This is a genomic window from Psychrobacter sp. NPDC078501, assembly GCF_044900935.1.
Classification (GTDB): domain Bacteria; phylum Pseudomonadota; class Gammaproteobacteria; order Pseudomonadales; family Moraxellaceae; genus Psychrobacter.
This window is the reverse complement of the sequence record NZ_JBJDOS010000003.1, coordinates 461,372-519,042: the sequence shown is the minus strand read 5'-3', so window position 1 is coordinate 519,042 and position 57,671 is coordinate 461,372. Positions and strand designations below refer to the sequence as shown.

Here is a 57,671-nt window from a genome sequence, read left to right as displayed (position 1 = left end):
GCTATCAATCGGTAAGCACTGACGACCGATTGCTTGTTCGATACCCCAGTTGCAATCGTCGGTGAATTCAATCACTACCGCATCATTATGATGAGTGATAAAGTCCTGCATTTGCTCGACGTTCTCTTGTTTTAAGATAGAACATGTCACGTACAACAGATAACCACCAGCTTTGAGTTGTGGCCATAAGTTATGCAAGATGTCTGCTTGCAACAGTGCCGTTTGCTCGATGTCTTCTTCGGTACGCAGGATACTAATATCAGGATGACGACGAATCACGCCCGTCGCGGTACAAGGAGAATCCAATAATATCGCATCAAATACGGGTTCATTTGTCGCCGCTTTTTTATTCTTGCCATGCTGCCATCTGGTTGCATCTGCACAGACAATATTAAGTGCAACACTTTTCTCTGCTTGCTGCAAATCATGCTGACTCAGATTTAGGCGCTGTAAATTCTCACGAATACGCTCGATACGTGGTGCTTCATTATCAATAGCCGTTACCTTGATATCAGTAATCGCAGGTGACGTTTCAGCATCGTCTTGTTTCACGTGAAACAACGATGATTCGTCATTAGCGCTTATTAGCTCTAACCAGTGAGCAAGCTTGCCACCAGGTGCCGCACAAGCATCTAAAATGTGTAGCTCATTATTATTACTTTCATCACTGTCGCTGTCAGTATTCGCACTTTCAGCAATGAGCTTAGCTATCAATGCTTTATTAACGATTGGTGCGGCAAGTTGCGCATGCATGTCTTGTACGCTGGCCGTTCCTACAGCAAAATCAGGCAAAGCGTTAACGGCAGTGCTTTGATGTAGTCTAAGACCTTTGGTTGATATCGTAGCAGTGGCAGACTCTGATGAGTTCGCTACCTTAAAGCCAGTCGTTAGCTCAACGATATCTGCATCAATTTCTGCGCCATCCAATGCATGCTGATAATCCTCTACCGAAGTAACCGCCGAATTCACTCGTAAAAACATCGGGGCTGGTTGGCGCAAGCCTTGTGTCAGCTCATCATATTGTTCGCTCCAATCTTGTTTAAGCTGATAAGCGAGCCAATTCGGTAGACTATGCTTTTTATCGCATTTCTTACGGAATTTGCTTGGATTCTTGGCGACTTTACGCAAAATAGCATTTACTAAACCAGTCGAGTGAGCGAATTCAATCTCTTTGGCTGCTTCAACGGTTTCATGAATTGCAGCATGGTCAGCCACTTCTAAGTAAAGCAACTGTACTAAGCCTACTTGAATGGTGGTACGCACCTCAACCTCGTCGATAGGATTATCAGCTAAGGTATCAAGCAAACGTGCCAGCGCATGCCACTGGCGCAATGTCGTGAGCAGTAACGCATGGGCAAAGCCTTTGTCACCATCGTGCAGACTGTTCAGTAACGGGTCAAGGACGCTTGAGAGCGACTGACCATTTTGAATAGCCAGTAAGGTACGAATCACACGCACGCGTACGCTGCCATTCATAATAAGATTGCTTGATGGTTTGAGCTTATTGTTTCTAGGCGCAGTACTGTTTTGTCTCATTAAATTTCATTTCCTTGACGTATCATCGATAGCGTCTTGTGCAGATAGGGTTAACTATCATTAAGTTAGGTTCAGTTATTTTGTTTCTGACGTAAATTGATCGCCGTCATTTAATTGGTTGCCATGGCAAACTTGTTCAGCTGTCATTGGCTTACCACCTGCAAACTGTAAATGAGTAATGGCTAAAGTGGTGGCTGACGATTCAGCGTCACTCTCTTTACCACAAGCGACTAAGATCGCTTTTCGTCCGACACTGATAACCGTTCCAGCAGGCTCATTGGTTTGCTGCGATGTATTTACGGGTAAGCTAGCCAGTACTTTGACGCGCTGCCCCGCCAGGAAAGTATAAGCACCTGGCCATGGCGTCAACCCACGAATTTGGCGTTCAATAGCGGCAGCAGGCTGCGACCAATCAACTTCGCCTTCGGTTTTGACCAGCTTTTCAGCATAGTTGGCTTGACTATCATCTTGAGCGATAGCTTGCGCTTGATAAGCAGCTAAGTCTTTTAGCACCGTACTAATGGCTGTCGCGCCAAGTGCAGCCATCTTATCATGTAGGCTAGCAGCGGTATCATCAAAGGAGATACTTTCGCTAACTTTATAAAGCATGTCACCTGTATCAAGACCTTTGTCCATCTGCATAATGGTAATTCCTGTCTCATCATCTCCGGCCAAGAGTGCACGATGGATAGGTGCAGCACCGCGCCAGCGTGGTAACAGTGAAGCGTGAATATTCAAGCAACCATGAGTAGGCGTCTCTAATACACCGATAGGTAGGATCAACCCGTAAGCGGCCACAATCATCACATCTGGTTGGTAGGTGCGCAGAGTTTGCCTAGCAGCTAGCCCTTCTGCACTAGACTTTTTAAAAGTGACTGGCTGCTCTACAGCTATATCATGTGCCAATGCAACTTCTTTTACCGCAGAGGCTGACAACTTTTGACCACGACCTGCTTTACGATCAGGCTGCGTGTAAACAGCGACTATCTCTATATTCAGCGCTTCTTGCTGCTTAATTAATGACTTAAGGCTAATAGCAGCAAATTCAGGCGTACCCGCAAATACTACCCTTAATCGGTTAGTAGTTGGGTTATCATAGTCAGTAAGCGAGTTAGATGTATCAAAGGTAGGAGCAGTTGTAGTCATAATCATGCATTATATAAGGTTTATTTGTTCATTATAGGTGAGTTTACGGCGCAGTGCCATGATTGTAATGACCTCACTTCATGATCACCAATGACATTATTTGCCTTTATAATATCAAGGACATCGAACGTTCTATTTATATCTTTTACAAAACAATTTGGTGTTAATAACCACTCTCTGTAAACAGTAAGCCGTTATTCTGCTATAAATAGAAGGTAACACTAAAAATTTTAGACAATTCAACTGTCGTATAATTCACCTACTATATGTAGAAACTTCATTTTTATTTCACTATATTCTTTCGTGTCGAGATAGGGCCACGCTTTCATGCAACAGTTTCAGTCCTTACAGCGCTTATTGATTTTTTATGCCTTGTCTCTCACGGTTATGTTACTGCTGTACTATGTCACAATGTTTGATGGGATGAAAAAACATAGTGAGCAACATAGCATAGATACTTTTTATGCCCTACAGCACAGTATTATTGAGCATGCAGCACCTGTAGATAGTGAAATAAAAAAAATCTTAGAACAACCTACTTTTGATCAACTGAGTTATCAGCTGATTTTGATGATGCCTTCTGGGCAGACCTATATTCATCATAATACTCGTCCTAATGAATCTGCTTTTTCTACCGTTGCTTTCCCTACCATCGGTACATCAGCTTCTAGCAGCAGCGACCATAGCTTTTATACTGTCAATAGTAATGAACTAACAGGGATCATTAATCTAAAAAGCGGACATCAGATTTATATCGTATTACGTCATGAGCCTTTTGTTGTTGACTGGATATCTTACCGTTATTGGCTCCCTTTGATGGTCGCCATCATACTATTCTTCATGGCATTGCTCTATATGCTCAATCGTCGTACTAACTGGGAGCAATTACTGGTTTATACCGATAATTTGAGTAGCCGCGCAAAAGAATCTTATACGCCGCCGCCGTTTCTACAAAAGAAATCTACTACCGAGTTCATGCTGTTAGGTCATGCGCTAAGTCGCGTCAGCTACCAGATGCATAATGACTATCGGCGTATAAAAACCTTGACTCATCGTTTAGAACGATTGGTTGATCAGGCACCCTTACCGATGTTGATGAGTATACGCCATGGCCAAATTAGTTTCTATAATCAGCGTTTTGAGCAAGTATTTACCCCTTCTACCCAGAGAGAGCAGAGCTATGAGCTGACTGATTTCGTTGAAGGGAAAGATGAGGCCACTCAAATACTCTTAAAAACCATCTCAAGTTTACGCGTTGCTCGCACACTCATAGTTTATGGCTTGGAGAACAAACAAGCCTACCAACTACACGTAACACCATGGTTCGGTGAACATGGGCAAGTTCACGGTTTTACTGTGATTTTTAATAATGTTGATGAAATTTTCCATCAATCTGAACAACTACAGCTGCACAACCAACAACTGCAATTACAAATTGATGAATCAAACGAAGCTCAAGCATTTATAGGTCGTAAGTTAAGGTTACCACTAGAGAAGATAATTGATTCGTTGGAACCCATCGACCCTTCAACATTGACAGCTCAAGGTAAAAAGACTCTAAATACATTGATTGCAACCAGTCAAAGCATGTTGACTGTGCTCAATGAGTCGCTAGCAACAGAGGAAGTTGAAGTCAGAAAAACACGTCTAAGTATCGAAACGGTTGATATTTATAAGGTAAGCAAAGAGGTTAGCAATTTAGTCACACAAGAAATAAGACAACAAGGGTTAGAATTGATCTATTTCTTTGCGCCGGACTGTCCTCGTTACATCGAAACTGATTACATTCGACTGCACCATATCCTATTAAACCTGTTGAAAAACGCTATTAGTTTTACAACATCAGGCTATGTCGCGCTCACTGTTGATCGTGTGCTTGAAGATAAAGTAACGCGAATAAGTAATCAGCATTTAACTCCTAACAATGACACGACAATGCCTGCGCAGACATCTTATTGGATTCGGTTTAGCGTAAAAGACACTGGAGCAACTATTACTCCTGAGAGAAAAAATCAATTAGTCAATATCTTGAATCAAAGCAATCATAACTTAGTTGAAGACAGTAACATTGGCTTGAGTGATGCCAACAGCTTTGCTCAGTTACTCGGCGGTTTTATCGAACTAAGTAATACGGTGGATAAAGAAACGATATTTAGCCTCTACCTTCCTTATCCTCATGCCACTTATCAATCAGTATATCATCGTTGTTCGCAGCTACCCCATATCCACCTTATCGCTATCATCAATCAGCCTCTAGTTGCTGAACATTTACAACGTTTGTGCGAGTACTTAACGATATCCGTGACTATCTACAGCACTTTAGATAGAGCCACTGTACATCAGCTAAAAAATAAATTAAAACAAGATGAGCAAACCGTCATTCCTGTCTTGTTATTAGATTATGAATACAGCGAATCCATCACCGTATCAGATCATGCGAGCAACAAGTATAGCGAGCAACAAGAAGTGTTAAACGACCTAGTCGCTACACCTTCACTACCGAAGATATTACTTAGCATGAAACTTGAAAGGCATATCCCTTCTACTTTACTAGGCCAATATGATGGATTTTTGACCAAACCCTTGGACGCAAGTTTACTAATTTCTGAACTGCTACGTTTAACCTTGTTTGCAAGGAAAACGCTAGACATACTGGTCAAACATCAATATGACAGCAGTCTATCTTTTGTAGAAGATATACCTAAAAAAGAAATCTTGTCGCCACTGATTTTAGTCGTAGAAGACAGTCCTACTAACCAAAAGATAGCCTGTAAGATGTTAAGTAAGCTTGGTTATCGCAGTATAGTTGCAGAAGATGGACAGCAAGCACTCGAGAAACTCAAAAGCCAACGTGAAGAGATTTCTTTGATTTTGATGGACTGCCGAATGCCTGTTATGGATGGCTTACAAGCCACACAAGTGATTCGCTCGCAAGGTGATAAAATACCGATTGTGGCGCTAACTGCAAATAATACAGAAGAAGATCGCGAAGCTTGTATGCAAGTTGGTATGGACGAGTTTTTATCCAAACCCATTAGTAAGAAAGACTTAGAATCCGTTTTGCAGAGTTTTATACAATAAATCTCTAGTGCAAATAAAAAATACCCTACCGATATCACTTAATCAAAATAATATCGATAGGGTCAAAACTTGGTACGAGGATAACATTTCGGTAAGCTTAATTGTTATTTCATAAACCCATTATCGGCTAGAAATGCTTCCGTGATTTGGCTTTGCGGGTTTGACGCGTTCATACCGCCAGATTGAGATTTATTTAATAGACGCTCTAAATAACGGGCAACGATATCTACTTCAATATTAACTTTGTTACCTACTAACCAATGCTTAGCAATATTCGTCACTTGGGCAGTATGCGGAATGATATTTAGAGAAACGATGTTGTCACGCACTAAATTGGTCGTCAGACTAATACCATCTACTGTAATAGAGCCTTTGGTCGCTGTATAGTGCGCTAGCTCTTGCGGTATCTCAATCTCAATATAGATAGAACGAGCATCTTGTTGTAATTTGCTAACGACCCCCACTCCATCTACATGACCAGCGACGATATGACCACCAAAACGAGTTGTTGGTAGCATGGCTTTTTCTAGATTGACTGTATGACCTGCTTTTAACCCTTCTAATGCTGTTCTAGCAATTGTTTCACGTGAGACATCAACAGAATAGTAGTTACTTCCGAGCTCTACCACAGTTAAACAAATACCATTCGATGCAATAGAATCGCCTAGCTTCACGTCACTGAAATCCAAGTCATCAGACTCTACTGTCAAACGTATGTCACCGCCTGTAGCCTGCATAGATTTAACTTTTCCAACGCTTTCTATAATTCCAGTAAACATATTACCCTCATCTCATTACTGTATTGCCTTAATAGGCGAATATTTTAGTTTATCAAATCATCTATCAATTCTTTATCACAACTTGTTCAAATAACTGACAGTGAAACATCGTTAGACTTGACCTTTAATAGGATAGATTGTGGATAAGTAAGGATAAATCAATAAAGGTATAGCTAGAAATCGCTATAAATACATAGTTATCCACAACAAATAAAAATTTCACATGAAACCTATTTATTTATGAAGAAAATATTAAGGTGTTGATTCATATCAATATTTATTAAAATAATCGAGATATAAACATCTTTTGTGTTTCATGTGAAACAAAGTTATACACAGTTCCATGTGAAACACGTAAACCAATAATTAATTTATCCACATTTTGGACTTACTATCAGAACTCATGGACAATATACTTATACGAAGAATATTTATAAAGGTAATAAGGTTAATTTGAGATCTGGACCAAGCTGCTGATGACTTCTTAAATTAAAACGTAACTGCTGAGCAAGGGACATAGGATTGAAATAAACCATTGGACGAGCTTGCTCACCAAGTAAACAAGGTGCTTGATGCACGATTAGCTCATCTACCAACTGTTGACTCAAAAAGCTTCCTGCAACGCTTGGACCTGCCTCCACTAACACATCATAGCACTGGTGCTCACTGACTAACTTTGCTAACAACGCCGACAAATTATCTTCATGCCAATAGATAGTATCTGGATGCCGGCACAGCTGATACTCAGACTGTAAGCTGTGCTTTAAACGCTGACGCCTATCAAGTATGACTATTTTAGGGTTAGGTATCTTCTCAGGTAGCACATTCAATTGTCTTGAGCGCACATTGAGCTGTGGGTTATCAGTTATTACAGTTTCACTACCTGTAATAATCGCGCCACTTTGTGCTCGTAATTTTTGTACGTCTTCACGAGCAGCTGTCGAGGTAATCCACTTAGATTCGCCAGATGCCATCGCTGTACGACCGTCTAGACTGGTTGCTATTTTCAAACGTACATATGGCATTTTAGTGCGCATGGCTTTTAGAAAACCACGGTTTAGTACTTCTGCCTGCTCTGTCAGGACACCGACTTTCACTTCTACGCCAGCTTGCTCTAATAGTTTCACACCGCGACCTGCGACCTGCGGATTTGGATCCAGACCTGCAATCACAACGCGCTTTACCTTAGCAGCAACCAGCGCCAACGCACATGGCGGTGTACGTCCTGTATGACTACATGGCTCTAATGTAACATAAGCAGTTGCCCCTGCCGCCTGTGTACCAGCCTCTTTCAGCGCAAATACTTCTGCATGTGGCTCACCAGCTTTCGGGTGAAACCCTTGACCAACAATCTGCTCTGCCTGAACAATAACGCAGCCCACTGTAGGATTGGGTCTAGTAGTATACAAACCGCGCTTCGCTTGTTCGATAGCAAGCGTCATAAAGTAGCGATCTTGTGCATCTTGAGCATGGCTTTGAATAGACATAAGGCTGGTCTTAATAAATGATTGAGTGTTCTATATAAGAAAATAAGGTTCGAAAGCTGATTAACAATTAGGAATTACTTATCAACTAGGGCTTATTTAAAAGCTTACTTCGTCTACTTTTCATTTGGACGAATATTGGCAATTTCTTGATGAAATGCATCGATATCTTGAAAGTCGCGATATACACTAGCAAAGCGTACATAGGCGACATCATCCAAAGTTTTGAGTTCACTCATGATGATTTCACCCAAGACTTTACTACTGATTTCTCGCTCACCCATCTGCCTAACACGCTTTTCAATACGACTAATCATCGCCTCTTGTTCATCGATAGTAATAGGACGCTTTTGTAAAGGTAGTAAAATAGAACGGCGCAGCTTTTCATTATCATAAGGTTCAATCTTGTTGCTCGATTTGATAATCCTTGGCATGACAACTTCTACCATCTCAAAAGTCGTAAAACGTTCTTGGCAGCTGTTACACGAACGGCGTCGACGCACTTGTGCCCCTTCCGCAGCAAGACGTGAGTCAATAACCTTGGTCTCTGACGCATTACAGTACGGACAGTGCATAGCATTTCCTTATTTTACAATTGAGAATAAAAGCAGTATTTCTAAGATAGCTAATTTATTAAATAATAAAGAACACCGTGTTTCAGTTATTTACCAATACAAAAGCTGCCGAATATTTTACCTAATAAGTCATCGGCGCTGAACTCACCTGTAATCTCACCCAAACTCTGCTGTGCTTGACGTAAGCTATCAGCAACCAACTCACCCGCTTCGAATACCGTTAATTGCTCATGCGCCTCTGCCAAGAAATTAGCAGTTCGTCTAAGGGCATCTAAATGTCTGGTACGAGCGATTAAGCTATTCTCTGGTGGATGAAAGCCTACTTTCTCACATAGTGCTTCAACCAAATTATCGATACCAATGCCTGTTTCACATGAAACATTAACTTGCTGATAGCCTCTATTTTTGATCTCAGTTTGGGTCATAGCAGCACTTTTTTCTCTGTTATTATCGCTCAATAAATCGCTCTTATTAGCAATAATTAGTAAGCGTTTAGCTTCTGGTAATTCACCAAATAACTGTTCAGCAAGCTGTAACGGTGTGCTCTCTTCTTCAACATCGCGAGTCACATCATAGACCATCAATAGCATATCAGCCTGCGTGATGGCAGTACGGGCACGCTCAATTCCAATACGCTCTACAGTATCTTCTGTCTCACGTAGGCCTGCCGTATCGGTCAGATGTAGTGTCAAACCATTGAGCACGACTGTCTCTTGCAACGTATCACGTGTCGTACCCGCGACATCAGTCACGATAGCACGCTCTTGTCCTGCAAGGCGGTTGAGCAAGCTAGATTTACCTGCGTTTGGCCTACCTGCTAGCACGACATGGATACCGTCGCGCAAAAGCTGACCTTGCTTTGCCGTTGCTAAGACTTGTTGTATCTTATCTTGCGTCTGCTCAAGTTTGCCTTGTATGACGCCATCAGACAAAAAGTCCACATCCTCTTCGTCGGGGAAATCAATCGCTGCTTCAACATGTAAACGAAGATGAATCAATTGTTCTAATAACTGGTTAATCTTCTGTGAAAACTCACCGCTTAGTGAGCGAATTGCACTACTGGCCGCGGCAGCACTGGTCGCATCAATCGCATCAGCAATTGCTTCTGCCTGCACCAAGTCCAACTTATCGTTATCAAAAGCACGGTAAGAGAACTCTCCTGCACTCGCTTGCTTGGCACCTAGCTCAAATACGCGCGCGAGCAATTGGTTTTGTAAAATGACACCACCATGCCCTTGCAGCTCAATCACATCTTCACCTGTGAATGAATGCGGACCTTTGAAAAACAAGACCAATCCCTCATCAATAACAGTGCCATCAGCCTGATAAAAACGACAAAAGCTGGCCATTCGCGGCGTAAAAGCAGACTTACCTGTTAAAGCACATGCCATATCGTAAGCACGGCTGCCTGATAGACGTATGACACCCACACCCCCTCGCCCGAGCGGCGTTGCAATCGCAGCAATTGTGGCCAATCCAGATGTATTAGACTTTTCAGAAGAATTAGGTACGGCTAATGCTGTCTCTAAGGAATCCACAATGACTCTCAATATTTAAAAGCTCCATTATAGACGTCTGGACTCATACTGACAAAGCAAACTTTGAAAGGTAGCCGCATCAGATATATTTTCGTTTTAATATTTATAAGCTGTGGATAATGTTGATAAGCTGCGGATAACATTTACCACTTGTCCACCACCTATAAAAAAACCACCGCTTGCGCGATGGTTTTTGGTGTTTCTGAAAAAGAGCTAGTTAATCGACCACTTTTACCGTACGACGCTTTTGCTCTTCATCGACTTTTTTATTGACGATATATTGCTGAGTCATACTAAACAAGTTGTTGACTGTCCAATATAAAACCAAACCTGCTGGGAAGAATAGCATGAACGCAGTAAAGATAATCGGCAAGAACTTCATGACTTTTGCTTGCATCGGATCTGCTGGCTGCGGGTTCAACTGCTGCTGTACAAACATCGACGCACCCATTAGCAACGGCAAGATAAACCATGGATCCATCGCTGATAGATCTTGAATCCACAAAATCCATGGTGCATGACGCAGCTCGACACTCTCTACCAATACCCAATATAAGGCTAAGAAAATCGGCATCTGCATCAAGATTGGTAGACAACCTGCCATCGGATTGACTTTTTCTTCTTTGTATATCGCCATCATCTCTTGCGACATTTTCATACGATCATCGCCATGCTCTTCTTTAAGCACTTTGAGTCTTGGCGCAATGGCACGCATTTTAGCCATCGAGTAGTAGCTCTTATTAGAGAACCACATCAAGGCAATTTTTACTAAGATAGTCAGTAAAATAATTGACCAACCCCAGTTACCAACAACCTTATGCACACCTTCCAAGATAGCAAACAAGACCTTTGATATTGGCCACAGCAGACCATAATCAACTGTTTTGTTAAGGCCTACCGCAACGTCTTTTAGCTCAGACTGAACTTTTGGACCTGCATACAGTGTTGCATTTAAAGTAACTTGTTTGTTTGGTGCTACGTTCACTGGTTGGCTATTAAAGCCGATAAAATAGTCATTACCTGTTTCACGTGTAAAGAATTTACCAGTGAAGTTTTCAGGCGTCCAAGCAGATACAAAATAATGCTGTACGATACCAACCCAGCCTTTATCGCTAGTGGTCGTCAACTCACCATCACTAAAGTCACCAAATTTCAGCTTATTATAAGGATCATCTGGTGTACCCCAAGCACCGCCTAGATAAGTCGCCATGCTCAGCGCGCCTTTATCAGACATACCAGGATCTTTACTATCATCACGCTTTAACTGTGCAAACATCTGACCTTGCCAAGCATTGGTAGACGCGTTTTGGATCTGATAGCTAATATCGATTGGATATTTATTTTCAGTAAAAGTGAAAGTCTTGGTAATCGTCACGCCGTCTTTCTTATAAGTAAGCGGCACTGACAACGTTTGCTGTCCATCTTCCATCACATAGTTGTTAGCAGTATGGTTATAAGTCGCTCTACCTTCTGCTGTATCGATACCGTTCTGACCAATAAGTCCAGATTGAGCCACATATACACGGTTACTGTTGTTTTCTAACAATACGAAAGGCTTATCGCTATCGAGCGTTGCGTCATACTGCTTGAGCGCAGCATAAACAATATCACCACCTTCTGGATTGATTTTTATATCATAGCGATCAGTTGTTACCGTGATTAGACCAGCGTTTTTCGCAGGAGTCGCTGTCACAGCACTATTATCCACAGGTAATGTCTGTACCGGGATATCACCTGCTGCACCAGTAGTAGAAGGAATGTCAGCACCTACCGAACTCGTAGTTTCTGGCACCGCATCTACAGCTGGAGCATCGGCATAATCATCTCGCCATGCCAAAATCAGCAGATAAGCGGTAATTAGCATCGCAATGATGATCATCACCCGAAATATCTTTTGCATAAACCTTTCCTAGATTAAAAAATTAGGGAATGAAAAATTAGGGCATGTGTCATGACTGACCTACACAGCTGTCCTGTCACATTGCAACTGCATCAGTAGTCATTTACATAAAATGTGCATCATTTTACTAAAAATCTGTCTCAAATGATACCAAGAGTGTGGATAACTTGTGGGTAACTCAAAGGAGTAGCTATCTGAGACTAAAGAGGTCGACTTTATGTTGATTTCATCAAATAATTAAGCTGTGAAACATAGCTAGTAATGTCTCGATAGACACCCAAACCCTGAAGGTTGATATTTAGTACATCACTAAAAGATATATATTGATAACTATAAGAAGCTAAGGGTAAGGGTACAAAGTCTATACCGTGCCCACCTAAAGGGTGACACCTACTAAGACGTTTTAACAACAACCAACTACCCTTACGGGCACCATGCCATGTTAAAGCTTGTTTGCCATAATTTGAGCATGTCGGATAATAGCGACAACGAGCAGGTATTACAGGACTAACTATTTTTTGATAAAAAACAATTAAATTAAAAGCTATATTATAAAAAACACCTTTTTTAAATTTATTTTTTAATAAAAAATTCATTTTATTTTTTTTCTATTTTTTTAAAGATATTAATTATTTGATTTTTTAATTCTTTATTATCTATATCTTTAATAGATTTTTTAACAATAAAAACAATATCTTTATTTTCCATCTTAAAAGCTTTGGTGCGGAACTCTTCACGCACATATCTTTTGATTAGATTACGAGCGACAGCAGTAGGTACTTTACGCTTGGTAATAGCCATACCGACTCGCGGCTGTGCATGCTCGTTGGCACGTACAAAAGCCATTAAATGACTCTGATGAATCTTGCGCTCAGGTGCGTCAAATACCTCACGGAAGGCTACAGGGGTAAGCAGGCGTTGCTGTTTAGTGAAACTAGCTGCAGGTGTATCTGATAGAGTATTGGACATAGTACAACCTAGTAGAATAACGATAGAAGAAATAATAACAAATTATAGAGACAAAAAAAGCGCCTATGTGGGCGCTTTTAATATATGGCTAAGTGTCAGTTGTGATGATTGACTATCGCAATCTATAAACAATAAGAACACAACAAGCACTATTAGCCATGCTTATCGCAATCTACTGATTATACAGTAAGGCGATGACGTCCTTTAGCGCGGCGACGAGCTAAGACCTGACGGCCTTTTTTAGTTGCCATACGAGCACGGAAACCGTGAGTACGTTTACGCTTGATCACGCTTGGTTGGAATGTACGTTTCATAACTCACCTATCAAAATAATGGACTAAATTCGTAATAACGGAGGATTATACCATTCAGTATGGTTTTGGTCAATAAACTAATTTGCTTTGTCCCTAAATAGGAAGTATCTCATACGAATCTAGTAAAGATATTTCCTTAGAAACCTATTTCTAGTTAACCAAATTTTATAGTTATATATTCTATGATTTACAAAGTTATCCACAGATCGGTTCAAACACTATAATAATAATTAATTAATATAAATATAGTATTGTTATTATTGGGACCATGATTATCTGTGGTTAAGTATATTTTCCTTTTTGTTATCAATTTACTAGGCTATGGGTAAGCCTGTGGATAAACTGTGGGTTAAATATGGATAACTAACTTATGAAAGTTATGCACAAAATTGTCCACAGTCTTATCCACAAAAAACAAGGTTTTATCCACAGGGTATCTGTGTTAAATTAGGCGCTACTTGATATACACCTTCGTATAGGATATCAGTACGAACTCTTTGGTTAGTTGTTACGTGTAATATCGAGGCTTAGGTAGCAATTTATATTGCTAAAAAATAACTATTATTTCAGATTACAAGGTCAGTACTTTTCATGATAGACACAGCAAATATTTGGGATAAATGTCTAAACGATTTGCGTTACAACGTCAAAGACAACGTGTTTACTATGTGGCTGAGACCTCTGTCAGCTCATCAAGAAGCACAAACTTTGATTATTCTTGCTCCCAATGATTATTTTGTGACGTATATCAAGAAGAATCATCTTCAAGATATTCAGCAGTTGGTGACCAAACACAGTCAAGGTAGTATTGAAGAGGTCGTCGTACGTGTTGATAATGCTGGCCGCAATGCAGAAGATAACAGTCAATCAGGTTCTTTATTTGTAGAAGACGAGGTCTCCCCTACCCCATCCGAACATAAATTTGAATCTATTCATCATAACAACGCAAAAGCAGATATCGACGCGAACATGCGTCACAATGAGCCAGTTGAGTCTGCTGATACAAAATCATTAAGCTATCTGAACCCCGACTTTACTTTTGAAACCTTTGTTACAGGTAAGTCCAATAACTTGGCTTACAAGGCTTGTTATGAGCTTGGTAAGCGCCAATCGAAAAATCGTCACAATCCTTTATTTATATACGGCCCTTCTGGATTGGGAAAAACGCATTTAATGCATTCTGTAGCTCATCGCTATTTAAAAAATAATCAAAGTTTTTATTATTTCACTTCTGAAAAATTTATTAATCAATTAGTTTATTCATTAAGAAATAATAAAATAGAAGATTTTAAAAAGAAAATAAAAAAAGTAGATTTATTGATTGTAGATGATATTCATGTATTGGCAGGAAAGACTAAAAGTAGTAATGAGTTTCTAACATTATTTGCAGATTTTACTAGTGGTGATAAACAACTTATTTTAGCCTCTGATCGACACCCCTCCCAAATGACGGAATTTGATGAACGATTTAGATCACGGTTTTCTTGGGGGTTAACAGTCGCCGTTGATCCTCCTGAAATTGATACTCGAGTGCAAATTCTGCAGAAAAAAGCAGCCTCCTACGGGATGGTATTACCAAAGGAATGTGCGCTATTCATTGCACAAAATGTGGTGTCTAATGTCAGACGTTTGGAAGGTGCTTTAAATCAGGTATTTGCCAATGCTAACTTAACAGGGGCACAGATTACCCTTGAAATGGTGCAATATGCGCTAAAAGACATCGTTGCGATGCGTGTGCAGGCAGTGAATATGGATAACATCCGTAAGATAGTTGCTGAGTACTATGATGTTACGGTCAAAGATATTATGGGGCGTAAACGTACGCGTAGTATTGCAAGACCACGTCAAATAGCGATGGCTTTGTCGCGTGAATTGACAGGCGATAGCTTCCCTGAAATTGGTCAGTCATTCGGTGGACGCGACCATACGACGGTGATGCATGCTTGCGATAAAGTAAATGAGTTAAGAGCAGCAGATCCTGCATTTGATAAGGATTATAAAACCCTAGCTCTGATGTTACAGGCAGGATAAAAGCGACAGATATCGTTGTATTCTAGTGGATACAGATAGTTTATAATATCGAAAATACAAGTGCACAGATACTCTGTAGATTATCGTCAGCAGACAAGGTATTATTGAGTCATTACGACAAATTTTTATAAAAGAATCATTCAAATAAGAGTAACTAAGCATGCAATTATCGATCAATCGAGAATCGTTACTAAAAGCTATCAACTTGATCGCCAAAGCCGCTGATAAACGCCACAATATGGTTATATTGGGTAATATCAAGCTACAGTTATCAGACTCTGAGCTTATCTTAACAGCGTCAGATTTAGAGGTAGAGCTGACATCGACATTGAAATTGCCTGCTGGTGCTTGTGTTGAAGCAGGTACAACGACGCTTCCTGCAACCAAGCTAAAAGATATTTGTAAATCGCTACCTGCACGGGCGCAAGTTAATCTAGCAACTCAGGCAAATGAGCGTTGCTTGTTAACTAGTGGTAAGAGTCGCTTTACATTAGGGACATTGCCAAGCGAAGACTATCCGAGTTTGGGTAACCCTGAAAATATCACACCTCTGACTATTAGCCGTAATCGTCTGACAGATTTGATTCATAAAACGCAGTTTGCAATGGCGATTCAAGATGTACGCTATTACTTAACAGGTATGTTATTTGACGTTTCACAGCAGCAGCTGACAACGGTAGCAACAGATGGACATAGATTGGCATTAGCCCGTAGTGTGATCAATGTAAGTGCAGATCTCAATATGCAGGCTATCTTGCCGCGTAAGGCGGTGATTGAGCTTGAGCGTTTAGCTTCTGAGCTTGATAAAATGTTGGGTGATCAGGATAACGCAGTTACCCTAAGTTTTGGCCGAGAGTTTTTACAAGTAAGTTTGCCATTTGGTGATGTAGATAGTGCAGGGCAAGTTAGCCAAGATCTGATGGTGACTTTTACCGCACGTTTGATTGATGGTAAGTTCCCTGATTATCGCCGTGTGATGCCGAGTAATACTGACAAACTGGCTTTGTTTAGTCAGGAAAAAATGACAGACGTACTACGTCGTGTTGCCATCTTAAGTAATGAAAAATCTCGTGGTGTGGTCTTTAATTTTGCTAGCGATGGTATGGTCGAAGTACGTGCTAATAATGCTGAGCAGGATGAAGCAGTCGAGATGATACAAGCTAAGTATCAAGGTGAGCCAATGGAGTTGTCGTTCAATGCTGCGTATCTGCAAGATGTATTGGGCGTTATCCAAGGCGATTTACAAATGCATATGAGCCAATCGAATGCCTCTGTATTGGTTAATCAACTAAATGATGAGTTCCATCAATATGTCATCATGCCAATGCGTATATAGTGTGTTTTTCTTTAGAGACAAACAAAATTGAATAGAAATAGTACGTTTTAAAGAGCTTTGTTTTCAGTACTATATATCGGTTTTTAATAAACTTTTGCCTGCTAAATAAGCGGGCTTTAATGGGCGGCTATCGATACCATGATTGAACGTCTACAAATATCCCATCTTAGAAACCTTACTCAAATTAGTTTAGAGCCTGCTGCTTGCAACATCATTATCGGTGCAAATGGTAGTGGTAAAACCTCGTTGCTCGAAGCTATATTCTTGTTATCAAGAGGTAAAAGCTTTCGTCATCACCAGCCTAAACGTTATATCCAGCATCATCAAAATAATACGACTGTCCATGCTAAGCTCAGTGATGGTCGTACTTTAGCTATTCAAAAGCAAGCAGATGCTACGACCATCTTACGCCTCAATCAAACCACTGTTTACAACCAAAGTATCTTAACAGAGCAGCTACCTACATTGCTGATAGATCCATCGACAATGGATATGTTGGAGCAGGGAAGTGCGAGCCGTCGACAACTGCTAGATTGGTTAGTGTTTCACATGAAACAAGGGTTTCATCCACAATGGATGGCTTATCAACGTCTCCTAAAACAGCGCAATAGTTTGCTAAAAAGTACTCGTTATTTAACCCAAGTACAGCTTGCTGAGCTGAAATCATGGGATAAAGGGTTAAGCAATCATGCTGCTTTGATTCATCATTATCGCGAGCAAGTATTTACTGAATGGCAGCCTTATTTTGCCAAGAGTATCTTACAGCTATTGCCTTCTTACGCTAAGCAACTGAGCCTGAGCTATAACGCTGGTTATGACACCAGTGTCGCGCTAGATGTGCAGCTTAATGAGCGATTAGAGCAGGATTTGCAATTGGGATATACTCGTATAGGCAATCATCGTGCTGATATTCATGTGCATTGGCGTTCTGATGAGTCTATAAGCGATCAAACGACAGATGCGAGAACAGCAGCTTCAGCAAATAGTATCCAAACCAAATTACCGACTTTGAAAGAGCAGGCAGCAAACGTATTGTCTCGCGGTGAAAAAAAGCTGCTTATTACCGCACTGCGCCTATCGCAGCTACCACTGTTGCTAAACGATGAAGAGAGCAGTGACTCACTCAATGATGATTTATCATCGAAAGCAACCCCTGTTGTGCTTCTAGATGATATCACTGCAGAACTAGATGATAGAGCTATAGAAATACTGCTATCGACCCTAGCTCAACTCCCTTGCCAAGTATTTATGACCAGTCTAACAGACGATATTTTACCTTTAGTTAATGAACTTTGGTCACAACCAAATACGTTTCACGTGAAACAAGGAAAAATCTCATTTACTAACTAATACTTCATTTTTCTGCTTATATTTCTGATGATTACCTATCTACTTTCACCTCTCATTACTCAGTACACTAGCCACTACTATTTGTCCTAACAGTTACTATGTTAAGACGACCTTTCACAGACCGTAAAACTCTCAGTAAACAGTGACTTAGAAGCAAAAAAATGTTAAAATAACCCTTTATTTTTGTCCTGTGCTCAGCAATTTATTTGATAGCATCATAGAAAAGATTTCTATTTTTCAATTATCTATAAGTATTTGATAATTATGTATTTTATTTATTTCAATAGTTTTAACAATAGTTTTAACAATGGTTAGAAAAACAAAGACTATTACTAATAAGTAATTTGCTAATTTTATCTCTGTGCGGCCTTTTTTGAGGCTAACGGTGGTTAGTGGTTTAGCTGCTCATATGCACTTTAGATTATGAATAATAGACGTTAATTCTAAGATGCCACTATGTAGCGGACTTTTTATAAGTGCGCTAATCGTAAATGGCTGATTATGGCTAGATTAAGGAATGTACATGAGTGATTCATTACCTATTGACCACGAGCAATTGATAGACGACAGTGCTACTGAAGCGGCTGTGCCTACTGTAGTTTCAGAGGTGTTACCTTCTGATTATAGTTCTAAAGATATTCGCGTATTGCGTGGGTTAGAGGCCGTACGTGTGCGTCCTGGTATGTATATCGGTGATACCGATGATGGCACAGGCTTGCATCATATGGTCTTTGAGGTAGTAGATAACTCTATCGATGAGGCGCTTGCTGGTCACTGTGATCAGATTGATATCGTTATTCACGAAGATGAATCTGTCAGTGTGATGGATAACGGACGCGGTGTGCCTGTTGATATCCATCCAGAAGAGGGTGTATCAGCGGCTCAGGTTATTATGACTGTATTGCATGCAGGCGGTAAGTTCGATGATAATAGCTATAAAGTGTCAGGTGGTTTGCACGGTGTGGGTGTATCAGTAGTTAACGCGCTGTCTCAAAAGCTTGAGATGAATATCTGGCGTGAAGGCTATCATTATCATCAGACTTATACTGATGGCGTACCTGATAGCGATATTCAACAGATGGAAGCAACCGATCAGACGGGCACACAAATCCGTTTTTATCCTAGCAGTGATGTGTTTACTGGTACTATCTTTGAGTACGATATCTTGGCAAAACGCTTACGTGAGCTATCATTTTTGAACTCTGGTGTGCGTATTGTTTTGACTGATGAGCGTATTGATAAGCGTCATGAGTTTGAGCATAAAGGTGGCTTGCTAGAGTTTGTTAGCTATATCAATGCTGGTAAAGACGGTATCAATGAAGTATTCCATTTTACTAGTCAGCAAGACGACGGTATCAGCGTAGAAGTCGCGCTACAGTGGACAGATACGTATAACGAAAAAGTACTGTGTTTCACTAACAACATCCCGCAAAAAGATGGTGGTACGCACTTATCTGGTTTCCGTTCAGCATTGACGCGTTGCTTGAACAGTTATATGGATCGTGAAAACTTATTCAAAAAAGAGAAAGTAGCCGCAACGGGTGATGACGCTCGTGAAGGTTTAACTGCAATTGTCTCTGTAAAAGTACCAGATCCAAAATTCTCAAGTCAGACCAAAGATAAGCTAGTATCAAGCGAAGTAAAATCTGCTGTTGAATCAGCTATGCATGATAAGTTCAATGACTATCTGTTAGAGAATCCAGGTGCTGGTAAAGCCATTGCCAATAAGATTATCGATGCAGCACGCGCACGTGATGCAGCACGTAAAGCACGTGAAATGACACGTCGCAAGACCACTTTGGATATTGCAGGTCTACCTGGTAAATTGGCTGATTGCCAAGAAAAAGATCCAGTATTATCTGAACTATATATTGTGGAGGGTGACTCTGCAGGTGGGTCAGCTAAACAGGGTCGTAGCCGTAAAACGCAAGCAATCTTGCCACTAAAAGGTAAGATTCTGAACGTCGAGCGTGCTCGTTTTGATAAGATGCTATCATCTGCTGAAGTGGGTAACCTGATTACTGCATTAGGTTGTGGTATCGGTCCTGATGAGTATAATCCTGACAAAGTACGCTATCACAAAATCATCATCATGACCGATGCCGACGTTGATGGATCGCATATTCGTACCTTGTTATTGACGTTCTTCTTCCGTCAAACACCTGAATTGATCGAGCGCGGCTATGTATATATTGCTCAGCCACCGCTATACAAAGTAAAAAAAGGTCGTCAAGAGTTGTACCTAAAAGATGACGAAGCGCTTAAAGCGTATCTATTGTCTTCAACAATTGACAATACCAAGCTGCATATCAGTGCCGATGCGCCTGCGATTACTGGCCAAGCGCTTGAGACACTGCTTAACGACTATAACCAAACGCAGTTGATCAAAGCACGTCTGCAGATTCGCTTCCCAGCGGTGATTTTGGACGCATTGACGCATACGCCAAAACTTAATACTGATATGACTTATGATGAGTCTGCCATGCAGGATTGGAAAGCAGCAATGCAGACTAAGCTTGATCACTTCGGTAGCGATCTAAGCCCTGAGATTGAACTGGTTAATATTCATGCGCCGCAGCCAAAAAATATGGATGCAGCCGCAGCAGATCTATTGGGTATGACGCCAGTAGTAGGTACTGAAGAGGGCGAAGCGTCAGATAGTGAGGCTTTATCTACCAAGGCTCAGTGGCTGCCACGCGTCACAGTATATGTGCATCAACTAGCACACCATTATCTGTTAGATGCTAGCTTTATCAACTCGGGTGAGTATGGCAAACTGCTACGTTTATCAAGTGAATGGAATACGTTGCTTGAGAGCGATGCTTTTATCCGCCGTGAAGCATCTGCGGGAACAACGAAAGATATCCCAGTACGCGATTTCGATTATCTATGGCAACAAATGATGCTTGATGCGCGTCGTGGTCTAGCTATCCAACGTTACAAAGGGCTAGGTGAGATGAACGCCGACCAGCTGTGGGATACAACGATGGATCCTGAAAACCGTCGTATGCTACGCGTTACTATCGAAGATGCTATCGCCGCTGACCATATGTTTACTTGCTTGATGGGTGATCACGTTGAGCCGCGTCGTATCTTCATTGAAGAGAATGCGCTAACAGTATCGAACCTAGATATCTAAATTTGAAACTGGTACTGACAATTTATAAAAATACCGCTTTGATATTCAAGGCGGTATTTTTGTTTCACGTGAAACTCATTTTTTAGCGTTGCTATTACCTAATTATAATCTGTGGAAATCAAATGGTTGAAGTAATTTTACTCGCTATTGCTTTAGCGATGGATGCGTTTGCAGTGTCGATAGGGTTGGGTGCTAAGGCTCAAAAATATAGTCATCAATATGTACTGCGCTTGGCTATCTATGCTGCGCTTTACTTTGGTATTGCTCAGGGCGTGATGCCTCTTATTGGATACTTATTGGGTGCGGCAATGTTGGGTTGGCTGGCCGCTGCTGCACCTTGGATTGGCGGCACTATTTTGATTGCTCTAGGTGGCAAAATGCTTTACGAAGTGCTTACTGCTGATGAGTCAGATACTGACAATGATGATCTGGACGTTAATGACGATGCTATTAACACTGATAGTGACACAGTAACAGCCAAGAGTAAGCGTGGACATATCAATCATCGCACCATGTTTACATTAGCGGTTGCAACCAGTATTGATGCAATGGCGGCAGGGTTTACGCTGAATTTATTGTCACTGAACGCGTGGTTAGCCTGCCTTATTATCGCTATAGTAACCGCTATATTTGGCTGGCTCGGGGTCTATTTGGGACGTCGCTCAGGCACATGGCTAGAAGATAAAGCTGAAGCGTTGGGCGGTATCGTGCTTATTGCAATTGGTCTAAAAGTAATGTTTTTTTAGCTAATTTAGTTTTTTACTGAGTATTTATACAAAAGCACCGCTTTGAATATCAAAACGGTGCTTTTTTGTTTCACGTGAAACTCAAATCAGTGATTATTCTTCGTCAGTGTCAAAACGCCAAGCTAATACACGAGTGCTTTTTTGACCTTGGCTCATCTCGATAATGCGCATTTGAGCGACGTTTAGCTGCTTTAACAATAATTGCAATGGCTTAACGTTTTCAGATTTCGACACTAAGGTTGTGAACCAACCAACGTGTTCTGCAAAGCTCTGGCTTTCTTTAGCCATCTTGGTCAAGAAGGCAATTTCGCCACCTTCACTCCATAGCTCTTTGTGCTGACCACCAAAGTTTAGGTTTTGCGCAGCGTTGCCTGATTTGGTTGAACTGCGGCTGATTTGCTCGCTTTCATTCTTACCACGATGGCGCTGTAAATTGTGCTGCTTGCGACTGTTGGCTTCCATCGCTTCTTCTAATGAAGCATGAAATGGAGGGTTACAAACCACGACATCAAAATAATCTTGACGACCAATGATGTTTTTAAAGATAAATTTAGGCTCAGGCTGCAGCTTTACTTTGACCGCACTCTTTAGTTTTGGGTTGGCTTCACAAATCAGCGCTGCGGTATTGACCGAGATAGGGTCAATGTCACTTGCTGTAAAGCGCCAGCCATAGCTCTGACTACCAACGATAGGGTAGATAGCACTGGCACCAGTACCGATATCAAGGGCGTGAATTTCTTTACCTGTTGGCGGTGTGTTATCGGTGTTTACGTGAGTGGTTTGCGCCAGTAAATCCGCGATATAGTGAATATAATCGGCACGTCCAGGAATCGGCGGACATAGATAGCCTTCAGGGATATCCCAAAACTTAACCCCGTAATAGTTCGCCAACAGTGCTTTATTCAGCACGCGAACAGCCTGATGATCCGAGAAGTTAATCGTCGACTCACCTTTAGGATTGGTAATGGTGTGGTCAGCAAGCTCTGGTAAGGCGCGAGTCAGTACTGCAAAGTCGTAACGACCTTGGTGCGGGTTGCGCGGGTGTAGCTGACCGAGTTTTTTTGCGGTCGCAGGAGATCTGTTTCTGTGTTTACTATTTGCAGGGTTATGGGTCATGGGCTTACTTGTCATAATGTCAGGCTACGATATATGGATATAAGTAACCAGTGTAGCAGATTTCGCAGGTTGCTAATTGTTTATCCGCGCTTTATCGGTCGCTTATCGATGGCGCAATATCAAGTTAAGCCCTAATACGATCATCGCAGTACCCAATACGCGGTCGATCCAATGCTCAAATCTTTGGAATCGTCGATGTACCGCAGGGATAGAGAGTAGCATGACAACCGTACTAAACCACGCCATCTGTAACACCATCATCCATACACCATAAATAGCCAATTGCCAAAGCGGTATGTCAGGCGACAATACAAGAGTAAAAATAGCTAAAAAATAGACAGGGGCTTTTGGATTAAAGACATTACAAAGAAATCCGCGACGCAACGTAGCAAAGGTAGATTCGCCATTACTAGGCGATTTTTCGATAGTGGTTTCTTTGGTTGTAGGTGTGGTTTGGCTAGTAAGCAAATCTTGTGGAACGTGAGCGCTTGAACCTACTTGCGGGTCTGCTTTTTCCAAAGGATGTGTTTTTTCTAAAGGATGAACTGTTTCTAACTCTGCTGGTTTTTTAGGCTTAGCTTGGATACCTTGCCAACCTAAGTAAATCAGATAGCCGCCCCCCAACCATTTAATAGTAGTCAATAACGGCTGAGAATGAGCAATGACAGTCGCCAGTCCTAGCACCGAATAGATTATGTGTACGGCAAGACCCAAGGTAATACCGAGACTACAAATCAAACCTGTGCGTCGACCTTTTGCTAATGTCTGCTGCGAGACTAAGACAAAATCAGGGCCAGGTGAGGCCGCAGCCAATAGATGGACGCTAGTGATGAGCAAAAAACCGTGCCAAAATTCCATAAAATACTCTGAACCATACTTAGACCTGCAACATAGTTGCACTTATCGTAAATGAGGTCAACTTTTATCGATTTTTGCACTATGCGAGTCATCTCTATTGCTTGTGTTATAGAACGAGGGTGTCTATATTAAAGGTGACTCATCGCTCAATCTCTACCGATAAATTATCGAGATTTGATCATATAACCACTCATTACATGCCAATGATTACTTTAACAAGGATGGAACCATGACTACGGATAGTAACGCCACAGAAAACCGCATCACTTATAACACACAAGGCCATGTTTGCCTCGTCGGGCTAAATCGTGCCAATAAACGCAACGCCTTTGACAGTCATATGATTGCCCAACTGTCTGACGCCATGACTCGCTACGAGCAAGACGACAACTTACGCTGTGCATTAATATTTGCCCATGGAGATCACTTCACTGCTGGGTTAGATTTGGTAGAGCTACAAGACAAGCTAAACGATGGCGTGTTTGAGTTTAATGACGATCAAATCGACCCATGGGGCATTAGCGGGAAACTACGTACCAAACCAGTGGTCGTCGCGGTAAAAGGTACTTGCTTTACGGTAGCTATCGAGCTGATGCTAAATAGTGATGTGGTCATCGCTAGTGATAACTGCAACTTTGCTCAAATGGAAGTCCAGCGAGGCATTATGCCATTTGGCGGTGCGACGGTACGGTTTGTCGCAGCAGCAGGCTGGCAAAAAGCCATGCCGTATCTACTCACTGGTAAAGCATTTGATGCGCAAACGGCAGATAGACTGAATCTGGTCAGTGAAGTGGTAGCAAACGGCACTGAATATGAGCGTGCATTGACGCTAGCCCAAGAGATCTGCAAAGCTGCGCCTTTGGGTGTGAGAGGGGCGTTGTCCTCAGCGCAAGATGCCAGTCGAAATGGTGCAGCAACGGCATTGGCCAATATTCATAGCTATCTGCCGCCGCTGTTTCATTCAGAAGATGCCAAAGAAGGTGTAATGGCAATGGTTGAGAGACGTGAGGCTGAGTTTAAGGGGCGTTAGTTTTAGGAAAAATACTAAAAAATTATTAATTTATAGGAATAAATATGGAGCAGGTCGTCGTTAGAAGTGATGATTATAATTCTAAATCGCAAGTCACTAAGTATGAATGGTTAGAGATATTATCTAACGATAACTTTATGACCAATAACTATAAATATGTGCTGAGCATCTTCTTTTTAGAACCTGAGCACAAGGCGACCTGTAAATATTTAGCTGAGAAATATAATACCTCTCCTTTCTCAATCAGTGGGTTTATCACTGGGTTTAGTAGGGCTGTTCAAGAGCATTTAAATAGGTTTGAAATAACTACTGAGGAGGGTGATAAGACCTACTGGCTAGTTACAATGCTCGGTAAGAAGGTAGCGGGTAACTTGTTTGAATGGACACTACGAAATGAGTTAGTTGAAGCAATGATGGAACTCGACTATATCAATGCCAATGCTATCAAAATAGATAGTATTGGTCATTTAGTCAGTCTTATAAACAAAGACGTTGGTAGTTTTAAAAAAGACTTTCTCATAGCTAGAAAAGAGCTGGTAGGTAATCAAAAGATCACTAACTCACAATTATTGTTTAAATATGATAGTGAAGATAGACAATGGGCGATCAATGAAGGAGCAGGCACCGAAGTTCAGTATCATATTTACTTATCAAACAATAAGATTGGTTATGGACTGGGATTTAATACGCTGTACGTCAGATTTAAAGATGAAAAGACACCGATAGAATATATCAAACCTTATATGGATGCTTTTATAGCTTTGAAAAACAGTGATGAAATAACAAAGCTTACCGATAGAAATTTTGCATTGAGTACAAGCGATGCTGACTTCCAAAATCCTGTTGAAGATGAGCACTACTTATTCGGTCGAATTATAGAATTAGACGATGCACAGCAATTGTCTTTAATTGACTATTACAGCATCATAAGTGACTTGAAGGGAGATTTGTTTAACGCATATAAAAACGTTTTTGAGTTTGCCAACAAGCTAAATTTGAACGGAAAAATAGCCACTCAAAAAACACAGCAGTCAATAAATCACCCGCTACTTAAAGAAATTAGCGAGCTATTACTTGCTAATAAAAATCTCATACTTACAGGTGCACCAGGAACAGGTAAAACCTATTTAGCTAAAACGTTGGCTGAGGAATGGGGTGCAAAATATGAACTCATTCAGTTTCATCCATCTTATGACTATACTGACTTTGTAGAAGGCTTACGTCCTATTCAAAATGTAAACGGAGAAGTTGGTTTTGAGCTACGAGATGGAAGCTTTAAGAAGTTCTGTAAAGAAGCCCTAAAATATCAAAATAATCAACAGTTAAGTAATTTTGAAGAAGTTTACCAAAGGTTTATAGATGATATATCCGAAAGCTCTACAGACCTGACAACGCCAAGTCGCGAAAGTCCGTTTAGTATTATTGTCAATTCACGCGAAAATATCACAGCAGTTCTTTCGAGCGAAACACAGCGGCAAATCACTTTAACCAAGCCTTTAATACAAAATTATTTAGAAACAGGTAAATCATTACGCTGGAAACCGTATTTAACTTCAGTATGCGATTATATCGAAGAAAATTATGACCTCAGAATGTCTGATACGGGCGATAAAAGCAAAAAATTCATTATTATCTTGGATGAGATTAATCGTGCTGAAATCTCTAAAGTATTGGGTGAGCTGTTCTTCTCTATTGACCCTGGCTATCGAGGGGAGAGTGGTAGAGTCACTACTCAGTATGCCAATTTGCAAACGGATGAAGATGTATTTAAAGAAGGTTTTTATATACCAGATAACGTCTATATCATCGGCACTATGAATGATATTGATCGCAGTGTTGAGTCTTTTGATTTTGCTATGCGTCGCCGTTTCGCATGGAAAGAAATAAAATCAGTAGATCGACTATCTATGTGGAAAGGTCAAATTGATGATTGGGCAGAGGAAGCTAAACAACGCCTAATGGATTTAAACAAGGCTATCGAATCTGTGCAAGGATTGAATTCAGCTTATCATGTTGGCCCATCTTACTTCTTAAAGCTTGCCAACTATGATGGCGATTTTGATAAGTTATGGACATATCATTTAGAGTCGCTACTTTTTGAATATCTGCGTGGTTATCCTGATGCTGAGCAACAGATTCAAGGATTAAAAGATGCTTATAATCTACAGTTAGGGTTTGATGATGATCGTAACGACAGATAATACCTCATTAATTTTAGGCTCTAATGAGCCAAACGTTAATAAAGTTATAGATGATTTATCACTACTCGCTAGTAAAAATATTGGCGAGCTAGTGACCGCACACCCCAATTTACTGATTTTCCCCGCACATTTTGAAGATAACGAAGATGATATTGCCAGTAAGCTAATCTTTGAATTAAAGGTTAGTGAGTCTCAGACCGTTTTAGAGACAGGCAATGTCATGGGCTTTATTGGTGTAAAAGATACACAGTTGAAAATCCAGTCCCGTTTTGCTCGGGCTTCTGTTGTAGATAGTGATGACCAAGCCAATCAAGAAGAGGCTATTGAAGAAGATTATTTTCTACATTATATGCTGCAAAAAGTATTGTGTATTAACCTGTTTGATTTAAAGCACAGTCGAAATCAAACCAACTTATTTGATTTTTTAGTATATTTATTTCCTCATTTTCTTAAAAAAGCGCTCTCACAAGGCCTGTATAAAGAGTATCAAAAGCAAAGCTATAACGACAGTAGTCTCAAAGGGGCTATCAATGTCAAAGCCCATCTGCGACAGAATCTGCCATTTCGAGGCAACGTTGCCTACAGTGTGCGTGAGCATAGTTTTGATAATCCAATTTCCCAGCTCATTCGTCACGCCATAGAGCTTATCAAACAAAAACCTAATCTGAGAGATGTGTTGCATAGCGACAGCGAAACACTTGATTTCGTCAATCTGATTGTCCAACATACTCCGTCATATCATGTACGTGACCGGCATACTATTATCAATACTAACCGTAAGCCTTTTGTACATCCTTACTTTACAGAATACAGTGGCCTGCAAAAAATCTGTCTGCAAATTTTACGTTATGAAGGTTTGAAATACGCTAACAATGATGATAAGGCTCACGGCATTTTATTTGATGGAGCGTGGTTATGGGAGGAGTACCTCAACACACTACTACGTCCTATCGGATATGACCATCCCACTAATAATAACCGACAAGGTGGTATCAAGGTCTATGCTCAAAAATTTTCAGGTAATAACGTCCGTCGTTATCCTGACTTTGTGAAAGACAGTCGTATTATTTTAGACGCTAAATATAAGCGCATGAAAGATAACAAAATCGATAGAGATGACCTTAATCAAGTCCTGTCATACTTGTTTTTGTATAAAGCAGATATCGGAGGTTATATTGCCCCTACAGAAGAGGCTGACTTGGCGCTAAATATGGGATTGCTTAATGGTTTTGGTGGCAGGATCTACAAATTTAAGCTCTCCATTCCGCAAAAAGTCACAAGCTATCAAGTGTTTAAAAGAGCTATTGCTGAGAATGAAGCAAAGTTAGTTAAGAGTATTGATGAGTTATCAGGTATTCAGAGTAGTAATCAACCACTTATGATTATTTAAAATTCGTCATTATATAATATGGGTCTTAAGGTACGTTTTAGCCATGAGATAATCTCTAATGGCAGGATTAGCTCCAATTTTATAATAACTCTGATAACCACGAAATCTAACGCAGCACTTCAAAACACCATCAAGCGAACCAAACATACCACCCAAAAAAAACCTCGCAATCGCAAGGTTTTTTGTTTTATCTAGTATGACTGACTACAATAGCGTCAGTGTTAACCACTCAACTATAATTATTTAGCTTTTTGGTAGTAATCAACCATCATAGTACCCAAAGTGCCGTTGTCATCGATCGTGACGATTCTGACCGTACCTGATTGTGCTGCGGTACTCGATTGCACTTGTCCAGCGTTACCTAGGACGACTTGGTTGTCTTTGGATGCTTTCGCCTCGTTACCGATAGCGATACTGTTCATGCCGCCCGCCATAGATTTATTACCGACCGCGACGGAAGTTGCGCCTTGTGCCATAGCCGCTTCACCAACAGCGGTAGAGCGCATACCGCTTGCATTGGCTAGATGACCAAACGCTTGTGCACGTTCAGCGGTGGCTTTTGACTGCCAGCCGATAGAGGTTGAGCCTAGACCAGCGGCATTGGCTTCACCGCCAACGGCAGTGGCTGAGTTTAGACCTGCATTGGCTTTGTTACCGACAGCAACCGTATCATTATTGCCACCTGCCATAGCTGCCTCACCGACAGCGGTAGAGCGTACACCACTTGCATTGGCTAGATGACCAAAAGCTTGCGCACGTTCGGCAGTGGCTTTTGACTGCCAACCGATAGAGGTTGAGCCTAGACCAGCAGCGTTCGCTTGACCGCCAACGGCAGTAGCTGAGTTTAATCCTGCATTAGCCTGACTACCGATAGCAACGGTATCATTGGTGCCGCTAGTTGTGGCAGCGTTGCCAAGAGTGATAGCGGTGCTGCTAGTTGCGTTTGCAGTTTGATGGTCAGTTCCTGTTGCCATAGCAGTGCAGGAAGCAGTTGCGGCAATGGCAAAAGTGAGGGCACTAATCTTTAGTACTGATTTCGGTAAAAAGTCCATTTTCATTCTTCATTCCTTTTTGTTAGCCTTGGTGGCTTATTAGATAGTTTGGGTAGATGTTGATAGATTATAATCATGGCAACATCAGCGCACTCTGGCACAAATAACTTTATGATAGATAGAGTCCGAAACATTAATGTAGCATTAATTTTTAATCATTATTGAAATAATGTTTACTTTATATCTTTGAAGGTTATTTAAGCCGATAAATGAATAATTAAGGTCTAAGAGCACTTTAATTATTTATGAAGAATCGAATGCGCCTTAATCTATTAAAGCAGATAGCGTAGCGTATATTAATAATATAGTGCACATATTGCGCTGTGTTTTTGACGTTTCAAACCATTATTATTCCAAATAAGAAGAGTACCAATGCAATATAACTTTGATGAGATAGTCGATAGACGTAATACAGGGTCACTCAAATGGCACTATACCGATGACACGATTCCGTTATGGGTTGCGGATATGGATTTTAAGGCTGCGCAGCCTATCTTAAACGCAATTGAGCAAACAGTGCAGCATGGCATATTGGGCTATACCAAACCTACTGACGCTTTGTACGATTCGATTATTAACTGGCATGGCAGTCGTTATAACTTGCAGTTAGAGAAGCAAAATATCTTGTTTTCCCCGGGTGTTGTGCCAAGCCTAGCGCTGATGATGAATGTTTTTACCAAGGTAGGCGAGGCCGTAATGGTCAACGATCCTATCTATACGCCTTTTACGACTAAGGTTGAGCAAAATGGTCGCAAGCTTGTACTCTCTGCATTAAAAGAAGACGAAGGTAAGTATCGTTTAGACTTGGCTGATATCGAAGCCAAAATCATCGAGCATGAGGTTAAGCTTTATCTACTCTGTAATCCGCATAATCCTGGCGGGCGTGTATGGACGAAGGACGAGCTGGAAGCGCTACTTGCGATTTGCAAAAAGCACAATGTGGCGATTGTCAGTGATGAGATTCATCAAGATTTGACCCTGACTGGTCATACGTTTACGCCGTTTCTGACGCTAGCAAAAGGTTATGAGCACAACGTCGTCAGCCTGACCTCAATGACCAAAACTTTTAATATCGCAGGTATCAAAGGCTCTATGATATTTGCTAAAGATAAGGTACTAATCAAAAAAATCAGTCAGCAGCAGCAGTTAAATGACGAGTATGAGCTGAATCTATTTGCGTATACAGCTATGCGCAGTGCTTACGAGCACGGCGGTGAGTGGCTAGAGCAGGCGCTTAGTTATATCGAGGCCAATATTGAATTGACGGTGCAGTTTTTAAATGAGTATTTGCCTGATATTAAGATCATGCGCCCAGAAGCCTCGTATTTGATTTGGGTAGATTGCTCAGCGTATGCTGAAGACGATCAAGCACTGTATGACATCCTTCGAGCTGCCAAGGTTGAGCTGAGTGCGGGATTCAAATATGGTGAGGAAGGTCATCTGAGAATGCGTATTAATGTCGCATGTCCTAGAGTATTGCTACTAGAAGGGTTGACTCGTATGCATGCAGCGTTGGGTGATGTTGTTAAACCCTGATTGATAGCGTTAAGATGTTATAAAGGGGCTATATAACAAAAAATATAGATAACAAAAAAGGCTGGTCTACCAATGTAGTCCAGCCTTTTCACTGCTTTAAAACAACGTTAATGGTGATTTTTATTAGTAATAATTAATCATCATTTTTCGCGTTCTCAGCATTTTCAGTATCCTCACGCATTTGCTCCCACTCTTCATGTTGATGCATGACTGAGCCTTCTAGAGATTCTGATGTTTCGCCTACTTCCCACGGTGCATTGTCAGGTAGCTCTTCGATATGAATGGTTTTTAGACCGTAATCAGGCTGATAAGCCAGATCATATCTAGCGGCTTTAATCACAGACATCATCATCATACACAGAATAACAATAAGCGGTGCACCCGCGATAATAGAAGCCGTCTGCAAGGTTTGTAGATCTCCCAAGAACATCAAAATGGCGGGTAATAAACACAAAGTAAATGCCCAAAACAGGCGATTCCAACGATGCGGCTCATCGTCTACTTCTACCTGTACGACAGATGCCAAGATATAAGAGATTGAGTCAAAGGTTGTGGCGGTAAAGATAATGGCCAAAAAGGTAAACACAGAGATGACTACATATGACATCGGCAAGCTATTTAATATCGCAAAGATGGCAGCCGTTGGTGACTCATTATTAAGTACGGCAACCACATCGACCGTACCTGTTAATTGCAAATACAAGCCATAGTTGCCTAAGATAATCATAAACATGGCACAGCCAAGCGAGCCATAGAACATGGATCCCAAGACCATATTACGTATGGTACGTCCTCTAGAGATTTTGGCAATAAACAGACCGATAGTTGGTGCAAATACTAGCCACCATGCCCAATAAAAAACAGTCCAATCTTGTGGAAAGGTTGTGTGTTCAAAGCCGAACTCTTGGAAGTCTTTAAAGGGTTCGATATACGTCATCATGAGTGGCATCTCGGTGATAGAACGCCCTAGCGCTTCTAAACCTGTATTCAAAATAAAGACAGTTGGCCCAACAATTAAAATAAATAATAAAAAGGCGACTGCTAAGTAAAAGTTAATGTTGGAGAGTTTTTGAATACCGCCTTTTAGCCCTTGATAGGCACTGTATGCAAAGATCATGGTGGTGACTAATAACACAACAATCTGCATCGTGGTGTTACGTGGCAAACCAAACAGATTGTATAAACCTTCATTGATAAGCGGAGAAGCAAGTCCCAGCGTTGTCGCACCACCACCAACCATACCGAATATAAACAAGACATCAAGCAACTTCACCCAGTTACTACTTGCCAGTTTTTCACCCAACAATGGCATGAGTGTTTGGCTAACTTTGAGTATCGGTGTCTGACGCACATAATAAAAATAAGCGATAGGCACAGCAGGCACTAGGTAGATGGCCCAAGCAACAGGGCCCCAATGAAAGATACCGTAAGTGGTTGCCCAACGAATGGCATCAGGTGAGCCACCAGGTAGGTTAAAAGGTGGACCTTGGTAGTAATAAGCCCATTCAATCAAACCCCAATAAAGAATACTGGCACCAATACCGCCGCAAAATAACATGGACGCCCAAGAAGAATCCGAAAACTCAGGAGTTTCTTCTGGGCGGCCTAGTTTGATCTTACCGATGTCAGATATCACGATGTAAATGACGAACATCATGGCGAGAACACCGAACGCTAGATAAGCGAAGCCAAAGTTATCAACTACAAAGCTACGTGCTATTCCTACCCAGGCTTTACCTTGTTCGGGAAATAATATCAAAGGTACGGCGATACTGAAAAGGATAGCTAACACCATAAAAAACGTAAATTTGTCGATACGGGTGTCAGGTACGTGGTCAGGACGCCACTGTGGTACTGACATCCCTACATCAAAAGTACCTAGATGTGGAGGTTTATGGTGCTTTGATCGTGCTTTTACATAATCTGGAAGGTATTCTTTTGAAGGTTTACCCGTGCCTTTATCTGGTTTCCGACAATTTTGCTCGTTATCAAAGTTACTCATTTCATTGTCTCTTTATATTGCCCTTTGTATTTGACGTTACTATCTATCACTTACTATCACTTATTCAGTTTTTAAGTCTACAGTTCCTTTTTCTCGTGGTTGAAATAGGTCCTTAGATAGCTTCTATCTTTACTACTGTTATGTGTATCGTATTTTTGTGGCAATGGTCAGCACAGACACTATGAGCATAGTAACGATAAATACATAGTTTTGTTTGTTTGTTTGTTTGCCATATCCCTGTAATGAAGTGCTTTTGGTTTTCTTTATTATTTATTTAAGTCGGGTTGTTTTCGAGCACTTACCTTCTGAAAATTTAAATATTTATGCATAACTGTTAATAATTAATCATCTAATAGCCAATAGAGGTCGTAAACTTGTTAAAATAGGGCACCAATTTATCTATTGATGGATATCGATTTATGACCACTGCTGCTGCCACTCCTGCAATCAAAGAAGATCGCATCTTAATCCTCGATTTTGGCTCGCAATATAGCCAGTTAATCGCCCGCCGTGTGCGCGATTCTGGGGTGTTTTGTGAGATGTTCCCTTATGATATCGACACTCAGCGCATCATCGATTTTGGCGCAAAAGGCGTCATTCTGTCAGGTGGCCCTGAGAGCGTCCACGCAGAAAACAGCCCACGTATCAACGATGCGGTATTTGATCTAGGCGTGCCAGTACTAGGTATCTGCTACGGTATGCAAGCGATGGCAGATCGTTTTGGTGGGCAAGTTCATGCCAGTGATATTCATGAGTTTGGTGCAGCGACCATCGAAGTAAATGGTCACTCGCAGCTGACTGACGGTATCGAAGATAGCAAGACTGACGGCGCGGCTGCCAAGCTAAACGTTTGGATGAGCCACGGTGATAAGGTCATCGAAGTACCTGAAGGCTTTGACATCATCGCTAGTACGCCAAGCTGTCCAATCGCGATTATGGCCAATGATGATAAGCAATACTACGGCCTACAGTTCCACCCAGAAGTGACGCATACGCTACAAGGTCAAGAGCTGCTTGGCCGTTTCGTGCATCAAATCTGCGAATGTGCAGGTGAGTGGACGCCAGACAATATCGCTGATATGCGTATCGCACAGTTAAAAGAGCAAATCGGTGACAAGCAGGTATTGCTAGGTCTATCAGGCGGTGTCGATAGCTCAGTCGTTGCAGCATTATTACACAAAGCAATCGGCGATCAGCTGACTTGTGTGTTCGTCGATAACGGTCTATTGCGTCTGCACGAAGGCGATCAAGTGATGCAAATCTTTGCAGAAAATATGGGCGTAAAAGTCATCCGTGTCGATGCCGAAGATTTGTTCTTAGATGCGCTAGCAGGCGAGTCTGATCCAGAGAAAAAACGTAAAATTATCGGCAAAACCTTCATCGACGTATTCGCTGATAGCGCGCGTCAAGTGAGTGAGCAGAGCGATGGAAAAGTCGTTGAGTTCTTGGCACAGGGTACGATCTACCCAGACGTGATCGAATCTGCAAAGTCACATCAAGGCAAAGCACACGTGATTAAGAGCCACCATAACGTAGGCGGTTTGCCAGATGATTTGGCATTTAAACTGATTGAGCCGTTACGTGATTTGTTCAAAGACGAAGTGCGCAAGCTTGGTATTACCTTGGGTCTACCAGCCAAAATGATCTATCGTCATCCGTTCCCAGGTCCAGGTTTGGGCGTGCGTATCCTTGGCGAAGTCAAAAAAGAATATGCTGATATCTTGCGTTTGGCTGATGCTATCTTTATGCAAGAGCTTGAGCGCTCAGGCTGGTATGACAAGACTGCGCAAGCATTTGCGGTATTCCAACCAATCAAATCTGTCGGTGTGGTCGGCGATGGCCGCCGCTATGCATGGGTAATCGCGCTACGTGCGGTGGAAACCGTAGACTTTATGACGGCTCGCTTTGCACATCTGCCGTATGATTTGATCGAGACTGTATCGAACCGCATTATGAATGAAATCGCTGAAGTATCACGCGTGACTTATGATGTTTCGAGCAAGCCACCTGCAACGATTGAGTGGGAATAACATCAAGCCAAAAATCTGATTAGCGTCGTCAAACTCGTTCAGCCTACTTGATGTAGTGCTATCACTCGTTTTCCTCGCTACTCAAATTTTTTGAATTGATATACAACTTGTTATAAATAAAAAAGCACTCAACATGGTTGGGTGCTTTTTTTATTTCAAGGCTAATTTTCGATAGGAGAGTTGCTCTGTATTAAACCAGTATATACAAGGGATAGACTGTTGATTAAATCTGTTACCAATTTATCTATTGCTAGTAATACGCTTTCATATTGCTCAATAGACTCATCACTTACCATCTCTTTGATGTTGTCATATGACATTTTATCAGTAATCTCTTTTATTGAGAGAGACTCTGTTTTAGCATTCTCTATGGTTTGTAAAACACATAAATTCTGATTAGAAAAACCAGCTTGATGAGCTACTTTATTTCTAGGTTCTCGTAGATCGGCTACGGCACTGTTCATTTCTTCTAAAATGGCAGACGATATAGGATAGGACTTTAGTAAAGCTTTCTTGATTTTATTTTTACCGTTTTGATTCTCTATCTTACTACTTTCCATCAATATAGTTGATCCAGCTAACAGGTATGATCGGTCAACTACGCTAGTCAATCTAAGTAAAAGGTTTTCAATATGATGAGCATGATGCTCAGAAAAATTATATTCTGAATCTTCATGGTTTTTTTTGCGTAAATACTCCATTGTGATCAACATGTTTTTTAAAGCGTTATCAATTTCATAGACTCTTGAAAAAATCTTTTGAGCATATATTTCGATGGGTGAAGCATCGTAGCTGTTATCACCATTAGATAAAGCATCCATACCTTTAGAAATAGATTTAGTAACTAATGGAAAAAACTGTTTTATATTTGGATTCTCAATATGAAGCATGATATTCCTTAATCACATAAAAATTTATAAGGGAAAAATTTAAAAAAGCAGCACCTCAAAAGAGATGCTGCCTTTTATTTATAAGACTAGCTCTTAAAAAACTATCCTGTCACATTCACCACATAACGCCCAACCACTTTGCTAGACATAAAGCGATCTAGGTATTCTGGCGTTTGCTCTAGCGTAATCTCTTCACCATAGCTCTCAAGATTAGGCAGTTTCATATCGGTGGCGACACGTTTCCAAATGGCTTCTTTATCAGCCAATGGAATGTAGACCGAGTCGATACCCAATAGTGACACCGCGCGGGTGATAAAAGGTATCACCGACATCGAAAAATCAGCACCACTGGCTAGACCACAACTGGTCACTGCACCACCAGATTTGGTTTGCTTGAGTAGGTTGGGTAAGTAGTCGCCGCCGATGGTATCAATGGCGTTTGCCCATAGTTCACGGCCGACAGGCTTGTTACCAATTTCATTGATGGTATCGCGATGACGTACTTCGCTCGCGCCTAATGCCTTTAAGTGCTCGCTTTGTTCAGGCTTACCAGAGAATGCAATCACCTCATAGCCGAGCTGCTTTAAGATAGCGATACTGATAGTACCGACGCCACCTGTTGCGCCTGTTACAGCGACTGGACCATCACTTGGTTTTGCGCCCATTTTTTCTAGTTTTTGCACACTTAGCGCTGCGGTTAAGCCGCCTGTACCATAGGTCATCGCTTCTTTTAGTGTCAGCGTTTCTGGACAAGCCAGCGCCCACTCTGCTGGAATTGAGATCATTTGACCGAGACCGCCATCGGTATCCATACCGAGATCATAGCCGAATACCAATACTTCTTGCCCTACAGCAAACGTGCCTGATTTGTCACTGACGACGACGCCTGCTGCATCGATACCAGGGGTATGTGGGTACTGTTTGGTGATTCGTTTATTACCAGTGGCTGACATCGCATCTTTGAAGTTTAACGATGAATAATGCACTTCGATGAGCAAATCGTTTTCTGGTAGATCACTGATTTTGCGTTCTTGAATGCTTTTTTTGAATTCACCATCGCTGGTTTCTTCAACGACTAATGCTTTAAATGTTGTATCGTTTGACATGGTTATATCCTTATTAAATCTTATTATTTGCGCTGATTGGCTTAGCGATACTATTACAGCAGAATGGTTAAAAAAGCCCACCGTACCTTATCACTAATACACATGGGCTTTCTTATATTTGCTAATACCGCTGGTTTTTGCCCTTATTACGAAATTACGAGGCGAGTATAGGAATTAAGGTTTTAAAAGAACTTTGCCTTTTTTACTTGATTGTACTTTTCCAGAGACGGCAGTCGTGATGTCGTCTAGACTATAGATAGCTTCGATAGGTAGCTTTAGGTCGCCGTTCGAAGCGCGCTCTAGTAGCTCATCGATTAGACGTTGTTTGTTGTCTAGATCCATTTCTTGGCTGGTTTTGCTGCCCCAGAATCCTTTCACAGTCGCTTGCTTAAAGATCAAGCTACCAGCGTCCAGTGCCATTGGCTTGCCTGACATGATACCGAATGAGACCAGCGTTCCTTTGCTACCCAGTAGCGATAGCAGCTCATTGCTCGACTCACCACCGACTGAATCAACGGCTGCTGTGATCTTGTCATCGCCGATGATGGCGCGAACTTGGTCTTTCCAGTCGTCATCAGCAGTGACGACATTGTTTTTGATACCGAGTGAGGTCAGCTCTTCTATCGCGTCTTTGCTACGGACTAGGTTAATCGTGTTCACACCGCGTGCTGCTGCGAGCATGGCAAGGGTTTTACCGACAGCGCCGTTTGCCGCATTGTGGATGATCCATTGACCGCTATCTACTTCTAGGAACTCTAATAGCATTAGGGCAGACAGCGGCATAGCAATCAGCTGTGCAGCCAATTCGTCTTCGATAGTATCAGGCATGTTAAATACCATGCTGGCAGGTGCGACGAAATACTCCGCCCACGTCTCGTGCACACTGGCACAAGCCACACGTTGGCCAACGCTTAGATCTGTCACATCATCGCCCACGGCATCGATAATACCTAGCGCTTCACTACCACCGATGGCTGGCATCTCAGGCTTATAGCCATATTGACCACTTACCGTTAGCAAGTCATGGTTGTGAATAGGGGAGAGAATGGTTTTGATACGGACTTCGTTGGCCGCTGGCTGCGGCATGGGGCTGTCGCCAACGCTCAATACGTCAGAAGGTTTGCCAAAGCTGTTATGAATAGCACTACGCATGATGATTTCCTTTATGTATTTATGATTTAATTTATGTATAAGTGTATTAAGAGTCTGAATAACCGACTATAAACATCATGTCATTGAGATTATTCATCAATGTATTTTTTCTTCTAGTAGAAACGATACCATGATAATGATGCTTAGAGGTTATCGACTAACAAAGACACTATACTTAAAAATAGACTGGTCGTCTAGGAGTTGGATACATTTGCGCTAACGGGATTTTGTTATAGAAAGCTTGGCTTACATCGGTAATATTCTCTAGCGTTAGATAGTCAATCGCATATATATGGAATACGGCATTAGGCCAGTTCAGTCTATTCTCTATAGAACCTTGACTTGCTTACCCTATATCTAAACTATCTTATAACGACGATGACTCAGAATTATGATAGCTATCGATACTGTTTAATAAAACTCTATTCTACTCAGTACGTGCTCTTGTACTAGATAGGCACAGATATATGCGCTTGGCCACGCAAACATAAAGGCTAGTCCCCAAGAGTGTATCAACTCCATAAAAAATCCGTCGATAAAGCCTTGTTTGACTACCAATAGGGCTGTTGAGATAATCAGTGACATCATCATCGCCATCAGACCTGTAAAGATAAGGCGGTAATATTTGCGGCGCGTACGTATTCTGATAGTGGGGAAGTTGGCCATAGTATTCGGTTGTCCTACATAGTGTTAGCTACGCCCAGCCTATGATGCGGGCATACATTGTAAATATAATAGTCAGGTAATGAGCAGTCATGATAAACGGGGTGTGAACTACCAGTGTTCATCATACTCCGTGGAGTCGAACGGGTAAAATCGTTATTATTAATGGTAGGGTTCACGTTATGTTATTAATAAGTACCCTGCCAATCTAAACGAAAAAAGAAACACCAGAATATCTGATGTTTCTTTACTACCTAGTAGGGTTATACAAATGAACCATTTACGAACATCTTAATTCAACTGCAACGACCCTTTCGCATTCATCAGTAGCTCAACCACATCATCACCGCTAATCACTTCAAAGCGCTTGTCGATGTCTGACTCTTCTACACCGTTGTGTTTCATACAAGCGCCGCAGACCAACACTTGGCCACCTTTTTCAATAAAGGCATCTAGTAACTCACCAGCTGGCTCAAACGGATCGCCGATATCTACATTGTCTAGCGCGTTTGGTTTTGCCAGATGCACCGCATCCACCATTAATATCACAGTAGCAGAATGGCCTTTTTTCAGTGCCACGCCTGCCATGGTAAATGCTAAAGTAATTTTGCTTGGGTTTGATTCGCTATTATCAAATAACGTACCGACATAATCTGTTGTATTAGCCATATTATTCTCCTTATAAGACTATATTTGTTTTGTCTGAGTATGTACTCACTACTACCCTAACATTTATTATATGTATTTACATAATGAGTTGTTATGAAATAGTAGCTATAAGGTTGCTTGCTTGTACTATCTGTTAAATAAGATAAAAGTAATGGATTACTAGCTTACAAAGTTAAGTTAGTCAGCTGTATCGACGGGCGGCCACGGACGATCAGCATCACTTTTGATCCACTCAGCCACGTAACCTGTTGGCGGTAGATCCCAGTCAGATTGGCCAAGTGCAGCCAGTACTTGTGCCATGTCGATCACTCTGCCACCTTTGGTCACACCGGTACGCAGTAGACCAGATGAGCAGGGCTGCCCTTTGACCCACATTGATTGCTCAATATACAGCCAGCGTGCGTCGATACCGACGATTTTGGTCTTGAGTGTGACTTTTTGAAAGGCGCGAATACGCTTACGGTATTGGATAGTGCTGCCAGCGATGACCAAACCCCAGCGTTGCTTTAACAATTGCTTGCCAAGCCCAGTCCGTACCGCAAAGTCCATACGACCCAAATCATAAAGCGTAAATACGCGGCCGTTATTCATCTCCAAAAAATTATCTATATCGGATAAGCGGCAGCGAAATTGAATCTCACTAGTATCTTTAAATGTCAGTGTATCGCCCTTTTTTGCTTTTAGAGCAGCATGAGCGATGGTGCTAGCATAACGGATAAATGGGTACATAAAACACTCTCAAAAAGTTATAAACGTTGGCGTTATTATTTTGTCATTGATGACAGTGATTATTTATTGTCAGAGCCCACATCCTGAGAAGACTCGCTAGTAGAAGCCACACCAATCCAATTAAAATAAGCGCTGACAGTTTCAGGTATCCAGTTAATATCGAATTTTGAAGTCTTGGATTCTTTATCATTGGTGACAGACGATTTGCTTTTGGAATGCCCGTTGTCTGAGCGGTACCTCAGATAACCGATGTGCCCACCATGCTCAGTATCTAAGATAGTGACACTATCAGAGACATCATTTGGTGTTGCGGTAAAGCCAATAAAAGGATCGTCTTTTGCACTGATTAATAGCAGAGGGTGAGTGACGTTGCGCAAATACGGCATGGCGGATGCAGTATGATAATAGTCGTTTTTGGAGCGATAGCCGTGACGCGGTGCAGTAAAGATATCATCGAAATCACTGATACGATTGGCAGCTTTGATAGAGTTGATTTCATCTTGAGTAAGATCGTTTGCCAATGCTTTTTTGATAATTGGGTTAAGCAGATAAGGCGTATAGATACGATGACTCAAAAAGCTGTGCATAGTAATGGCAGCTGAAGACATATCGACTGGCGCGGAGATAACAACAGCACCTTTACAAAGGACTTTGTCCTCATATTCGCCCATATATTTGGCCAGTGCATTACCACCTAATGAGACGCCAACGGCATAGATATTGGCATACTGCTCACACAAGTTTTGTAGCGCATGATGCACCTCATCAGTGTCACCGGCATTATAAAATACTGTACCACTGGCAGGAATACCGCCGCAACTGCGGAAATGTGCCACCACAAAATGCCAACCTTGCGCGTGCATTTGGTACGCTAGTGCGCGTGCATAATGACTATCACTACTGCCTTCCATACCGTGGAAGAGGACAATCAATGGGGTTTGCTCAAGCTCACCATCTTTTGATGCTTCTACAGGGTGCGCATCATAGAAATCATAAGCAATATCACTCTCGTCCAATGAGTCTTTTTCGACCACGCGGCGGTAGGTCGGTGCCTTTGGCGCGAAAAACTTAGGCAAGATGCTTTGCAAGTGTGGATTGGTCAGCCAAAATGGTGGCTTAAAAGGGGCTGGAGAAAAAGGTTTGGTTGAAGTTGACATATTTTGGTCTTATTTAATGATCGTGGAAAAACAAATAGAGTAGTGTGATAAAGGTTTTTTTATCATAACGCCAGTACCTGTGAAAACCAATAATTTTCAGTGAACGCATGATTACTGAAAACAGTTATTGAAAACAGCTACTGGAAACAGCTACTGAGAAGTAGGTGCTAAAAATAATTTACCGAAAAACAGCTCCTGAAACAATTTAACGAATAAATATATTGAACACAGAACTGTCCAAAATTTGCGACGAGAATAGCTAGGCAGCATTTTTAATCTTCTGGCTTATCTAATACTCGACCATCCATTGCTAAACGCGCTTTTAAATTTTCGACATCTGCTTCAGCAAGTGTGGCGGTTAAGGTCACTTGTTTGCTATAGGAGACATCGTCGATATGACCGCCAAGGCTCTCTATCATATAGCGGCATTGGGCTTCGGTGGCAAACTCTGCCAGTATCTGAATCTGGGTCATCGGTACATAAGGGTTTAGTATCATCTCGTCGACGGCCGCTTGAGCAGAGCCCGCATAAGCACGGGTGAGACCGCCAGCACCCAATTTGATACCACCGAAGTAACGCACCACGATGATAATCACGTTGCCGATCGACTTATGCTGCAGTACATTCAATATCGGTCGACCCGCTGTACCGCTAGGCTCGCCATCATCATCAAACCCTGCACTAGTGGTATTATCTGGATCACCGATGATATATGCCCAGCAGAAATGCGGTGCATCAGGATATTGCTCGCGCAGTTGTTCCACGTGAAACATTGCTTGCTCACGGGAGGTCACTGGATAGGCGTAAGCGATAAACTCAGATTTTTTAATTTCGAGGCGCGTGGTAACGGCACGTTTTATCGTTTGATAGCTCATATTTCATCAGGCTTAGGTTGGATATGTTAAACTGGTCTGACTTTCACTGGCTTTTGTATTGGGCACAGTGTTTATTTAATTTTTCATTATAGTACCATTTCTAACCATCGAAGATAACGAGCCGCTCACGGCTGAGTGCTGGCGTCGTTAGTTTCTGATTTAGGGCTGGTATAATAAAACCGATGGTAGTAAATAGTATGCGTTTAGATAAATTCATTAGTAAAGCCACCGAGCTGTCGCGTAAAGAGTCAAAAAAGATCATGCACGCCGGCGAAATCACCGTAAACGATCAAGTGGTTAAAGATCCTGGCCTACATGTCGATGTGGTCAATGATGATGTGATGTGGGCGGGCGAGCCATTGTCGGTCGCTGCGGGCAATCGCTATATCTTGTTGTATAAGCCTGAAGGCTTTGAGTGCACGCTAAAAGTTAAAGAGTATCCAATCGTCACTGAACTGATTGCTGTACCAGAATTGGGTAGCCTGCGTATCGCTGGGCGTCTCGATGTCGATACCACTGGCGCATTGCTGATGAGTGATGATGGCGGCTGGCTACATCGTGTCACCAGTCCTAAGCACGAGCATGCAAAGGTGTACGAGCTGACATTGGCAGATGCAATGGATAGTGATGCACAAGAAAAAGCCGTGAAGAAAGTGGCTGAAGGCATCTTGCTTGAAGGTGATTACGAGCCAACCAAGCCTGCTGTTCTTGAGTTCATTGATGAAAAACATGCTCGCCTAACATTAGAGCAGGGTAAATATCATCAGGTCAAACGTATGATGGGTTACTTTGGTAATCGAGTAACTGAGCTGCACCGCGCCAGTATCGGTCATATCAATCTAGAAGGCCTAGAAAAAGGCGACAGTCGTTTCTTAACGCCAGAAGAAGTTGCCAAGTTTTAAGAAATAAGCACTAAAACTATTAAGCTTTGGCCTTAGTATTTGTCTTGAAACTATCGTTTTGAACCCATTAGCAGCCGCTACCCAGTGTGCTGCTTTTTGCGGTCTGCTATATTGTATTTATGTCTACTACCTACCTGTGTTGCCTATCTCTTAAAGATAAGTAGCAGTTTTGCGACATTAGCCATTTATTGCTTTGCAAAACTATCCCATATGCTACAGTCTTTTTTATCTATACTTTTTTATCTATATTTTTATGGCAGACAACCCTTAAACCAATTCCAAGAATCTACCTAATCAGAAAATAGATTGCTATCTTTCAGTTAGTGGTAGCTTTGGAATTGGTCTTAATATTGAAAACTGCCATTATTAAAAACCAGATAGGAATCTCTCTGTGACATTATCTGTATTAAAGTCCACTAGTCTAATCAGCGTCATACTATTAGCAACCACTGCTTGCGCTCAGCCAAGTTCAGCGGATGCTAATAGCAATAACGTAACGCAAAGCACTACAAATTCACAAGCAGCTCAAGCAGTGAGTGCAGCTGTCGATAAGCGATTGCGCCAAATATTGACCCAAACAGGCATCAAAACACAGATTACTTCTATTGTGCCATCCAAACTGCCTAATATGTATAAAGTGAATTTGGCCGGCCAATTGCCGCTGCACATCACCGAAGATGGTCGTTACGTCATTCAGGGTGAGCTACAGAAAAACCCAAGTAAGCAAGTTATCACCGAAACGCCAACGCGTAGTGATAGCCTGGGCAACAGTAGCCAAGTAGGTAAACCTGTCAGTGCCTCAGTCAAATCGTCTATGCTAGCAAATATGGCTGCGCTTAAGAACATGAGCGCGAAAACACCGTTCTTTTATACCGCAGTACCGGGTGTCATCTGGGGTGCAACGCTAGAAGGCGTGCCGTTTTTACTATCGGACGATGCGCAGTATATTACCGATGGTGAAATATCAGTCATCGAAAATGGTCAATTTATCGGTCTCGATGAGAACTTTGAAAAACGCAAAAACCAGTCTGTGTTTGCGTCATTGGACAAAAGCCAGTTAATCACTTATCCAGCAACCATTACTGAGAGAGCCGTTATTTATGTGGCGGATGATGTGAATTGCCCTTACTGCCGCCGACTGCATCAGCAAGTGCCCTCGCTCAATGCAAAAGGCGTGACGGTCAATGTCATCGGCTATCCGATATATGAGGCGTCACCAAAGCAGATGCGTGGTATCTGGTGCCAAGCGGATGAAGACAGTCGTCGTCAGGCATTCGACAAGGCGATGCTACAGGGTGAAATGACACCTGCATCAGTAAGTTGTACGGTTGACCATGTAACACCCAATCGTGAAAAAGCAGCTGGACTCGCGGTAATGGCGACGCCTGCCATCTATCGTGAAGATGGCGTGCTATATCAGGCGAGTTTTGAGAGTCCAGAATTTCTAGAGTTTTTGGGTGTTGAATAATTGATTAGTATGGTTGAGTGTTCTAGCAATTCAAAACTTTAAGGTATTAGACTGCTAAACAAAGTAAAAAAACCGCCCTATGAATCAGTTCATAAGGCGGTTTTTTTATGGTTCTATTCAGATATTTTTGCATCTCAAAAGCTGTCTTAAATAATTTATGGTAAGACGATATCAACGATTTTCCAATTGATAAGTCCTTCACGTTGCATCTCGATAGTGAGAGGGTAGCCTTTTACCTGACCACTAATACTAAAGCAGTTAATACCGCAGTAGCTCAGCGTTGGCTTTTCGCTGTCATTGCCTTGGGCGACTTGCTGCTCAAGTTCTGCCGCTTGTTTTTTCATGACTTGCTGCATTTGGCTTTTGACCACGGCATCGACATCACCGCGCTGAATGATTAAGCTCTGAATTAGGTTTTTCAAATCAACTTGATCGCTAGCGATGGCCCATGCTGCAGCTAGCTCTTTGGTTGCTGTATTGGCTTGACCTTGGGTATTAATCACTTTTTCGATATTCTGCGGGGTGATGGCTCCTTCAACTGCCTGCGCGATAAAACCATTCGCGGCTTGGGTCAACGGCTCACCGCCCAATTCAGAAATTAGTGGGTACTTAGTCATTGTCGTCGCAAATTGGCTGGTTAGCTGATTTTGGACGCTTGGTCGCACTTGTTCATAATCAATAGCCGCTGCGATAGTGGCACCGTCTTTATCATCATAAGCATTTTTGAGCTGATAAGCACTGTAGTAAGGCGAGCCTGCATACACTGCTACCGCAATGATGATTAATAGAATAACCAGCTTTTTCATAAGACTTAATACCTTGTCGCAATCGTCATCACTATGAGTATAAATGACCGTAGATGTGGCGGTAAATATTAGCACGACTGGGCACCGCTCAGGTACGAAAAGCTTTGCAGTAACCTTAATGAATCGTTTGGCTTTTGCCGCAGCGATGCCAACTTCTAATTTCATCATTTAAGAGCTTGATAAATCAGCAGACCATCTCCATAAATAGCGCAAACTTTTTATAATTGATTTGGCTAAGCAGCCTTCACCGTATTTGTTGGTTAAGTCTAAGCATTATGGTTCTATAGCATGGTGAATTATTGTGTTTCATGTGAAACGTTATACATATCCATCAGCTAAGAATCACGAATAAGATTAAGACAACTATCAATTGAGCTGATGATTTGACGAACCGGTGTGGCTGTAAAGACGATAGGAGAGAGCATGAGTAAGCGCGATTTTTATGAAATATTAGGTGTCAGTAAGACCGCTGACAGCAAAGAAATTAAGCGAGCCTACCGTAAGCTTGCCATGAAATACCATCCAGATCGCAACTCTGATGATCCTGATTCGGAAGACAAATTCAAAGAAGCTTCAATGGCTTATGAAGTATTGAGCGACGAAGAGAAACGTTCGGCCTACGACCGTATGGGCCATGCAGCCTTTGAAAACGGGATGGGTGGCGGCGGCTTCGGCGGCGCAGGTGGCGGCAACTTCCAAGATATCTTTGGCGATATCTTTGGTAACTTCGGTGATATCTTCGGTCAGCAGCGTGGCGGCGGCGGTGGGCGTTCGCGTCGCGGCTCTGACTTGCGTTATGTGATTGAGCTGACATTAGAAGAAGCCGTACGTGGCTGCAAAAAAGAAATCAGTTTCACGGCTCCTGCGCCTTGTGATACCTGTGATGGTAAAGGGGCAAAAAATGCTTCTGATGTTGTTACCTGTCAGACGTGTCATGGCCAAGGTCAAGTACGTATGCAGCAAGGTTTCTTTGCAGTACAGCAGGCTTGTCCTCATTGCGGCGGTACTGGTAAACAGATCAAAAACCCTTGTTCGGACTGTCATGGCAATGGCGTAAAAGACAAATCACGCACCTTAGAAGTCTCTATCCCTGCAGGCGTTGATGATGGTGATCGCGTTCGTCTAGCAGGCGAGGGCGAAGCGGGCGGCGCTGGCGTACAAAACGGCGATCTATATGTCGAAGTACGCGTCAAACAGCACAATGTATTCACCCGTCAAGGTGCTGACCTATATATGGATGTACCAGTAAGTATCACTGATGCAGCATTGGGTAAAGAAGTCGAAATCCCAACCTTAGATGGCAAAGTAAAAATCAAAGTGGCAGAAGGTACGCAAAGCGGTAAGTTACTGCGTGTACGCGGCAAAGGCGTAACGCCAGTGCGTACTACCATGAAAGGTGATTTGATTTGCCGTGTGGTTATCGAAACGCCAGTAAATCTGACTCGTGAGCAAAAAGACTTGTTACGCCAATTCCAAGACACGTTGGATGATGACAGCAAGCATCAACAGTCGCCACATAAAAAGTCATTCTTCAAAAAAATCGGTGATTTGTTCGATTAAGAAATAGTTTAACTAAGTAGCTAGTATTGAACTAAGCCCAAAAGTTTCACATGAAACCTTTGGGCTTTTTATTGATGGTATAAAAAGCCATTCATGTGTCGATATTTGCTAAACTTACGATAAATATGGTCAAAAATAATTTCACCAAATATAAAACATTTAAGGTAAAAACATGAGCGAACAAGTAAATAATAAATCTATCAACGTTGGGGTAATCGGTGCAGGCGGGCGTATGGGTCGTATGCTTATCGAGGCAGTACAGAACAATCCACAAACTGCATTAAAAGCAGCGATTGAGCGTCAAGGCTCTAGCCTAGTTGGTGCCGATGCCGGCGAAGTTGCTGCTATCGGTCATTTAAATGTACAAATCGTTGATGACTTAGCCGCTGTGATTAATGATATCGATGTGCTGATTGATTTTAGCTTGCCTGACGCTACTGAAAAAAACATGCAAGTTTGTGCTGAGCATAACGTCGCTATGGTCATCGGGACGACAGGATTCAATGAACAGCAAGAACAAGTACTGGCAAAAGCAAGTGAGAAAATCACTATCGTATATGCGGGCAACTATTCGACAGGCGTTAATTTATCATTGAAGCTACTCGGAATGGCTGCCAAAGCGTTTGGTAATGATGCTGATGTAGAAATCATCGAAGCCCATCATAAGCACAAAATCGATGCGCCTTCTGGTACCGCATATATGATGGCTGAAGCCGTCGCAGAAGCGCGCGGACAGAACCTAAAAGACGTCGCTATCTATGGCCGCGAAGGACAAACTGGCGAGCGCGAATCTGGCACAATCGGTATCCACGCGGTACGTGGTGGCGAAATCGTAGGCGACCATACTGTGATGTTTATCGCAGATGGCGAAGTGGTCGAGATTACCCATCGTGCACGCGCGCGCATGACATTTGCCGCTGGTGCCGTACGTGCCGCAACTTGGGTCGTTGAGCAGGAAGTAGGTCAGTACAATATGCAAGATGTACTTGGATTAAGTGACTAACGACTATTTATAGTTAATGGTTGATGATTGACTATAGCGTTATGACTGATGACTTAATAGTAATAAGGGAGCAGGTATGAATAGTATCAAACGCTATATTAGTCATAGACTGATTGGTGCTGTTTATGCCATCAACCTTGCAAGTCTATCAGCTTTTGCACTGAGTCTAGCGGTTTTACCAGTAACCGTACAAGCCAGTACTGCTCAAACTTATGTCATCCATACTTATGGCGGGGCTAGCCTACTACCTGCAGTAAGGCAGCAATTAAATAGTAGCGCAGACGGTGGTACGGTGACTACGTATCAAGATAAATTGGTACTGCAAACGACGGCACGCAATTATGAGGTGGTACAGCAGTTGTTGTCTCAAATTGACCGTCAGCCACAGGCATTGACGGTCGCTGTACGTGTTGGCAATAGTAGTAGCGGGCAAGGTAATATTCAGCAGGGTCAGGTCCTTATCACCAATCGCGGTATCCAAGGTGCAGGGGTTATTAGTCAGCGTAGCAGCCTGCAGCAGAGTAGTAATCTATATCAAGTACAAACATTATCTGGCAGTGCGGCGAGTATCAGCACAGGTACGCTCTACTCACTGACTCAAACCTATAATGCTAATAACTATTCAACTTATCATCGCTCAGCTAACGATAACCTAAGACCACAGATTGTGATTCAGCAGCAAATATTACTGCCAACGACACAAGGGATTGCCGTCACACCAAGACTGCTGCCCAATGGGCAAATTGAAGTACAACTTTCCCAAGTGGAAGAAAAGTTAGTGCAGCCGAATTCACCTTATAATCAAATGAGTTCTACTGACAATTCCACTGGCAGTGCTAGCAATGCTATTCGGGGTCAAAGATTGAACAGTACGATTATCGTGCCACGTGGACAATGGGTAACGATTGGACAAGTTTCACAAAACTCAAGTAGTACCAGTAACGGTAGCCGAACTATTAATAACAATAATAGCGTGCCTATTTCTTTGCGAATTGACTAGTTACTAAGTCGTTACGCACAAAAAAGCGCGATACGGGTATTAACCGTGTCGCGCTTTTTTGTGGAGCAGTATTAAGTACTAGTCAATATAAACCACTTCTAGCGGTGGGAAACCATTGAACTCTACCGATGAGTAAGAGTTGGTATAGGCACCAGTGGTTAGCCAATAGATTTTATCACCAATCTCAAGCTCTTCTGGTAGCTGATAGCCTGCTTCTTCATACATAATATCGGTTGAGTCACAGGTTGGGCCTGCCAGTACTACTGTGCCTTCGCTGGTAGACGTCTCCATCTTAGGCGTATAGACAGGGTACTTGATAGCTTCACCTAGCGTCTCGATTAAGCCTTGGAATAGACCAACGTCGGTATATACCCAACGAGTCAAATCAGTATCCGACTTACGAGAGATCAGTACTACGTCACTGACCAATACGCCTGAACCACCAACCAACGAACGACCCGGCTCTAAAATAATCTCTGGCATTTCGTCATCATCATAATCGTCAGTCAGATAGCTGGTAATCTCTTCCGCATAGACTTTGATAGGGTTGACTTCGCTAATGTAATTGGTCGGGAAGCCGCCGCCCAAATTAATCATTTGTAGCTTGATACCTTCCTCGTTCTTCATCCAGTCAAACATATATTTAACTTTGGATAATGCATCATCCCATGCAGCGACGTCTTTTTGCTGGCTACCAACGTGGAATGAGATACCATAAGGAACCAAGCCCAACTCACGTGCTTGAACCAGTAGGTCGATTGCCATATTAGGATGGCAACCAAACTTACGTGACAATGGCCATTCTGCTGTCTCTGAGCCTTGAACTAAGATACGCACAAATATTTTAGAACCTGGAGCGTGTTTGGCAATGTTTTTTAGATCTGCTTCTGAATCAGTTGCATATAGATCGATGCCTTTCTCAAAAGCATATTTAACATGCTCAGCTTTTTTGATGGTGTTGCCATATGAGATACGAGATGGCTCAACGCCGCAACCAAGCACGCGATCAAGCTCATAAATAGAGGCACAGTCAAAGTTTGAACCAAGGTTTGCCAATAGGTCGATTACTTCCACCGCAGGGCTAGCTTTCATTGCATAATGCAGTTTAGCGTTAGGAAACAGGCTTACCATTTCATGGTATTTGGTTTCGATACGACTAAGGTCAACTACTAAGAAAGGCGTCTCGCGACCTTCAGCAGCCTTGGTAAATTTCTGCCAGCTGGCAGGTTCAAAATATTGGTCAATTTTGATCATTGTCATAGTAGTAAACCTTTTGTGGAAACTGTATCGGTTATAAAAGTTATCGCCAAACAGTGAATGCTAAATATTAACATTCACTGTAGACGTAACTATGTGAAGGATAAAGACGAAATAAAAAAGATAAGAATAAAGAGTAGCGCTTTAAGAATTGACGGCTTGTGTCTGTTTTTCTGCTGATTGAGCTTCTTGCTTTTCGCGTATTTTAAGAACTTTGCGGACTTTATCACGAGCACGCGTCTGTTTAAGACGAGACAAGTAGTCAACGAAGATTACGCCATTTAGGTGATCCATTTCATGCTGAATACAAACAGCCAGCAGTCCTTCAACGACTTCGTCGATGACCTCACCGTTACCGTCTAACGCTTCAATACGGACCTTATTAGGACGTTCGACTTTGTCATAGACATCAGGTACAGATAAGCAGCCTTCTTCATACGGTTGCTTTTCTTCTACCAGTGGCGTGACTTTTGGATTGATAAAAACTCTAGGAGAGCTTTTGTCTTCAGACAAATCCATGACGATAAGCTGAATATGATGATCCACTTGACTGGCTGCAAGCCCGATGCCTTGAGCATCATACATCGTCTCGATCATGTCTGCGATTAAGGTTTTGATTTCAGCAGTCACTTCCTTGACAGGCTTGGCGATAGTACGCAAGCGAGGATCTGGGTAACTTAATATAGGGAGTAGTGCCATAACGCTCACCTCAATGATAAGGACAAAATAAGGTTGATATTATAAGATAAATGGGGACAAAAGTAATGCTTATCAATACTTTCGCAGTCATATGATGCTATATGCATATAGAAAGACTAAATTTCGATGATAAATGGCATAAAAAAGCCCTGCTTAACGCAAGGCTTTGTTTATATAGTATTTTAATTAGCTAGTAATCATTTATGACTAAACTATGCATGGCTTATAACTAATTATGCACGGCGTTTGTTTACAATCATTTCATATAGGAACAATAAGATAATTGCACCAATTACTGAGAATATAAGACCAGTGAAACCACCATCAGCGTTGATACCGATTAGACCAGCTAGGAAACCACCTAGCATTGCACCGACGATACCCAGTACGATAGTCATAATCCAACCCATAGGGTCGTTACCTGGTTTGATAGCACGTGCTAATAAACCTGCGACTAAACCTACAATAATCATCCAAATAAAGCTCATGTTATTCTCCTAATATTATTAATATTTATAATGTGTTACAAGTTTTGATAAATCTATTGTAAACACTCCTCGGACGCAAAAGTAAGCATAAAATGTTACTACTGTAGGGGCTATGTGAGGAAAAAGTCCGATTTGCTATCGAGTAAGGGCAATAAGTAAACGAAAGGTTACAAAGGTAGCAGTGGTGCTAACAGCGTTTATCAATGTGGTACTTGTAGTGCTGAACTCGCATAAATGAAGTTATATAAATATTAAAAGTAAAAAGACGCAGCCATCTATTAGATGAGCTGCGTTTGTATATAAGAGAAGAAGAGAATCTGTTTATTAGCTCTAGCTAGGATCTTTAGCCGTATGTAATGCGGTTAATAAACGCTGATGAATCCCTTCAAAGCCGCCATTTGACATAACTACAATCGCGTCACCTGCTTTTGCATGACTGCTGACATGCTCAATAATAGCGTCAATGCTTGATAGCACTTGTTGGTTGCCGATAGAGTCGCTAGTAGCTTTGGCCTGTTCGATGACCTCTTTTAAGCCCCATTCCAAACCAGTAGGCTCGTACCATAATGTGTAGTCAGCAAGTGCTGCTGATTGAGCCAAGCTGTCTTGATGAATGCCCATTTTCATGGTGTTGCTACGTGGCTCAATGATAGCCCAAATGCGTCTATCAGCCAGCTTCTTTTTGGCACCATCCAATGTGGTTGTAATAGCTGTTGGATGATGGGCAAAATCATCAAAGACTAAGATGTCATTGACGTCGCCAATCAGCTCCATCCGGCGCTTGATACCAGCGAAATCTGATAAAGCAGCACAAGCAGTCTCAACATTGACGCCAACATCATAAGCAGCGGCTACAGCAACTAACGCGTTATTGACGTTATGGATACCGCTCATTGACCAGTTTATGATAGCAGAGGCATCTTTATCAGCGGCAAAACTGACTTTGAACTTACTACCGTCTTCTTGAATCAGCTCAGCCTGCCAATCGCTACTATCTTGTAGAGCACGCGTATTTTCGCTAGTATCAGCTAAAGTAGAGTCGATGACGGCAGTACGCCAGATAGGTGTCCAAACCCCTTTCGCTAGCGTATCTTCTAGACTGATGGTTGCGGCTGGCATAATGATTTTGCCAGTGCTTGGAATCATGCGCACCATATGGTGGAACTGAGTTTGTATTGCATTGAGATCTGCAAAAATATCTGCATGATCAAACTCAAGGTTATTCAAAATAGCAGTACGCGGACGATAGTGAACGAACTTCGAACGCTTATCAAAAAACGCAGAATCGTATTCATCTGCTTCAATCACAAAGTAACCAGATTTATCATCATCGCTTTTATCAGCGCCCAAATAGCTGCTGTGCGCAAACACTTGCTGTAAGTGCTCGTCAGTCGTATCAACTAATGGTACACCGCCAATCAAAAACCCTGCATCGATACCAGCATAATGTAATATCCACGCAAGCATCGTCGTGGTTGTAGTCTTACCATGCGTACCTGCAACGGCGATTACGTGACGTGACTGCAATACTTGCTCAGATAAAAACTGCGGACCTGAGGTATAGCGCAAGCCATTATCTAGCATGTACTCAATCACATCCATGCCGCGCTTCATCGCGTTTCCAACGACAACTAAGTCTGGCGTTGGTTGCAAATGTTCTACTAGGTAGCCCTCTTCGATAGTCACGCCAGCATTTTCGAGCTGAGTGGACATAGGAGGATAGACATTGGCATCTGAACCTGTGACCGTATGCCCAAGCGCACGTGCTAGCAATGCCAGTGAGCCCATAAAAGTACCACAAATACCAAGGATATGAATATGCATAGACGTTCCGTACGCGCTTGAATGAAAAGAATAGAGAGCTAATAAAATAAAGTGTGAAGTGCCTAGCTGTCATCAGTAAAAATAACCACTCTGATAAACAACGACCAATATATCAGCTTGGCAAACAAGCAATCATTGTAAAGTAAACCCTGTTCGATGACCAATAAAAAACGCCTAACAAGTAGGCGCTATGTAGCTAATACAATTTGGCTGTTTTAGTATGCAGCGAGACGCCAACTAATAGCTAGCACGAAGAGACTTTTATTTAAGTGATTCTTATTGACGCTTTTATTTGCGAGATAACGTATAGTCATCCTCTAAATTATCGTGCTCATCGATCCGTATCAAGTGGTTGTCTTGGATATGATAGGTCTCGATATTTTTTCCTTCATAGACAATAGTGATTTTGTCATTGTCTTGTCGGTAGATGCCCGATTCGAGTAGAGGTGTTTTTGGTTTTTCAGGATTATGATAATAACTTGCTTTTAGTACAGACCCGTCAGCGAATAAGTTCAATGTAACGTCGATACTGTCGCAATCTGTACAAGAGACCATGCCGCCGTAATCGCCCATCAATGTTGCTTGCAGCATACTGCTTTTCGCTTCTGATCGCTCCATAGAGCTGTCTGCATAGGTATCCTTATTTGACTGAGCAGCAGCAATTAATGATTGCCCTTCCACCATCTCGCCTGTCTCATCATCACTCGCTAGCTCAGCACTCTCAATATTGTCATTTTGCAATGATGGTGAAGCATCTTTTGATTCAGAACCAGTCGACGCGAACGTAGATACCATGTCTTTATCGGTATTGGACGAGGCACTATCACAGCCTACGAGTAGCACGCATAGTGACGCTACAAGTAACGAAGGACGCCAGCGTTTTACGATAGCAAGCGTAGTAGAGCGAACGGGAGCAAAATATATCATGGTCATACCAAAAACAGTTTTTAACAAGTATTTTTCAAGCTCATCTATACTATCGACAACGTAAAGCCATTGTCAAAGATAAGGATAATAAGGCATGGGCGCGTAGTAATAATATAAATTAAGAACTTGATAGCATTATCGTATATTCAAAATACAGATAGCTTATGAGTAGAAAGCGACAAATATCTGATGCTTATCTGTTTATAAGGTAAGCTGACTAAAGATATCAAAGGCTTGAAAATATCTCTGTGGGCTTTTTGTTGTTGGCCTTATCTCTAAAAGGCATGAGTTGGTAGTAGAAAGTCCTGTTGGTAACACTAATATGGGTTGTAAGGGCGGGTTAATAGTAGACAAAAAAACAGACATTGTATCGAAGATAGCAATGTCTGTTTTAAAAGCAAAACTAGGAAAGAAACCTAACGTCTTATTGAGTCATAAGATACTAATTGGCAGATTTTACGATACGCATTAATATCAAGACATGTACGATCAGCAGTACACTAAATAGAATCAACGACTGCTCAGGGATACTTAATCCCATAAGCGTCCAATCAACAGAGGCACATTCGCCAGATCCTGCAAAAACTTCTTCGAATACTTGTAAGATAGGGAGGGTATCAAGCCAATAGTTCAGTCCTGGACCACAAGAAGGTACTTGGTCAGCAGGCAAATGTTGCAGCCATACATGGCGTGCTGCTACCGCAGTTGCCCAGCCGATACCTACTAGACTACCAAGCCATAGCAGTAGTCTTATCACTTTAGATTTAGGATTAAACAACGCTGATATCAGGGCGAATCCGCCCATGACGATTAGGCCAACACGCTGAAAAATACAGAGCGGGCAAGGTGAAAGCCCTAGATGACGCTGTAAATAAAACAGCGCAAAACTCATGCCTATGATGGCCATTATCACCAAAAATACTTGCAGGTTACGGTAAGTGGTTAGCTGTCGCATTGTGCGGTTACTCTTATGGGTTTATCTATAATAGATGTAGGGTAGCAAACAAAATTAGGCGGTCAAAACTTCACAGTCAGGACTTAGCAATTAATAACTAGCAACTTAGCGATACTGCTGTAAAAATTCCGCAAAGTCTTCTGTTTCAGACTGCTCAATCTCAGCTTGCTGTAAGATAGATTTTTCTGCCAATACTTCGTATTTAGCTTGAGTGTTTGGACTAAGTGTCTGCTGTAATAAAGACTCGCGATGCTGCTGAGCTAACGTAAATCCAAGCTGCCATAAGCTGCCTAAGCGTTTACTGTCAGAATTTACTTGTGCAGAGATAGTCGACTCAGAGTGTCCTGCTTTGCCCTGCATCAATGCTACAGCCGCGCGGTAATCGTTACCACCATAGTGAGCATCAAGCAATGCAGCAAGCGGCTGCATACGCTCTAGATGAGTGAGCATCCAACTTTCAAGTGACTGCTCTTGACCATTATTGATAATGTGCAAATCATCACGGCGACCTTCATTGACCACACGTTCAAGATTGATAGCGAGTGTATCTTCTTCTTCAGGTAGCAGGTCTGGTGAGTCACTGAACAGACAGTACAGTGCCATTACTTCCAAGAAACAAGCACTAGAGAGGCGAATACCTACGTCACTGTATGGGTCAAGATCGATAGCACGGAACTCGACATAGGCGATACCGCGACGCTCAAGCGCCTCGGTTGGTGTTTCACCGCTCATCGCAATTTGTTTAGGACGAATAGGGCTGTAGTACTCGTTTTCTATTTGTAGAATATGATTGTTGATTTGGATCGGGTTACCATTTTCGTCTTCTAAGCCAAGCTTAGCAAAGCTCTCGTGCGGCGTTTGAATGGCACGGCGCAGACCATCGACATACTCTGGCAGATAGTTATAACGGATATCAAGTTGCTCTTGCACGCTATTGGTATAGCCAAGCTTACCCATACGTAGGCTAGTCGCAGCAGGTTTGTAATAAGTCGAATCATTAAGCAATTCTAAATCGTGCTCACGCCCTGCCAAGAAACAAGGACATACGCTTGGACTGGCACCTAGCAAATATAAAACAAGGCTGGTTAGACGTTTAAAGTTACGAATCAACCCTAAGTATTTCTCGTTTTTGAACTCTGTCAACGTTTGGCTTTGTGCAGTCGGCGTTTTGGCTTGCCATGTCTCAAACAACGTATCACCAAAAGACAAGTTGTAATGTAGACCAGCAATCGTCTGCATACGGCGACCATAGCGGATACCAAGGCCACTACGATATAGGGTTTTTAGCTTACCCGTATTAGAGCTACCGTAATCAGCTAGTGGGATATCCTCATCTTTAGAAGACAACATACAAGGCATCGATAATGGCCACATCAACTCACCTTCAGGTATGCCCTGATAGACCAATACGTGCAATTGGCGCAGCATATTAAGGGTTTCTTTTGGTGAGGATTTTGGTTCAGTGATGAGCTCAAGCAGGCTTTCTGAGTAATCGGTAGTGATAAAAGGGTGGGTAAGTTTTGATCCAAGTTTGGCTGGATGCGGGGTCTGTGCCAAGAAACCATCAGGCTTTACGCGCAGGCCCTCTTTTTCAATACCGCGGAGCATACCAGTTAAGTGTTGGCTATCAAACCAATTAGGGATTTCGAAATTAACAAAGCTACTCGCAAAATTACTCATAATAGTCATCTATTGTTATTTATTATGGCGGATCAAAACACGATAAGCGTTTGTCCATAAAATAGGTAAATGTTAGGTCAATAATTCCGTCAGTTTAGCTCAAAGCTGTCTTGAAAACCACGGACAATTACAAATACGATAAGCTTTAGGCAACACGATTTGTGAGGATTTTGACCTTATTTTTGATACAAATTCATCTCGAATATAGCGTTATTCTGGCCAGACAGTTTGATAAAAAAAGCATCTACCTGAGAGATAGATGCTTTGTTCATTATGCCTACAAGCCATTTGACATGGTATGGGCACACTATCGCATTATCTTAATAACCATAGCGCGACCGCGTCTATTTGGCTTATATAGAGAATGACGAACCGCAGCCGCACGTGGTCGTGGCATTTGGATTGGTCACCACAAAACGTGCCCCTTCCAGTCCTTCGGTGTAGTCAACGGTAGAGCCTTGCAAGTATTGATAGCTTAGCGAATCGACGACTAACGTCACATCACCATTATCAAAATTGGCATCGTCTTCGTTTAGATCGTTGGCAAAGTTAAACCCGTAAGAGAAACCAGAACAACCGCCACCTGTCACATAGACACGTAACATAAGATCGCTATCGCCTTCTTCTTCGCGTAGACGGCGTACTTTTTGCGCCGCACTATCAGTTAGGCTTAATACGGTTGGGTCTACTGGCTGGCTTGAGCTTGGACTAAATTGGTTGGC

Annotated in this window: 47 protein-coding genes (2 of these 47 running past the window's edge); 16 read left to right on the top strand and 31 right to left on the bottom strand. The window is 42.0% G+C overall.

Annotated elements, in window-relative coordinates:
* Together ACI2IW_RS07965 and fmt are read right to left on the bottom strand one after the other, a co-directional pair.
* Positions 1-1,536 carry the 5' portion of a transcription antitermination factor NusB gene (locus tag ACI2IW_RS07965; protein WP_404693287.1) on the bottom strand. 51 nt of this gene lie to the left of the window's left edge, so 1,536 of the gene's 1,587 nt are visible here — the first part of the coding sequence; its start codon is at positions 1,534-1,536; its stop codon lies beyond the left edge, outside the window.
* A 75-nt stretch (positions 1,537-1,611) separates the two neighbouring features.
* Positions 1,612-2,682, bottom strand: a complete 1,071-nt coding sequence (gene fmt / locus ACI2IW_RS07960; RefSeq protein WP_404693286.1) for a methionyl-tRNA formyltransferase — start codon at positions 2,680-2,682, stop codon at positions 1,612-1,614.
* Positions 2,683-3,009: 327 nt separating this feature from the next.
* Here fmt and ACI2IW_RS07955 point away from each other — a divergent pair, with 327 nt between their 5' ends.
* A complete protein-coding gene (locus ACI2IW_RS07955; protein ID WP_404693285.1) occupies positions 3,010-5,763 on the top strand; it encodes a response regulator in 2,754 nt (917 codons plus the stop codon).
* Positions 5,764-5,867: 104 nt separating this feature from the next.
* Here ACI2IW_RS07955 and ACI2IW_RS07950 read toward each other — a convergent pair whose 3' ends face one another.
* The 8 genes from ACI2IW_RS07950 to rpmH all read right to left on the bottom strand — a co-directional run bounded on the left by ACI2IW_RS07950 (position 5,868) and on the right by rpmH (position 13,322).
* The gene (locus ACI2IW_RS07950) at positions 5,868-6,542 is read right to left on the bottom strand and encodes a riboflavin synthase (protein ID WP_404693284.1); all 675 of its coding nucleotides are present in this window, start codon (positions 6,540-6,542) and stop codon (positions 5,868-5,870) included.
* Positions 6,543-6,973: 431 nt separating this feature from the next.
* Positions 6,974-8,029, bottom strand: coding sequence for a bifunctional diaminohydroxyphosphoribosylaminopyrimidine deaminase/5-amino-6-(5-phosphoribosylamino)uracil reductase RibD (gene ribD / locus ACI2IW_RS07945; RefSeq protein ID WP_404693283.1), 1,056 nt, complete (start codon positions 8,027-8,029; stop codon positions 6,974-6,976).
* 113 nt (positions 8,030-8,142) lie between these two features.
* On the bottom strand, positions 8,143-8,601 hold the full coding sequence (nrdR, locus tag ACI2IW_RS07940) for a transcriptional regulator NrdR (protein WP_057762240.1): 459 nt from the start codon (positions 8,599-8,601) through the stop codon (positions 8,143-8,145).
* An 86-nt stretch (positions 8,602-8,687) separates the two neighbouring features.
* Positions 8,688-10,076 (bottom strand): tRNA uridine-5-carboxymethylaminomethyl(34) synthesis GTPase MnmE, encoded by a 1,389-nt coding sequence (gene mnmE / locus ACI2IW_RS07935; RefSeq protein ID WP_404693328.1) that lies wholly within the window; start codon positions 10,074-10,076, stop codon positions 8,688-8,690.
* A gap of 280 nt (positions 10,077-10,356) precedes the next feature.
* Positions 10,357-12,039 carry a membrane protein insertase YidC gene (yidC, locus tag ACI2IW_RS07930; RefSeq protein ID WP_404693282.1) on the bottom strand — a complete coding sequence of 561 codons (1,683 nt, stop codon included), beginning with the start codon at positions 12,037-12,039 and terminating at the stop codon, positions 10,357-10,359.
* 215 nt (positions 12,040-12,254) lie between these two features.
* Positions 12,255-12,635 (bottom strand): membrane protein insertion efficiency factor YidD, encoded by a 381-nt coding sequence (gene yidD / locus ACI2IW_RS07925; protein WP_404693281.1) that lies wholly within the window; start codon positions 12,633-12,635, stop codon positions 12,255-12,257.
* Between the two features lies 1 nt (position 12,636).
* Entirely contained in the window at positions 12,637-13,008 is a 372-nt protein-coding gene (gene rnpA, locus ACI2IW_RS07920) for a ribonuclease P protein component (RefSeq protein ID WP_404693280.1), read from the bottom strand.
* A gap of 179 nt (positions 13,009-13,187) precedes the next feature.
* A complete protein-coding gene (gene rpmH, locus ACI2IW_RS07915) occupies positions 13,188-13,322 on the bottom strand; it encodes a 50S ribosomal protein L34 (RefSeq protein ID WP_007394757.1) in 135 nt (44 codons plus the stop codon).
* A 591-nt stretch (positions 13,323-13,913) separates the two neighbouring features.
* Here rpmH and dnaA point away from each other — a divergent pair.
* The 5 genes from dnaA to ACI2IW_RS07890 all read left to right on the top strand — a co-directional run bounded on the left by dnaA (position 13,914) and on the right by ACI2IW_RS07890 (position 21,924).
* Positions 13,914-15,353 (top strand): chromosomal replication initiator protein DnaA, encoded by a 1,440-nt coding sequence (gene dnaA / locus ACI2IW_RS07910; protein ID WP_404693279.1) that lies wholly within the window; start codon positions 13,914-13,916, stop codon positions 15,351-15,353.
* A 160-nt stretch (positions 15,354-15,513) separates the two neighbouring features.
* Positions 15,514-16,689: a DNA polymerase III subunit beta gene (dnaN, locus tag ACI2IW_RS07905; protein WP_404693278.1), complete on the top strand. Its 1,176-nt coding sequence runs from the start codon at positions 15,514-15,516 to the stop codon at positions 16,687-16,689.
* 138 nt (positions 16,690-16,827) lie between these two features.
* Entirely contained in the window at positions 16,828-18,039 is a 1,212-nt protein-coding gene (gene recF, locus ACI2IW_RS07900) for a DNA replication/repair protein RecF (protein WP_404693277.1), read from the top strand.
* Positions 18,040-18,562: 523 nt separating this feature from the next.
* Complete coding sequence (gene gyrB, locus ACI2IW_RS07895) at positions 18,563-21,178, top strand: DNA topoisomerase (ATP-hydrolyzing) subunit B (RefSeq protein WP_404693276.1); 2,616 nt, start codon at positions 18,563-18,565, stop codon at positions 21,176-21,178.
* A 122-nt stretch (positions 21,179-21,300) separates the two neighbouring features.
* The gene (locus ACI2IW_RS07890) at positions 21,301-21,924 is read left to right on the top strand and encodes a manganese efflux pump MntP family protein (RefSeq protein ID WP_404693275.1); all 624 of its coding nucleotides are present in this window, start codon (positions 21,301-21,303) and stop codon (positions 21,922-21,924) included.
* 93 nt (positions 21,925-22,017) lie between these two features.
* Here ACI2IW_RS07890 and rlmF read toward each other — a convergent pair whose 3' ends face one another.
* Entirely contained in the window at positions 22,018-23,055 is a 1,038-nt protein-coding gene (gene rlmF / locus ACI2IW_RS07885) for a 23S rRNA (adenine(1618)-N(6))-methyltransferase RlmF (protein WP_404693274.1), read from the bottom strand.
* Between the two features lie 87 nt (positions 23,056-23,142).
* Positions 23,143-23,898, bottom strand: a complete 756-nt coding sequence (locus ACI2IW_RS07880; RefSeq protein WP_404693273.1) for a LysE family translocator — start codon at positions 23,896-23,898, stop codon at positions 23,143-23,145.
* Between the two features lie 229 nt (positions 23,899-24,127).
* On the opposite strand from ACI2IW_RS07880, the gene ACI2IW_RS07875 reads away from it, so the two are divergent.
* From ACI2IW_RS07875 to ACI2IW_RS07865, 3 genes are read left to right on the top strand one after another with little or no spacing between them, the layout of a single operon-like run.
* Positions 24,128-24,928 carry a crotonase/enoyl-CoA hydratase family protein gene (locus ACI2IW_RS07875; protein WP_296208796.1) on the top strand — a complete coding sequence of 267 codons (801 nt, stop codon included), beginning with the start codon at positions 24,128-24,130 and terminating at the stop codon, positions 24,926-24,928.
* Between the two features lie 44 nt (positions 24,929-24,972).
* Positions 24,973-27,129, top strand: coding sequence for an McrB family protein (locus ACI2IW_RS07870; protein ID WP_404693272.1), 2,157 nt, complete (start codon positions 24,973-24,975; stop codon positions 27,127-27,129).
* Positions 27,107-28,519, top strand: a complete 1,413-nt coding sequence (locus ACI2IW_RS07865) for an McrC family protein (protein WP_404693271.1) — start codon at positions 27,107-27,109, stop codon at positions 28,517-28,519. Before ACI2IW_RS07870 ends, ACI2IW_RS07865 begins: the two co-directional genes overlap by 23 nt.
* A gap of 239 nt (positions 28,520-28,758) precedes the next feature.
* Here ACI2IW_RS07865 and ACI2IW_RS07860 read toward each other — a convergent pair whose 3' ends face one another.
* Positions 28,759-29,577 carry a hypothetical protein gene (locus ACI2IW_RS07860; RefSeq protein ID WP_404693270.1) on the bottom strand — a complete coding sequence of 273 codons (819 nt, stop codon included), beginning with the start codon at positions 29,575-29,577 and terminating at the stop codon, positions 28,759-28,761.
* A gap of 366 nt (positions 29,578-29,943) precedes the next feature.
* Between ACI2IW_RS07860 and ACI2IW_RS07855 the strand changes: the two genes are divergently transcribed.
* Entirely contained in the window at positions 29,944-31,107 is a 1,164-nt protein-coding gene (locus ACI2IW_RS07855; protein WP_404693269.1) for a MalY/PatB family protein, read from the top strand.
* Between the two features lie 133 nt (positions 31,108-31,240).
* Here the strand turns inward: ACI2IW_RS07855 and ACI2IW_RS07850 are convergent, their stop codons facing one another.
* Entirely contained in the window at positions 31,241-33,109 is a 1,869-nt protein-coding gene (locus ACI2IW_RS07850) for a BCCT family transporter (protein WP_404693268.1), read from the bottom strand.
* A 419-nt stretch (positions 33,110-33,528) separates the two neighbouring features.
* Between ACI2IW_RS07850 and guaA the strand changes: the two genes are divergently transcribed.
* Positions 33,529-35,139 (top strand): glutamine-hydrolyzing GMP synthase, encoded by a 1,611-nt coding sequence (gene guaA / locus ACI2IW_RS07845; protein WP_114701469.1) that lies wholly within the window; start codon positions 33,529-33,531, stop codon positions 35,137-35,139.
* A gap of 161 nt (positions 35,140-35,300) precedes the next feature.
* Here guaA and ACI2IW_RS07840 read toward each other — a convergent pair whose 3' ends face one another.
* From ACI2IW_RS07840 to ACI2IW_RS07805, 8 genes are all read right to left on the bottom strand, one after another.
* A complete protein-coding gene (locus ACI2IW_RS07840; protein WP_404693267.1) occupies positions 35,301-36,029 on the bottom strand; it encodes a hypothetical protein in 729 nt (242 codons plus the stop codon).
* Positions 36,030-36,130: 101 nt separating this feature from the next.
* Complete coding sequence (locus tag ACI2IW_RS07835) at positions 36,131-37,135, bottom strand: YhdH/YhfP family quinone oxidoreductase (RefSeq protein ID WP_404693266.1); 1,005 nt, start codon at positions 37,133-37,135, stop codon at positions 36,131-36,133.
* Between the two features lie 174 nt (positions 37,136-37,309).
* The gene (locus tag ACI2IW_RS07830) at positions 37,310-38,287 is read right to left on the bottom strand and encodes a zinc-binding dehydrogenase (RefSeq protein WP_404693265.1); all 978 of its coding nucleotides are present in this window, start codon (positions 38,285-38,287) and stop codon (positions 37,310-37,312) included.
* A 411-nt stretch (positions 38,288-38,698) separates the two neighbouring features.
* On the bottom strand, positions 38,699-38,953 hold the full coding sequence (locus ACI2IW_RS07825) for a DUF2798 domain-containing protein (protein ID WP_404693264.1): 255 nt from the start codon (positions 38,951-38,953) through the stop codon (positions 38,699-38,701).
* Between the two features lie 288 nt (positions 38,954-39,241).
* Positions 39,242-39,619, bottom strand: a complete 378-nt coding sequence (locus tag ACI2IW_RS07820; RefSeq protein WP_101204698.1) for a DsrE family protein — start codon at positions 39,617-39,619, stop codon at positions 39,242-39,244.
* A 177-nt stretch (positions 39,620-39,796) separates the two neighbouring features.
* A complete protein-coding gene (locus ACI2IW_RS07815) occupies positions 39,797-40,348 on the bottom strand; it encodes an acyl-CoA thioesterase (protein WP_404693263.1) in 552 nt (183 codons plus the stop codon).
* 59 nt (positions 40,349-40,407) lie between these two features.
* Positions 40,408-41,505, bottom strand: coding sequence for a YheT family hydrolase (locus ACI2IW_RS07810; protein ID WP_404693262.1), 1,098 nt, complete (start codon positions 41,503-41,505; stop codon positions 40,408-40,410).
* Between the two features lie 272 nt (positions 41,506-41,777).
* Positions 41,778-42,380 (bottom strand): YigZ family protein, encoded by a 603-nt coding sequence (locus tag ACI2IW_RS07805; RefSeq protein ID WP_404693261.1) that lies wholly within the window; start codon positions 42,378-42,380, stop codon positions 41,778-41,780.
* Between the two features lie 197 nt (positions 42,381-42,577).
* Between ACI2IW_RS07805 and ACI2IW_RS07800 the strand changes: the two genes are divergently transcribed.
* Positions 42,578-43,282: a pseudouridine synthase gene (locus ACI2IW_RS07800; protein ID WP_057757631.1), complete on the top strand. Its 705-nt coding sequence runs from the start codon at positions 42,578-42,580 to the stop codon at positions 43,280-43,282.
* A gap of 391 nt (positions 43,283-43,673) precedes the next feature.
* Complete coding sequence (locus ACI2IW_RS07795; protein WP_404693260.1) at positions 43,674-44,750, top strand: disulfide isomerase DsbC N-terminal domain-containing protein; 1,077 nt, start codon at positions 43,674-43,676, stop codon at positions 44,748-44,750.
* 155 nt (positions 44,751-44,905) lie between these two features.
* Here the strand turns inward: ACI2IW_RS07795 and ACI2IW_RS07790 are convergent, their stop codons facing one another.
* On the bottom strand, positions 44,906-45,724 hold the full coding sequence (locus ACI2IW_RS07790; protein WP_404693259.1) for a DUF2939 domain-containing protein: 819 nt from the start codon (positions 45,722-45,724) through the stop codon (positions 44,906-44,908).
* 255 nt (positions 45,725-45,979) lie between these two features.
* Between ACI2IW_RS07790 and dnaJ the strand changes: the two genes are divergently transcribed.
* From dnaJ to ACI2IW_RS07775, 3 genes are all read left to right on the top strand, one after another.
* Positions 45,980-47,116 (top strand): molecular chaperone DnaJ, encoded by a 1,137-nt coding sequence (dnaJ, locus tag ACI2IW_RS07785; protein WP_057757637.1) that lies wholly within the window; start codon positions 45,980-45,982, stop codon positions 47,114-47,116.
* Positions 47,117-47,288: 172 nt separating this feature from the next.
* Positions 47,289-48,119, top strand: coding sequence for a 4-hydroxy-tetrahydrodipicolinate reductase (gene dapB, locus ACI2IW_RS07780; RefSeq protein ID WP_404693258.1), 831 nt, complete (start codon positions 47,289-47,291; stop codon positions 48,117-48,119).
* A gap of 76 nt (positions 48,120-48,195) precedes the next feature.
* Positions 48,196-49,119, top strand: coding sequence for a hypothetical protein (locus ACI2IW_RS07775; RefSeq protein WP_404693257.1), 924 nt, complete (start codon positions 48,196-48,198; stop codon positions 49,117-49,119).
* A gap of 78 nt (positions 49,120-49,197) precedes the next feature.
* Here the strand turns inward: ACI2IW_RS07775 and ACI2IW_RS07770 are convergent, their stop codons facing one another.
* From ACI2IW_RS07770 to erpA, 8 genes are all read right to left on the bottom strand, one after another.
* Positions 49,198-50,373 (bottom strand): type III PLP-dependent enzyme, encoded by a 1,176-nt coding sequence (locus tag ACI2IW_RS07770; RefSeq protein ID WP_404693327.1) that lies wholly within the window; start codon positions 50,371-50,373, stop codon positions 49,198-49,200.
* 147 nt (positions 50,374-50,520) lie between these two features.
* Positions 50,521-51,075, bottom strand: a complete 555-nt coding sequence (def, locus tag ACI2IW_RS07765) for a peptide deformylase (protein WP_057757649.1) — start codon at positions 51,073-51,075, stop codon at positions 50,521-50,523.
* A gap of 233 nt (positions 51,076-51,308) precedes the next feature.
* Positions 51,309-51,563: a GlsB/YeaQ/YmgE family stress response membrane protein gene (locus ACI2IW_RS07760; RefSeq protein ID WP_057757652.1), complete on the bottom strand. Its 255-nt coding sequence runs from the start codon at positions 51,561-51,563 to the stop codon at positions 51,309-51,311.
* A gap of 330 nt (positions 51,564-51,893) precedes the next feature.
* Positions 51,894-53,387: a UDP-N-acetylmuramate:L-alanyl-gamma-D-glutamyl-meso-diaminopimelate ligase gene (mpl, locus tag ACI2IW_RS07755; protein WP_404693256.1), complete on the bottom strand. Its 1,494-nt coding sequence runs from the start codon at positions 53,385-53,387 to the stop codon at positions 51,894-51,896.
* Between the two features lie 288 nt (positions 53,388-53,675).
* Positions 53,676-54,320 (bottom strand): copper resistance protein NlpE N-terminal domain-containing protein, encoded by a 645-nt coding sequence (locus ACI2IW_RS07750; protein ID WP_404693255.1) that lies wholly within the window; start codon positions 54,318-54,320, stop codon positions 53,676-53,678.
* Positions 54,321-54,756: 436 nt separating this feature from the next.
* Positions 54,757-55,269: a disulfide bond formation protein B gene (locus tag ACI2IW_RS07745; RefSeq protein ID WP_404693254.1), complete on the bottom strand. Its 513-nt coding sequence runs from the start codon at positions 55,267-55,269 to the stop codon at positions 54,757-54,759.
* A 105-nt stretch (positions 55,270-55,374) separates the two neighbouring features.
* Positions 55,375-56,949: a glutamate--cysteine ligase gene (gene gshA / locus ACI2IW_RS07740; protein ID WP_179798559.1), complete on the bottom strand. Its 1,575-nt coding sequence runs from the start codon at positions 56,947-56,949 to the stop codon at positions 55,375-55,377.
* Positions 56,950-57,302: 353 nt separating this feature from the next.
* A protein-coding gene (erpA, locus tag ACI2IW_RS07735) for an iron-sulfur cluster insertion protein ErpA (protein ID WP_057757666.1) crosses the window boundary here: on the bottom strand, positions 57,303-57,671 show its 3' portion. 12 nt of this gene lie beyond the right edge of the window; only the last 369 of its 381 coding nucleotides appear in the window; its start codon lies off the right edge, out of view — the gene reads right to left on this strand; its stop codon occupies positions 57,303-57,305.

Coding starts and splice junctions, on each gene's coding strand:
- yidD (WP_404693281.1), bottom strand. CDS start 12,635: ATGAATTTTTTATTAAAAAATAAATTTAAAAAAGGTGTTTTTTATAAT.
- mpl (WP_404693256.1), bottom strand. CDS start 53,387: ATGCATATTCATATCCTTGGTATTTGTGGTACTTTTATGGGCTCACTG.
- ACI2IW_RS07835 (WP_404693266.1), bottom strand. CDS start 37,135: ATGTCAAACGATACAACATTTAAAGCATTAGTCGTTGAAGAAACCAGC.
- ACI2IW_RS07830 (WP_404693265.1), bottom strand. CDS start 38,287: ATGCGTAGTGCTATTCATAACAGCTTTGGCAAACCTTCTGACGTATTG.
- ACI2IW_RS07855 (WP_404693269.1), top strand. CDS start 29,944: ATGCAATATAACTTTGATGAGATAGTCGATAGACGTAATACAGGGTCA.
- dnaA (WP_404693279.1), top strand. CDS start 13,914: ATGATAGACACAGCAAATATTTGGGATAAATGTCTAAACGATTTGCGT.
- ribD (WP_404693283.1), bottom strand. CDS start 8,029: ATGTCTATTCAAAGCCATGCTCAAGATGCACAAGATCGCTACTTTATG.
- rlmF (WP_404693274.1), bottom strand. CDS start 23,055: ATGACAAGTAAGCCCATGACCCATAACCCTGCAAATAGTAAACACAGA.
- ACI2IW_RS07865 (WP_404693271.1), top strand. CDS start 27,107: ATGATGATCGTAACGACAGATAATACCTCATTAATTTTAGGCTCTAAT.
- ACI2IW_RS07750 (WP_404693255.1), bottom strand. CDS start 54,320: ATGACCATGATATATTTTGCTCCCGTTCGCTCTACTACGCTTGCTATC.
- recF (WP_404693277.1), top strand. CDS start 16,828: ATGATTGAACGTCTACAAATATCCCATCTTAGAAACCTTACTCAAATT.
- ACI2IW_RS07810 (WP_404693262.1), bottom strand. CDS start 41,505: ATGTCAACTTCAACCAAACCTTTTTCTCCAGCCCCTTTTAAGCCACCA.
- ACI2IW_RS07870 (WP_404693272.1), top strand. CDS start 24,973: ATGGAGCAGGTCGTCGTTAGAAGTGATGATTATAATTCTAAATCGCAA.
- ACI2IW_RS07880 (WP_404693273.1), bottom strand. CDS start 23,898: ATGGAATTTTGGCACGGTTTTTTGCTCATCACTAGCGTCCATCTATTG.
- gyrB (WP_404693276.1), top strand. CDS start 18,563: ATGAGTGATTCATTACCTATTGACCACGAGCAATTGATAGACGACAGT.
- dnaN (WP_404693278.1), top strand. CDS start 15,514: ATGCAATTATCGATCAATCGAGAATCGTTACTAAAAGCTATCAACTTG.
- ACI2IW_RS07790 (WP_404693259.1), bottom strand. CDS start 45,724: ATGATGAAATTAGAAGTTGGCATCGCTGCGGCAAAAGCCAAACGATTC.
- dapB (WP_404693258.1), top strand. CDS start 47,289: ATGAGCGAACAAGTAAATAATAAATCTATCAACGTTGGGGTAATCGGT.
- ACI2IW_RS07805 (WP_404693261.1), bottom strand. CDS start 42,380: ATGAGCTATCAAACGATAAAACGTGCCGTTACCACGCGCCTCGAAATT.
- ACI2IW_RS07745 (WP_404693254.1), bottom strand. CDS start 55,269: ATGCGACAGCTAACCACTTACCGTAACCTGCAAGTATTTTTGGTGATA.
- ACI2IW_RS07850 (WP_404693268.1), bottom strand. CDS start 33,109: ATGAGTAACTTTGATAACGAGCAAAATTGTCGGAAACCAGATAAAGGC.
- ACI2IW_RS07890 (WP_404693275.1), top strand. CDS start 21,301: ATGGTTGAAGTAATTTTACTCGCTATTGCTTTAGCGATGGATGCGTTT.
- ACI2IW_RS07820 (WP_101204698.1), bottom strand. CDS start 39,619: ATGGCTAATACAACAGATTATGTCGGTACGTTATTTGATAATAGCGAA.
- gshA (WP_179798559.1), bottom strand. CDS start 56,949: ATGAGTAATTTTGCGAGTAGCTTTGTTAATTTCGAAATCCCTAATTGG.
- ACI2IW_RS07770 (WP_404693327.1), bottom strand. CDS start 50,373: ATGATCAAAATTGACCAATATTTTGAACCTGCCAGCTGGCAGAAATTT.
- ACI2IW_RS07875 (WP_296208796.1), top strand. CDS start 24,128: ATGACTACGGATAGTAACGCCACAGAAAACCGCATCACTTATAACACA.
- ACI2IW_RS07775 (WP_404693257.1), top strand. CDS start 48,196: ATGAATAGTATCAAACGCTATATTAGTCATAGACTGATTGGTGCTGTT.
- ACI2IW_RS07800 (WP_057757631.1), top strand. CDS start 42,578: ATGCGTTTAGATAAATTCATTAGTAAAGCCACCGAGCTGTCGCGTAAA.
- guaA (WP_114701469.1), top strand. CDS start 33,529: ATGACCACTGCTGCTGCCACTCCTGCAATCAAAGAAGATCGCATCTTA.
- ACI2IW_RS07825 (WP_404693264.1), bottom strand. CDS start 38,953: ATGGCCAACTTCCCCACTATCAGAATACGTACGCGCCGCAAATATTAC.
- rpmH (WP_007394757.1), bottom strand. CDS start 13,322: ATGAAACGTACATTCCAACCAAGCGTGATCAAGCGTAAACGTACTCAC.
- dnaJ (WP_057757637.1), top strand. CDS start 45,980: ATGAGTAAGCGCGATTTTTATGAAATATTAGGTGTCAGTAAGACCGCT.
- yidC (WP_404693282.1), bottom strand. CDS start 12,039: ATGCAAAAGATATTTCGGGTGATGATCATCATTGCGATGCTAATTACC.
- ACI2IW_RS07840 (WP_404693267.1), bottom strand. CDS start 36,029: ATGCTTCATATTGAGAATCCAAATATAAAACAGTTTTTTCCATTAGTT.
- ACI2IW_RS07760 (WP_057757652.1), bottom strand. CDS start 51,563: ATGAGCTTTATTTGGATGATTATTGTAGGTTTAGTCGCAGGTTTATTA.
- fmt (WP_404693286.1), bottom strand. CDS start 2,682: ATGACTACAACTGCTCCTACCTTTGATACATCTAACTCGCTTACTGAC.
- ACI2IW_RS07955 (WP_404693285.1), top strand. CDS start 3,010: ATGCAACAGTTTCAGTCCTTACAGCGCTTATTGATTTTTTATGCCTTG.
- nrdR (WP_057762240.1), bottom strand. CDS start 8,601: ATGCACTGTCCGTACTGTAATGCGTCAGAGACCAAGGTTATTGACTCA.
- rnpA (WP_404693280.1), bottom strand. CDS start 13,008: ATGTCCAATACTCTATCAGATACACCTGCAGCTAGTTTCACTAAACAG.
- ACI2IW_RS07950 (WP_404693284.1), bottom strand. CDS start 6,542: ATGTTTACTGGAATTATAGAAAGCGTTGGAAAAGTTAAATCTATGCAG.
- ACI2IW_RS07815 (WP_404693263.1), bottom strand. CDS start 40,348: ATGTACCCATTTATCCGTTATGCTAGCACCATCGCTCATGCTGCTCTA.
- ACI2IW_RS07860 (WP_404693270.1), bottom strand. CDS start 29,577: ATGAAAATGGACTTTTTACCGAAATCAGTACTAAAGATTAGTGCCCTC.
- def (WP_057757649.1), bottom strand. CDS start 51,075: ATGGCACTACTCCCTATATTAAGTTACCCAGATCCTCGCTTGCGTACT.